Origin of the sequence: Streptomyces sp. NPDC090032 (assembly GCF_044748025.1) — a bacterium.
GTDB lineage: Bacteria > Actinomycetota > Actinomycetes > Streptomycetales > Streptomycetaceae > Streptomyces.
On sequence record NZ_JBIVFF010000008.1, the window covers coordinates 276,582 to 330,716 of the forward strand.

Below are 54,135 nucleotides of genomic sequence, written 5' to 3' on the forward strand. Positions count from 1 at the left end.
CCGGACGCCACCCGGGACGAGCGAGCTCCGGCCGAGGCGACCACGCACCAGCGCGCGCCCCGGCCGACGCGGCGCACCCATGCGCACGATTGCACCCCACCCCGGCCGGGCCTCCCCTCCAGCGGGCGTCCACAAGGGCTTACTCACGCTCCCTACCGAACCCTCCCCGCCCTCCGTAAGATCCGCGGCGGCAAGTGGTCCAGTCCACTCACGCGCTTGGAGTGCTCCATGAACCTCGGTCGTCGTACCGTGCTCACCGCCCTCGGCTCCACCGCCGCGCTCACCGTGTCGGCCTCCGGGGCCCGTGCCGGAAGCGGAGCGTCCTCGCGCACGCCGGCCGCCGACGCCCTGGCCCGGCTGCTGCCGCGCCACCACGACCAGGTCACCTTCCGCACCCTCCCCCGCCCCGAGCGCGGCAGCGGCGACGCGTTCAGGGTGTCGGGGTCCAGAGGCCGCATCCTCGTCGAAGGCACCACACCCGCCGTGCAGTTGACCGGCTTCCACCACTACCTGCGCCACCACGCCCACGCGCACTTCTCGTGGAGCGGCGAGCAGACGGAGTCCTTGCCGGCGCGGCTGCCCGCGCTCGCCGCGCCCGTGACGCGCGGCGCGAACGTCACCCACCGGTTCGCCTTCAACGACACCAACGACGGCTACACAGGCCCGTATCACGGCTGGGACTACTGGGAGCGTGAGCTCGACGTCCTCGCGCTGCACGGCTTCAACGAGGTCCTCGTCCACCTCGGCGCCGACACCGTCTACCACCGCACGTTCCAGGAATTCGGTTACGGCGATGCCGAGATGCGTGCGTGGATCGCGGGCCCGGCCCACCAGCCGTGGTGGCTGCTCCAGAACATGTCCGGCTTCGGCGACCCCGTGTCGCGCAAGCTCCTCGACCGGCGTGCGGCGCTCGCCCGCAAAATCGTCCGCCGGATCCGCGAGCTCGGCATGACTCCGGTGTTCCCCGGTTACTTCGGTACCGTCCCGCCCGGTTTCGCCGACCGGAATTCTGGCGCGCACGTCGTCCCGCAGGGCGACTGGGTCGGCTTCACGCGCCCCGACTGGCTCGACCCGCGAGACCCGCACTTCGCGAGGATCGCGGAGACCTTCTACCGCGTGCAGAGCGAACTGCTCGGCGACACCACCATGTACAAACTCGACCTGCTGCACGAGGGCGGCAAGCCGGGGGACGTACCGGTGGGCGAGGCCGCGAAGGCGGTCGAGAAGGCGCTGCGCACCGCCCATCCCGGCGCGATCTGGAACATCCTCGGCTGGCAGACCAACCCGCGCCGCGACATCCTCGACGCCGTCGACCGCTCGAAGATGTTCATCGTCGACGGCCTCTCCGACCGCTTCCCCACGGTGACCGACCGCGAGGAGGACTGGGCGGGCACGCCCTACGCGTTCGGCTCGATCTGGAATTTCGGCGGCCACACGACGATGGGCGCCAACACTCCCGACTGGGCCTCGCTGTACGAGAGTTGGCGCACCAAGGAGAACAGCGCCCTGGACGGCATCGCGCTCATGCCCGAGGGCGCCGACAACAATCCGGCCGCGTTCGCCCTCTTCAGCGATCTGCCGTGGACGGACGGCTCCGTCGAGCTGAAGAGCTGGTTCGAGCAGTGGCCGACACAGCGCTACGGCGGCCACGACGCGCACGCGGTGGCCGCGTGGGACGTCCTGCGCCGCACCGCGTACGGCACCACGCGGGCGGACAGCTGGAGCGAGGGCCACGACGGCCTGTTCGGCGCCCGGCCCGCCCTGGACGTGTCCAGCGGCGCGTCCTGGTCGCCGGGCGCGCTGCGCTACGACTCCGAGGAGTTCGCGCGGGCCCTGCCCGAACTGCTCGCGGTCGCACCGGGCTTGCGCCACAGCTCCGCGTACGCCTACGACCTGATGGACGTCACCCGGCAGACGATCTCGCACCGCAGCCGCGTCCTGCTGCCGCGGATCAAGGCCGCGTACGACGCCGAGGACCGCGTGGCTTTCGAGGAACTGACGGGTGAGTGGTTCACCTGGCTCGGGCTGCTGGAGGAGACCGTCGCCACGCAGCCGCGCCATCTGCTGGGGCGCTGGATCGCCGACGCGCGCGCGTGGGGCGCCGACGACGAGGAGCGGGATCGTCTCGAGTACGACGCGGTGTCCCTGGTGACGGTGTGGGGCCCGCGTTCGGGTGCCGACGACGGCGGGCTGCACGACTACGCGAACCGCGAGTGGGCCGGGCTCGTGGGCGGCCTCTACACGCTGCGCTGGTGGACCTACTTCGACGGGCTCGCGGTTGCCCTCGCCGATGGCACGACGCCGCGGCCGGTCGACTGGTACGCCCTGGAGGACGGCTGGGTCCGCGACCACCCGGCGTACTCCGCACGGCCCTCCGGCGACGTCGTCCGCATCGCCCGCAAGGTCGCCGCCCGGCTCTGACCACTGCGGCACAGCCGCTGAAGCCGGTGCCCTCCGCCGCGCGAAGGGCACCGGCCGACTCGGCTAGCGGATCGGCAGACCCGAGAGCGTGCGGGCGATCACGAGACGCTGGATCTCGCTGGTGCCCTCGAAGATCGTGTAGATCGCGGCATCGCGGTGCATGCGCTCGACCGGGTACTCGCGGGTGAAGCCGTTGCCGCCGAGGATCTGGATGGCCTGGCCGGTGACCTTCTTGGCGGTCTCGCTCGCGAAGAGCTTCGACATGGAGCCCTCGGCCGACTCGAACTTCTTGCCCGTGGTCGCCATCCAGGAGGCACGCCACACCAGGAGTCGCGCCGCGTCGATCTGGGTGCGCATGTCGGCGAGCTGGAAGGCGACGCCCTGGTTGTCGATGATCGGGCGGCCGAACTGCGTACGCGTCCTGGCGTACTCCAGGGCCTCCTCGTACGCGGCGCGGGCCGTGCCCACCGCCATCGCGCCGACAGCCGGGCGGGACGCCTCGAACGTGGCCATGGCCGCGTTCTTCACGCGCTCGCCGCCGCCGGCCTTGGCGCGCTCACGCGCGCGTGCCATGCGCTCGTCGAGCTTGTCCTTGCCGCCGAGCAGGCAGGAGCCGGGCACGCGCACGTCCTCGAGGACGACCTCGGCGGTGTGCGAGGCGCGGATGCCGTGCTTCTTGAACTTCTGCCCCTGGGACAGGCCCGGCGTGTTCGGCGGGACGATGAAGGAGGCGTGGCCCTTGGAGCCGAGCTCGGGGTCGACGACGGCGACGACGACGTGGACGTTGGCGATGCCTCCGTTGGTCGCCCAGGTCTTGGTGCCGTTGAGGACCCACTCGTCCTTGGCCGCGTCGTAGACGGCGCGGGTCCGCATGGAGGCGACGTCGGATCCGGCGTCCGGCTCGGACGAGCAGAAGGCGGCGACCTTGACGTCGGTGGCGTCGCCGTACATCTGAGGGATCCAGGTGCCGATCTGCTCCTCGGTGCCGTTGGCGAGGACGCCGACCGCGGCGAGTCCGGTGCCGACGATCGACAGGGCTATGCCCGCGTCGCCCCAGAAGAGCTCCTCCATGGCCATCGGGATGCCGAGGCCGGTGGGGTCGAAGAACTGCTGTGCGTAGAAGTCCAGGGAATAGATGCCGATCTTCGCGGCTTCCTGGATGACCGGCCACGGCGTCTCTTCGCGCTCGTCCCACTCGGCGGCCGCGGGACGGATCACATCGGCGGCGAACCCGTGGAGCCAGTCCCTGACTTCCTTCTGCTCGTCGTTCAGATCCATCGTGAACTCGGCCATGACCCCTCCAGCACTGCGTACACTTCAAGACGTTACTTGCGGTAACGGCAGTGTGTTACTCGCCAGTAGCCCCTGTCAACTCCCGGCAGCCCGTTCGATGCCCCGAGACCGTCGAGTGTTACGTTTCGCGTGCGTCAGGCCATCGCACGGGCGGGGAGAACCTCATGGAGACCACACAGCGGACGGATCAGCAGTCGTCTGCCGAGCGCCGGCGGCGAGAGCTGCTGGAGGCCGCGGACCGCGTGGTGCTCCGCGACGGGCCCGGTGCGTCCATGAACGCCATCGCGGCCGAGGCGGGCATCACCAAGCCGATCCTCTACCGGCACTTCGGCGACAAGGGCGGCCTCTACGCCGCGCTCGCCAAGCGCCACACCGACGCGCTCCTCGCCTCGCTGCGGGCTGCGCTCGACGCCCCGGCCGAGCGCCGCGAGCGGGTCGAGTCCACGCTCGACACCTATCTCGCGGCGATCGAGGCGCGGCCTCAGGTGTACCGCTTCCTCATGCATCCCTCGGAGAGCGTGTCCGAGAGCACGGCGCCGGGCGAGCAGGGCTTCTACGTCGGCAAGCACTCCGCTCCCCTGCTGCGCCGCATGGGCGAGGAGCTCGCCGAGGTCATCGAGGAGCGCGTCGACCTCGGCCCCGGCAGCCAGCAGCTCGCGCGGGTCTGGGGCCACGGGATCGTCGGCATGATGCACGCCGCGGGCGACTGGTGGCTCGGCGAAAGGCCCTGCTCGCGAAGCGAGTTGGTGCGCAGCCTCGCCGACCTGCTGTGGGGCAGGCTCGCCGCGGCGGGCGACAAGGTGGGCGGGCCCGGCTTCTAGCCCCAGAGGCCTCAGGAGTCCGCGTCGCTCGCCCAGGGGGCCCGCGCCGCCTGACGCAGGACCCTGCGACGGCGCCACCCCGTGACGTGGTCCGTGTAGAGCCGCCCCTCCAGGTGGTCGCACTCGTGCTGGAGGCAGCGGGCGAACCAGCCGGTGCCGTGCACCACCAGAGGCTCACCCCGCAGGTCCACGCCCTCGACGCGGGCGTGGTCGAAGCGGGGCGTGCCCGCCTCCAGGCCCGGCAGCGAGAGACAGCCCTCCGGTCCGCGTACGACCACGCCGTCCGCGTCGACGAGGCGTGGGTTCACGATGTACCCGAGGTGGCGGACGTCCTCGTCGTCGGGGCAGTCGTACACGAACACCCGCGCGGACTCGCCGATCTGATTCGCCGCGAGGCCCACGCCCTGGGCGGCGTACATCGTCGCGAAGAGGTCCTCCACAAGTCGGCCGAGCGCGGGGCCGAAATCTGTCACCTCCTGGCAGGGCGTGTGCAGCACGGGATCACCGAGCAGGGTCAGGGGTCTTACGCGCCCGGAGGCGCCCGGGATCGAGCCGTGTCGCATGGCCGTAAGGGTACGGTCAGGGCGAACCCCGGATCCGGGGTGGTGCCGCGGTTCGGGCGCAAAGGTGGATCTCGATAGGCTGACTCCACCAAGCGATGCCGGGGGCAGGCGCGGCGCCGTACGCAAGGAGGATCCAGAACGATGTCAGGCAACTCGGAGCCGCTGACTCCGCGGGCCAAGCTGGCCGTCACGGCGGGCAAGGCGGCCGCGGCGGTGTCCCGCGCGGCGGGCCGCGGCAGCGGATCGGTGATCGGCGGCAAGGTCGCGCTCAGGCTCGACCCCGAGCTGCTCGGGCGGCTTGCCCAGCATCTGGACGTGGTGCTCGTCTCCGCGACGAACGGCAAGACCACCACCACCCGGCTGATCGCCGAGGCCCTGCGCGCCGCCGGCCCCGTCGTGTCGAACGCGCTCGGCGCGAACATGCCCGCGGGCATCACGTCGGCGCTGGCCGGCGGCTCGGACGCGAAGTTCGGCGTGATCGAGGTCGACGAGAAGTACCTCGCGGGTGTCGCCCGCGACACCGCCCCGAAGGCGATCGCGCTGCTCAACCTCTCGCGCGACCAGCTCGACCGCGCCGCCGAGACCCGCATGCTCGCCGAGAAGTGGCGTGAGGGCCTGGCCGGTTCGAAGGCGATCGTGATCGCGAACGCGGACGACCCGCTGGTCGTCTGGGCCGCCTCCTCCTCGCCGAACGTGGTGTGGGTCGCCGCCGGGCAGGAGTGGAAGGACGACGCGTGGTCCTGCCCGTCGTGCGGCGGCGTGATGCAGCGCCCCGGCGACGACTGGTACTGCGGCGAGTGCGGCTTCCGCCGCCCGACGCCCAGCTGGGCGCTCCAGGGCGACTACGTCCTCGACCCGCACGGCTCGGCCTGGCCGATCCACCTCCAGCTGCCCGGCCGCGCCAACAAGGCGAACGCGACCTCGTCGGCCGCCGTCGCCGCGTGCTTCGGCGTGCCGCCCCAGGTGGCCCTCGAGCGCATGTACCAGGTGCAGGCGGTCGCCGGACGCTACGACGTCGTGCAGTTCCTCGGCCGCGACCTGCGTCTGCTCCTCGCGAAGAACCCTGCGGGCTGGCTCGAAACGTTTTCCCTGATCGACCCGCCGCCGACCCCGGTGATCCTTTCGGTCAACGCGCGCGGCGCCGACGGCACCGACACCTCCTGGCTGTGGGACGTCGACTACACGCGCCTGGCCGGTCACCCGATCTTCGTGATCGGCGACCGCAGGCTCGACCTCGCCGTCCGGCTCGAGGTCGCCGGCCTGGACTTCCGGGTCTGCGACAGCGTCGACGAGGCGGTGCAGTCCGCCCCGCCCGGGCGGATCGAGCTGATCGCCAACTACACCGCGTTCCAGGACGTCCGCCGCCGCGTCGGCAACTGAGACCCCGCAGAGGATTCATGAGCATGAGCGACAACGGCCTTCGTCTGGTCTGGGTCTACCCGGACCTCCTGAGCACGTACGGCGACCAGGGCAACGCCCTCGTCGTGGAGCGCCGCGCCCGCCAGCGCCGCCTCGACGTGCACCGCCTCGACGTCCGCAGCGACCAGCCGATTCCCACCTCCGGCGACATCTACCTGATCGGCGGCGGTGAGGACCGGCCGCAGCGTCTCGCCGCGGAGCGGCTGCGCCGTGACGGCGGTCTCCAGCGGGCCGTGGCCAACGGCGCGATCGTCTTCTCGGTCTGCGCCGGTTACCAGATCCTCGGCCACGAGTTCATCAACGACCTGGGCGAGCGCGAGCAGGGTCTCGGCCTGCTCGACGTGGTGTCCACGCGTGGTGAGGGCGAGCGGTGCGTCGGCGACGTACTGGGCGACATCGACCCGCAGTTGGGGCTCCCCCCGCTGACGGGCTTCGAGAACCACCAGGGCATCACGCACCTCGGCCCGTCGGCGCGGCCCTTCGCCCGGGTGCAGATCGGCCGGGGCAACGGCACGGGTGACGGCACGGAGGGCGCGTTCAACGACACCGTGTTCGGCACGTACATGCACGGCCCCGTCCTCGCCCGCAACCCGCTGATCGCGGACCTGCTCCTGAAGCTGGCCCTCGATGTCAACGCACTGCCGCCGGTCGACGACCGCTGGTACGAGGCGCTGCGCAACGAGCGGATCTCGGCGGCTCAGCAGCCCGCCTGATCGCTGTCCCGCACAAGTGAGCGGGTCAGTCCAGCAGGCGGACGTCAGGTGCGGCCCCGCCCCCTCCCGCCGGTAGGGTGGCGGGGATCCAGCCGGACAAAGTGGTCCGGTCATCGGCCCACTTTGCAAAGGTTCTCGGGCTATGCGTATTGGTGTCCTCACCTCCGGCGGAGACTGCCCCGGCCTGAACGCCGTGATTCGTTCGGTCGTGCACCGTGCCGTCGTCGACCACGGCGACGAGGTCATCGGCTTCCACGACGGCTGGAAGGGCCTGCTGGAGTGCGACTACCGCAAGCTCGACCTGGACGCGGTGGGCGGCATCCTCGCTCGCGGCGGCACGATCCTCGGCTCGTCGCGGGTCCAGCCCGCGCATCTGCGCGACGGCGTGGAGCGGGCCAGGGGCCATGTCGAGGAGCTGGGTCTTGACGCGATCATCCCGATCGGCGGAGAGGGCACGCTGAAGGCGGCCCGCCTCCTGTCGGACAGCGGCCTCCCGATCGTCGGCGTACCGAAGACGATCGACAACGACATCGCCGTCACCGATGTCACCTTCGGCTTCGACACGGCCGTCGGCGTCGCGACCGAGGCGCTCGACCGCCTCAAGACGACGGCCGAGTCCCACCAGCGCGTCCTGATCGTCGAGGTCATGGGCCGGCACACCGGCTGGATCGCGCTGCACTCGGGCATGGCGGCGGGCGCGCACGCCATCGTCGTGCCGGAGCGCCCCTTCGACATCGAGGAGCTGGCCGCGAAGGTCGGCGAGCGGTTCTCCGCGGGCAAGAAGTTCGCCATCGTGGTGGCCGCCGAGGGCGCCAAGCCCGCCCCCGGCTCCATGGAGTTCGACGAGGGCGTCAAGGACATGTACGGCCACGAGCGCTTCGCGGGCATCGCCACGCGGCTCTCCGGCGAGCTGGAGCAGCGCCTCGGCAAGGAGGCCCGCCCGGTGATCCTCGGTCACGTCCAGCGCGGCGGCACCCCCACCGCGTACGACCGTGTGCTCGCCACGCGCTTCGGCTGGCACGCCGTCGAGGCCGTGCACCGCGGCGAGTTCGGCATGATGACGGCGCTGCGCGGCACGGACATCGTGATGGTGTCGCTCGCCGAGGCCGTGGAGACGCTGAAGACCGTTCCGCAGGAGCGGTACGCCGAGGCGGAGTGCGTTCTGTAGTTCGTGCTTGAAGAGTCTGCCCCCGGTCGCAGCCGCGACCGGGGGCAGTTCTACTCTGGTGCGGACAGACAGTCCACAACCAGTACCAATCAGGAGCCGGCGGATGGATCACAGCGGGCACGGCATGAACATGGATCTGCCGCCGTTCACGCTGGGGCGAGGCCTCGAATGGTCGGCGGACCCCTTCTTCCTGATCGGGTGCCTGGTGGCGCTCGGCCTGTACGGCTGGGGGGTCGTGCGGCTCGCGCGGCGCGGTGACAGCTGGCAGGTGGGCCGCACACTGTCGTTCGTCGTCGGCGTCCTGACCGTGCTGCTGGTGATGTGCACCAAGCTCAACGACTACGGCATGGTCATGTTCAGCGTGCACATGGTGCAGCACATGGTGATCAGCATGCTGTCGCCGATCCTGCTCCTGATGGGCGCGCCGATCACGCTCGCGCTGCGGGCGATGCCGGTGGCGCGGCGCGGCACCAAGGGGCCGCGCGAGCTGCTCCTGATGCTGCTGCACAGCCGGTACATGCGGATCGTCACGCATCCCGCGTTCACGATCCCGCTGTTCATCGCGAGCCTGTACGCGCTCTACTTCACGCCGATCTTCGACACCCTGATGGGTTCGAAGGTCGGACACATCGGCATGATGGTGCACTTCCTCGCCGTCGGCCTGGTCTTCTTCTGGCCGATCATGGGCGTGGACCCGGGCCCGCACCGCCCCGGCTATGTCATGCGGATGCTGGAGCTCTTCGCGGGAATGCCCTTCCACGCGTTCTTCGGCATCGCGCTGATGATGGCGTCCGGGCCGATGATCGGCACGTACGAGCACCCGCCGGCCTCGCTCGGGATCGACGCGCTGGCGGACCAGACGGCGGCGGGCGGCATCGCCTGGGCGTTCAGCGAGGTGCCGTCGGTGCTCGTGCTGCTCGCGCTGCTCTTCCAGTGGAAGAAGTCCGAGGACCGGCAGGCGCGCCGCAAGGACCGGGCCGCGGACCGCGACGGTGACCAGGAGCTGGTCGCGTACAACGCGTATCTCGCCTCACTGAACACGCGCGGCCAGTAGCGCCCGGCACCCCTGAGGGGTGACCATGGTGTTCAGCCGTGGTCCGGGCGCTGCGCCGTCCGGTTGCCGGGAGGAGGCGGGCCATGCCCGGATCGATGAAGACGATGGGGGTGCTCACCGTCGGCGCCCTCGTCGCGGTGACTGCCTACACGGTCGCGCTGGGGAGCAACGGCTGGCTGTGGTTCGGCTGGGTCGTGCTCGGTCTGCTCACCCTCGGGATGGCCGCGTCGCGCAGCACCTGACGCAGGGCCCGGTGCCGCGCGAGAGCCGGCCCCGCGCGTCAGAAGCGGAAGACGGACCCGGTCGACGCGTTCATCGTGCAGGCGTTGGCGAACGTCTTCTGCCAGGTGATCCTCTTGCCGCGGTACGTGCCGCTGGCGGTGACGGTCACCGGGGCATAGACCTGGGTGCACATCTCCCGGTCCGGAGCCAGGGCGTCCAGATTCCCCCGCGCTCCGTCGAGTGCCGCGCACGCCTTTGAGGCGTACGGGTGGTGCCCGGACGCCGCCGGCTCGCAGCGCAGCAGCTCACCGCGCATCCACGAGCCCTGGTCCCCGGAGACGGTGAGGAAGAGCCCCTGGGGCGCGGGCGGGTCGGTGGCGGTGGCGCGGGCGGGGCCGGCAGCGGCGAGAACGGTGAGGGCTGCGGCGGCGATGACGAGCGGACGCATCACGGGACCTCCGGTGCGGATACGGGGAGAAGTGAGGCGGCCAGGGCACTCCGTGCAGCGGGCGGCAGCCAAGCGGACGCGCCGTGCGGTCCCCCGGTCGGTGGTCCGGCAGGGTCCGAACGGGCTCTCGCGCGCGGGCCGACGATTGGTTACTGTGCGCACGCATCTCGATCCACGGCGAAGGCGGCCCAGCATGTTCTACCGACTGCTCAAGTACGTGATTCTCGGCCCACTGCTGCGGCTGGCGTTCCGGCCCCGGATCGAGGGGCTCGAACATGTGCCGGAGTCGGGCGCGGCGATCGTCGCGGGCAATCACCTGTCGTTCTCGGACCACTTCCTCATGCCGGCCATCCTGAAGCGGCGCATCACGTTCCTGGCGAAGGCGGAGTACTTCACGGGCCCGGGCATCAAGGGCCGGCTGACCGCCGCGTTCTTCCGCAGCGCCGGTCAGATTCCGGTGGACCGCTCCGGCAAGGCGGCGGGTCAGGCCGCGATCCGCGAGGGCCTCGGCGTGCTGAGCAAGGGCGAGCTGCTCGGGATCTACCCGGAGGGCACGCGTTCGCACGACGGGCGGCTCTACAAGGGCAAGGTCGGCGTGGCCGCGATGGCGCTCAAGGGACAGGTCCCGGTGATCCCCTGCGCGATGATCGGCACCTTCGAGGCCCAACCGCCCGGCCAGGTCATCCCGAACCTCCGCCGCGTGACGATCCGCTTCGGCGAACCGCTGGACTTCTCGCGCTACGCGGGCATGGACGGCGAGAAGGCGATCCTCCGCGCGGTCACCGACGAGATCATCTACGCGATCCTCGGCCTCTCCGGCCAGGAGTACGTCGACAAGTACGCGGCCGACGTCAAGGCCGAGGCCGAAGAGGCCAAGGAGAAGGCCCGGAAGTTCCCGCGGATGCCTTTGAGCTGAGAGCGGCGGCCGGGGCTTCTGCGCTCCGCGTAAGGCCCTGGAGGTGACGCCCTGTCCGGGCTACGGTCCCCGATCATGAGGACTGCGGTGGTGATCGGGGCGACGGGGCAGATCGGGCGCGTGGCGGTGCGGGCGCTCGCGGAGGACGGCTGGGCGGTGACAGCGGTCTCCCGGGGCGGCGGGCGGGACGCGAACTGGCCGGGTGACGTGCGGGAGTCCCGTGCCGACCGGGAGGACGACGCGGCGCTCGGCTCGGTGCTCGGGGACGGCGTGGACGTGGTCGTGGACACGGTGGCGTACGGCGCGGCCCACGCGCGACAGCTGGCCTCGTTCGCCGGCCGCATCGGCTCAGCGGTGGTGATCTCCAGCGGGTCGGTCTACGAGGACGACAAGGGCCGGGGGTTCGACACGCAGGGCGAGCCGGACGGGTCGCCCGAGTACCCGGTACCGATTTCGGAGACCCAGCGGACGGTCGCGCCCGGCGACGCGACGTACAGCACGCGGAAGGTCGCTCTTGAGCGGGAGCTGCTGGCGCTGGGCGACCGGCTGCCGGCGACGCTTCTGCGCGCGGGCGCCGTGCACGGGCCGCACTGCCGCACGCCGCGCGAACTGTACTTCGTGAAGCGGAATCTGGACGGCCGCCGTACGCGCGTGCTGGCGCACGGCGGGCGCAGCCGGTTCCATCCGGTCAGCGTGCACAACCTCGCCGAGCTGGTGCGGCTCGCCGCCGCGCAGCCCGGCTCGCGGGTCCTGAACGCGGGGGACCCCGAGGCGCCGACGATCGCGGAGATCGGGGCGCAGATCGACGCCGTGATGGGGGCCGAGACGGAGACGGTCCTGGTGGACGGTGCGCCTCCGGAGCCGAGCGTGGGTGACACCCCGTGGTCCATCGCGCATCCCGTCGTGTACGACATGGCCGCCGCGGAGCGGGAGTTGGGCTATCGCGCGGCGACGACGTACAGCGCGTCGCTGCCCGAGACGGTGGGCTGGCTGACCGAGCGGCTGAGCGCGGGGCGCGACTGGGAGGAGGCGTTCCCGGCGATGGTGCGCAGCTACACGACGGGGCTCGTCGACTACGCCGCCGAGGACGCGTGGCTGGCCCGGCGCGGCTGACCGCACAGTGACGGCCCGGCCCCGAGCGGGGGCCGGGCCGTCAAGGTACGGCCGTCAGACGGTGGTTACGGCTTGGGCGTGGCGTGCGGGGTGCAGGTCACGTCCTTGGCGTCCGTCTTGCCGGTGAGCAGGTAGGTGTCGACCCGGTCGTTGATGCACGGGTTGGTCAGGCCGGTGACACCGTGGGAGCCCGCGTCCTTCTCGGTGATCAGGCGCGAGCCCTTGAAGCGCTGATGCAGTTCGACGGCGCCCTTGTAGGGGGTGGCCGCGTCACGGGTGGACTGGACGATCAGGACGGCGGGCAGGCCCTTGCCGGTCTTCACGTTCACGGGGGTCTGCTGCTTGGTGGGCCAGGTGGCACACGGCAGGTTCATCCACGCGTTCGCCCACGTCATGAACGGATAGTCCTTGTGCAGGCGCGTGTTGTCGCGGTCCCACTTCTGCCAGCTGGTGGGCCACTTGGCGTCGGCGCACTCGACGGCGGTGTAGACCGCGTTGCCGTTCTCCGACGCGGCGTTGCCCGCGGTGTCCGACATGTCGGGGGCCGCGGCGTCGACGAGCGCCTGGGTGTCGCCGGCGACGTACTTGCTCCACACCTGCGCGACCGGCACCCACGACGAGTCGTAGTACGGGGCGCTCTGGAAGAAGGCGATCAGCTCGGCGGGGCCGACGACGCCGCCGATGGGGTTCTTCTTCGCGGCGGCGCGCAGCTTGACCCACTGGGCCTCGACCTTGGCCTGCGTGTCACCGAGGTGGAAGGAGGCGTCGTTCTTGGCCACCCACGAGGTCCAGTCGTTCCAGCGGCCCTGGAAGGCGACGTCCTGGCCGAGGTTGGCCTCGTACCAGATGTTGTCGCGCGACGGGTCGACGACGCTGTCGACGATCATGCGGCGGACGTGGCCCGGGAAGAGCGTGCCGTAGACGGCGCCCAGGTACGTGCCGTAGGAGACGCCCAGGTAGTTGAGCTTCTTCTCACCGAGGGCGGCGCGGATGACGTCGAGGTCGCGCGCGGTGTTCGGCGTGGTCATCTGCGGCAGCATGTCGCCGCTGCGCTCGGCGCAGCCGTCCGCGTACTCCTTGGCGAGCTTGCGCTGGGCGAGCTTGTCGGCCTCGGAGTCGGGGACCGGGTCGGCCTTGGGGGCCTTCACGTACTCCTGCGGGTCGATGCAGGAGATCGGCGCCGAGTGGCCGACGCCGCGCGGGTCGAAGCCGACGAAGTCGTAGGCCTTCGAAGTCTTCGTCCAGAGCGGGTTCTTGGTGGTCACGCGCGTCGGGAAGCGCATGCCGGAGCCGCCGGGGCCGCCCGGGTTGTAGACGAGGGCGCCCTGGCGCTCGTCCTTGGTGCCGGTGGAGCCTATGCGGTCGACGGCCAGCTTGATCTGCTTGCCGTACGGCTTCGCGTAGTCGAGCGGCACCGTCACCCAGCCGCACTGGATGGGCTTGGCGATGCCCCAGTCCGCGGGGCAGTCCTTCCAGTCGATGCCGGCCTTGGCGGCACGGGCCGCCGCGACGGCCGCACCGCGGGCCTCACGGTCCTGGCCGTTCCGGGAGTCCGCGCTGGCGAGCGGCGCCGCCATGGCTCCGGCTATCAGGGTCGCCGCCACGAGGGTTCCGGCGGAGCCGATCACCGCCTTCCGGCTGCTTCGACTGGTAAGTCGAGTCCGTCTCAACTGAGGCCTCCGTACATCGATTCGACCGTTACTTCGATCGGGTTCTCGATCAGTACGGGGATCCTCGCGCCTGCACCGTCCCTGACAACAGAGACTGTTGACGTTCTTTACCAATCCGATAAACGGTATAACCCGTCCCGGTGAGCGGAATGGGCCCGTACGGCCGCTTGGTACGGACCGGCCGGGCCCTCTGGGTCGAGGCTCAGGCCAGGCGGCGCAGGGCGTCGTCGAGCGTTCCACGCAGCCGCAGCGCGTCGGACGCGAGGGCCGTGACCAGGACGGCCGGCCCGGCGAGCGGCATCAGCGCGGCGTTCTCGCCGAGCAGCGCGGGAGGCGGCTTGTCCTTCTCGAACTCGGGCCTCACGACGACGAGTTGACCGAGCGCGCGGTGCCCCGCGAGCGCGGCTGGGCCGTCCCAGCCGCCGGGTGCGCCGGGGCCGCAGGACAGTTCCTGGTCGAGGAGGGGGCGGCCCGCCCGGTTCACGGTGAGGCGGCTGGTGAGCCGGCCGGGTTCCTCGGCGGTGCGGCCGAGCACCTGCTCCTCTCGCAGCACGAGCCGGGCGCCCTCGGCGAGTTCGGCCCGCATGGTGACCCGCAGGTCGCTCTCGCTCACGGAGATCAACTGCTCGGGCAGCCAGTGCAGTTCGGCCCCGTCGTCGACCGTGATCCGGACGTCGTAGCGCGCCTCGCCCTTGGCCTGGCCGGGCAGGGCGATCGTCGCGGCGACGGAGCCGATGCGCAGGCGGGCACCGGCCGTCGCGTGCGCCTCGACGCTCATGCGGTCCCCGCCGAGCGGCCCGCTCATGGCGCCGACGAGCATCACGCGCGCGTCGGGACCGGTCGAGCGGATGCGGCGCAGGGCCAGCGAGCCCTCTCCGTCGAGGACGGGCAGGCAGGTGCCGCCACGGCCGTCGTCGCTCGCCGTGATGCGGGCCGTGGAGCGTACGCCTGCCGTCATGCCGTCCACGCGGTGAGCTGTCCGCGCACCCAGCCGGCGACCTCGCCCACACCGTCGGTGGAACGCAGGGACTGCAGGACGACGGGGAGTTCGGCGCGCTGCGCCTTCGCGTCGGCGGACATCCGGGCGAGGTCGGAGCCGACGTACGGGGCGAGGTCGGTCTTGTTGATGACGAGCAGGTCGGCGGTGGTGACGCCGGGGCCGCCCTTGCGCGGGATGTCGTCGCCGCCGGCGACGTCGATGACGAAGATCTGCGCGTCGACGAGTCCGCGCGAGAAGGTGGCCGTGAGGTTGTCGCCGCCGGACTCGACGAGGATCAGGTCGAGCGGGCCGACCTCGTCCTCCAGGTCCTCCACGGCCTCCAGGTTGGCGGAGATGTCGTCGCGGATGGCGGTGTGCGGGCAGGCTCCGGTCTCCACGGCGGTGATGCGCTCGGGCGGCAGGACGGCCTCGCGGAGCAGGAACTCGGCGTCCTCACGCGTGTAGATGTCGTTCGTCACGACGGCGAGGGACAGCTCGTCGCGCAGGGCGCGGCAGAGCGCGGCGACGGTGGCGGTCTTGCCCGAGCCGACCGGGCCGCCGAGACCGATGCGCAGGGCGCGGCGGGTGCCGTCGGGGCGGCGGGCATCGGCGCTGACAGCGGCGGGGCCGTCGTGCGAGTGGTCGAGGTGCATGGTGTTACTCCAATCGTTCAGCGGGGAGGACGGGGCGCCCTGGGGGCACGTCCGGCGCGTCGCGTGTTAAGACGCGAACAGGCGCACAGGCCAGGCGGCATGGGCCTCGGCCCCCACCTCCAGCAGCGGCGCGGACGCCGCGGGCAGTGAGTCCACCCCTTCGGTGACGGCTCGTGCCGCGGCCTCGGCGGCCGCCGTCGCGACGCGGTCCATCTCGTCCGCGAGCCGCGCCAGCCCCGCCGTCGCGTCGAACGGATCAAGGCTGAGCAGCCGGACCGTCGCCGTGGCGGGCCCGCTGACGCTCTCGTAGACGGAGCAGTAGGCGGCGTCGGCGGGGCCGAGGCCCGCGGCCCGCGCGGCGAGGCCGAGGACCACCGGCTGGTGCGCCCCCTTGGGGAACCGCCGGGCGAGCGCGTCGAGTTCGGGATGCGGCCAGGCCGCTCGTGCGGCACGCATGAGCTGCCTGCCGAGCCTGCGCGCAGCAACGCGCAGGGCGGGCGACGGGGTACGGGCGTCCGCGGCCCCGTCCAGGGTGACCGGGTCGAGGCCGAGCGCGGCGGCGGCAGCCAGGGACGCCGACACCAGCCCCGTGGTGTGCAGACGGCCCCGGCAGAAGTCCTCCAGGCTCGCCGCGCCGGTGATGCGTCCCGCCTTGACGGCGGCCTCCGCCCCGCCGGAGTGGGCATGCCCACCGGCGGGGAAGCGGCCGTCGGCCAGGACGAGTAGTGCGGCTCGTGTCATGACTCTTCTTCTCGGCCCGTCAGAACAGGAAGTACCGCTGGGCGAGCGGCAGTTCGGCGGCGGGCGCGGGCTCGACGAGTTCGCCGTCGATGGTGACGGCGAAGCTGTCGGGGGCGACCTCGACCCGCGGCAGCGCGTCGTTCTGCCGCATGTCCGCCTTCGTGCGTCCCCGCGTCGAGCGGATCGGCACGAACTTCCTGTCCAGACCGAGGCGTTCGGGCAGGCCGTCGTCGAGGGCGGTCTGCGTCACGTAGAAGAAGGAGTTCGAGGCCGGGGCCCTGCCGTGGGCTCCGAACATGGGGCGGGGCAGGACCGGCTGCGGTGTGGGGATGGACGCGTTGGCGTCGCCCATCTGCGCGTACGCGATCTGGCCGCCCTTGATGACGAGCAGCGGCTTGACGCCGAAGAACTGGGGGTCCCAGAGCACCAGGTCGGCGAGCTTGCCGGTCTCGACGGACCCGATCTCGTGGTCGACGCCCTGCGCGACGGCCGCGTTGATCGTGTATTTGGCGACATAGCGACGGGCGCGCAGGTTGTCGGCCCGGGTGTCGCCGGGCAGTTGACCGCGGCGGCGCTTCATGACGTGCGCGGTCTGCCAGGTCCGCAGCACGACCTCGCCGATACGACCCATCGCCTGAGAGTCCGAGGACATGATCGAGATGGCGCCGATGTCGTGGAGGATGTCCTCGGCCGCGATGGTGGTGGGCCGGATCCGGGACTCCGCGAAGGCGAGGTCTTCGGGGACAGCCGGGTTGAGGTGGTGGCAGACCATCAGCATGTCGAGGTGTTCCTCGACGGTGTTGACGGTGTGCGGCCGCGTCGGGTTGGTCGAGCTCGGCAGCATGTTGGGCAGCGAGACGGCCGTGATCATGTCGGGCGCGTGTCCGCCGCCCGCGCCCTCGACGTGGAAGGCGTGCAGGGTGCGGCCTGCGACGGCGTCGAAGGTGGCGTCGACGAAGCCCGCCTCGTTCAGGGTGTCCGTGTGGACGGCGAGCTGCGCGCCGGTGTCCTCGCAGACGTTCAGGCAGGCGTCGATGACGGCGGGGGTCGCGCCCCAGTCCTCGTGGATCTTGAAGCTGACGGCGCCGGCACGCAGTTGGGCGTACATGGACTCGGCGGACGTGGTGTTGCCCTTGCCGAGGAAGCCGATGTTGACCGGGCTCGACTCCATCGCCTCGAACATGCGGGCAAGGTGCCACGAACCGGGGGTGATCGTGGTCGCCTTGGAGCCCTCCGCCGGGCCGGTGCCGCCGCCGATCAGCGTGGTGACTCCGGAGGCGAGCGCCTCGTCGACGATGGTCGGCGAGATGAAGTGGATGTGGGTGTCGATGGCGCCGGCGGTGACGATCTTGCCGTTGCCCGCGAGGATCTCGGTCTCGGGGCCGATGACGAGGTCGGGGTGGACGCCGTCCATGGTGTCCGGGTTGCCGGACTTGCCGATCGCGGTGATCCGGCCGTCGCGGATGCCGATGTCGGCCTTGACGATGCCCCAGTGGTCGACGATCACGGCGCCGGTGATGACGGTGTCGGGGGCGCCGTCTGCGCGGGTGGCGCGTGACTGCCCCATGGACTCGCGGATCACCTTGCCGCCGCCGAACACGGACTCGTCACCGGAGAGTCCGGGGCCGCCGGAGCGGTCCTCCTCGATCTCGATCAGCAGGTCGGTGTCCGCGAGGCGGATGCGGTCGCCGGTGGTGGGGCCGAACAGGTCGGCGTAGGCGGCGCGGGAGAGCTCAGCCATCGAGGGCACCTCCGGTGTGGCCCCTCAGTCCGGGCACGATGCGCCGGCCGGCCAGAGGCACGAGTTCGATGTCGACAGGGATTCCGGGCTCGAAGCGCACGGCGGTCCCTGCGGCGATGTTGAGTCGCAGACCGTGCGCCGCGGCACGGTCGAACTCCAGACCGGGATTGGCCTCGGCGAAGTGGTAGTGGGAGCCGACCTGGACGGGCCGGTCGGCGGCGTTGAGCACGGTCAGACGGGTGACCTCGCGGCCTTCGTTGAACACGACGGGCTCGTCCGCGAACAGGATCTCTCCGGGAATCATGAAACCGCTCCCCCGTCAGACGATCGGGTCGTGGACGGTGACGAGCTTGGTGCCGTCGGGGAAGGTCGCCTCGACCTGCACGTCGTGGATCATCTCGGGGATGCCCTCCATGACGTCGTCGCGCGTGAGCACCTTGCGACCTGACGACATGAGTTCGGCTACGGTCCGGCCGTCACGGGCACCTTCGAGAATGTGCGACGTGACCAGAGCGATCGCCTCGGGATGGTTGAGTTTCAGACCCCGGGCCCGACGCTTCTCGGCCACGTCGGCGGCCACATGAATGAGCAGTCTTTCCTGCTCGTGCGGGGTCAGTTGCACAGCTCACCTCACAGTCCTTCGCTCCGGACCGTGCGGGGTCCGGTTGCCGCGGCCACCGCGGCGAATATAGATGTAACATACAAGAAATGCACACGATCTTGCGCATCCCGGTTACACAAACCGCTGGTGACGTGCAGCGCAGGCTAATTGCGGGGAGTTTCAACGAGGTTAACCACCCTTTGACCCGCTCATGACTGCGTAGTGGCCTCACCCATACTCATCAGGGCCTTCAGGCCGTTCTGCAAAGTTTTGACCGGGACCCGAACTTCGCCGAACAGGGCCTGCTGCGCGGCGAATCCCTGCGCCGTGGCAATCATGATCCGGGCGACGTCGTCGGCGGGGATGTCGGCCCGCATCATCCCCGCGGCCTGATACCCCTCGACGATCTTCACCCAGGCCGCGCGCACCCCGTCGTAGCCCGCGCGCATCACCCGGGAGAGCTCGTCGTTGCGCAGGGTCTCCGTCCACACCTGGACCATCAGTCGCGGGAACACGGACACACCCTCGTGCGTGAGCCCCGGCCGCATCCCGAGGATCTTGCTCAGAACCCGCCCCACCAGCACGTCCGGCGGCGGAGGCGGGCTCTCGGCGCCGGCGGACTCGAAGACACCCCGTATGTCCGCTAGCACCTCGTTGACGATGGCCCCGATCAGCTCCTCCTTGCCGCTGAAGTAGCGGTACACCGCCCCCGCGGAGAGGTTGACCGACTTCAGTACGTCCTGCATGGACGTGGCATGAAAGCCGTTGAGCGCGAAGCAGAGGGTCGCTCCGTCGAGGATCTGCCGACGACGGGCGTCCAGGTGTTCCTGGGATACACGAGCCATGGTCACAACGTAAAACGAACATTCCTTCTTGACAAGGAATCGCCCCACCGGGACAGTGGGCCGTCGGTAAAACGAATGATCCTTCTCTATAGCGATCCTGCCCACACCCTTCCCTGCAACGCGATGCTCTCGGCGACCCCCGCCCCGTCGAAGCTCCCGCCCCTTCAAAGCTCCCGCTCCTCCCGGAGGAAGTCATGTCCAGCCCGTCCGCCACCCCGGCCTCGCCGTCTCCGGCGCGCAGGATGGCCGCGGTCACCCTGCTCGTCCCGGTGCTCGTCGCCCTCGCACTGTGGGCGTTCGCCTGGCCCGGCGCCAGAACCGCACCCCGCGACCTGCCCCTCGGCGTCGCGGGACCGGCGGCCGCGGCAGCACCCGTCGAACAGCAACTGCGCTCCCACGAAGGCGCGTTCGAGATTCACCGGTACGCCGACGAGACGGCGGCGCGCGCGGCGATCGAGGACCGGGGCGTCTACGGAGCGGTGGTGGCGACGGCCCAGGGCCCGAAGCTCCTCACCGCTACGGCGGCGAGCCCTGTCGTGGCGCAGCTGCTCCAGCAGGCGGTGAGCGCCGGGGCCCCCAAGGGAACGCAGGTGCCGACGGTCGACGTGGTGGCCGCGCCGGCCGGGGATCCGCGCGGGGTGGTGCTGAGTTCGAGCGTGCTGCCACTGGCGATCGCGGGGGTGGCCGGCGGTGCGGCAGTGACGCTGTTCGGCCTGCGCGGGTGGCGCGCGGCGGGTGCGCTCATCGTGGCGGCGGCGCTCACCGGCGTCGTGGCGGCGGCGCTCACGCACACCTGGCTCGGGGTTCTTACCGGCAACTGGTGGTACGAAGCAGGGGTGTTGGGCCTTTCGGCGTTGGCCGTGAGCGGCACCGTGGCCGGGCTCGCCGCGCTGCTCGGCCCGGCGGGGATAGGGGCGGGCGGGCTCCTGATGGTGCTGCTCGGAAACCCCTTCTCCGGGGTGTCGTCGGCGCCGCAGCTGCTGCCCGAACCGGTCGGCCGCATCGGACAGTTCCTGCCGCCGGGCGCGGGTGGAACGCTGTTGCGCTCGGTGTCCTACTTCGACGGGGCGCGGGCCATGACGCCCGCGATCACGCTGGCGGCCTGGGCGGGGCTCGGGCTCGTGTGCGTACTGCTCGGCGGGCTGCGCAGGCAGCGGGGCGCCGGCGAAGGGGCCGGGGAGCCCGCGGCGAGGGACGCGGTGGCGGTCGGCTGACACCGACGGCCCTCATGACAGCCGTGCGTCCCCGCTGTAGCGGACGGGGGCGCACGGCCTTCCCCTGCCAGGACCGGCCACCCAAGTCGCTTGATCCAGGCCCGCATTGAGAACGGCCAGACCCGCCCGACCTGACGGAGCGGCCTGACCTGCCCCCGCCGACTTACCAGTCCCGTCCGACCTGCCTGCCTAACCCGTCCCGCCCGACCTACCTGACCTCCGGCCCCCGGTGCTCCGCGGCGATGCCGAAGCGGTGGCGGTCGTGGCCGGTGGTCGAGGTCGAGGTCGAGCCGATGCTGGGGACAGAGCTGATGACGCGCTCGTCCTCCGGCTCGCCCAGGGCCTCGAGGCGCTCCAGATCGGCGGCGGAGACCAGCGCGACGAGCGGCTTGCCGTGCCGGGTCACAACGACGCGCTCGCCCCCGTACACGACGCGGTTGATCAGATCGGCGAGCTCAGCGCGGGCTTGCGTCACCGGAATCTCGTAGGCCATGTCCTCCAGCTTAGACCGGGCCCGCGGCACGGACACGGTGCGTGAGCGCACGGCAACCCGCAGGTGGGACGGCGGGCTCGGCGGGACGGTTCGAGGGCGCCGCCGTTGTCAGTGGCCGCGCGTAGCGTCGACGTGTCAACTGTTCGTGCTGCATGGCTGCTTGCACGGATCCGACGGCGCCCCGCCCGGAACAGCGCCCGCGGCGGGGCCCGTCGGCCTAGGCTCCGCGCATGGAACAGAGCGAGATCATCTTGCGCGCAATCGGCGTCCTGACCGAGACCCAGGAAATGGTGCGCAGGCTCAGCAAGGATGCCGAGCCCGACATCGACACCGAGGACGCCCAGCTCGGGCGCCTGGTGACAGAGGTGTTCCCCTCCATCGAGATCCCGGCGGAATCGAGCGTGGAGGAGGCGGCGGAAGCGACCATCGCGGCGCTGATGCCGGTGACGATCTCCCTGGTGGGCGCGTTCGCGTTCCTTTTCTCCGAGCTGGCCGAGGTGCACGACTCGGGCCGGACCGACATCAAGTCCGCCGACCTCCTGCAACATCTCGCACTGCGCCTGTCCCGGACGGACGACGGCGACCGGTAGCCACGACGCAGGAGTACGTAACAGGGGGCCGCCCACGCGCATCGAGCGCGGGCCGGCCCCCTTTCTCGCGCTCCGCACGCCTCCAGCCTTTTCCGCTCTCCGTACGTCCTGTACATTTTTTACAGAAGCAGCGACCGAGTAGCGACCGCGTGTCGCGCTCAAGGAGGCACGCGCCATGACCCGACCTTCCGCCCGCTATGTCCTGCCCGAGTTCACCGAGCGCACCTCGGCCGGGCACCGCACCCTCGATCCGTACTCCAAGCTCCTGGAGGAGCGGATCGTGTTCCTGGGGACGCCGATCGACGACACCTCCGCGAACGACGTGATGGCACAGTTCATGCACCTCGAGTACACCGCGCCGGACCGGGACATCGCGCTGTACATCAACTCCCCCGGCGGCTCGTTCAGCGCGATGACGGCGATCTACGACACGATCCGGTTCGTCAGCTGTGAGGTCGAAACCGTGTGCCTGGGGCAGGCCGCCTCCGCCGCCGCCGTACTCCTGGCCGCCGGGACGCCGGGGAAGCGGGCCATGCTGCCCGGCGCGCGCGTGGTGATCCAGCAGCCCGGCCTGCCCGAGCCGGCGCAGGGTCAGCCGACCGACCTGGAGATCGAGGCCCGTGAACTGGTGCGCATGCGGGCCCAGCTGGAGGAACTGCTCGCGCGGCACACCGGGCGGAGCCGCGAGCGCATCGGCGCCGACATCGAGCGGGACACGATCCTGCGGGCCCAGGATGCCGTGGAGTACGGGCTCGTGGACCGGGTCATCGAGAACCGCAAGACGTCCGGTTCCGCTCCCGGCGCCCGGTGAACCGCCGATGCTGCCGCCCGAGCTGCCGCCGCTGCCCGCACTGACCCGCGCCGAGTGCGAACTCCTCGACCGCTACCTGGAGGTGGTCGACCTGCTCGGCAGGATCAACCCGGCCAGGAGCGACCACACGTACGGCGGACTACGGGCCGCGCAAGCGCTCGTCAGCAAGGCGACGGCGCTCAGGGACGCCCTGACGCTCATGCATCAGCGGGGCGAGAGCGAGGTCCACGCGACGACGCTGGCTCGGGCTTTGCGGGTCCTGGACGGAGAAAGAAGGACACAACGCGTCACAGTGCCGCCGGAGACGGTCAATTGACGGTGCATTAGGGACCGGGGCGGTCGATTCGATGCGAACTGTCCGGGCCGGGGCCGAAACGGACCAGAAGAGGTACCCACATACGGAGTAGCCGGCACTCGCACATGCGAACCGGAAAAGTTGCGCGGAACGCGTACGCGGAGTGCGGAATTTCGCCTTCCGCTGCTGGTGCGGGCGTCGTTGGGACCCCCGCTCCGAGGTCGCAAGGAGTGCTGTCCACCCGAACAGATCAGTCGTGAGGACACTCACACAAGGCCGATTCGACCCTGCGTTCGCGGCGTTCGTGCGTGAAGATCCCTTCCGACGACAAGCCCCCGCCGCCGCGGCGGGGCGGTCCGTGCGGACGCCGAGTCCTGCCGCCGTACGGATGCCAGGTCGACAGAAGTGGATCGGCAGGAGTGGAGGACCCGAGCACGACGGGCCGCCGGAGCTGTTTTCCGGGCCGGTCCTTGGGGTGAAGCCGCACTTCGCGGCCGGGCAACTTCGCCAGCCCGAATCCGACAGGTCATCCTTCACAGGCGGCTGACGAAGGGTTGCGCATGACTGCGCTCAATCGTGTCCCGTCGCTGCTGACCCGGGCCGGCACCGCCTCGGCCCTCACGCTCGCCGTAACAGGTGGCAGCCTGCTGGTTCCCGGAGCCGCGCCCCAAGCGGAAGCCGCGCCACCGGCGACCAAGGCCCTCCAGATCGCGGCCTCCAAGAAAGGAAGCCCCTACCAGTGGGGGGCCTCAGGTCCCCACAGGTTCGACTGTTCGGGCCTGACCCGCTACTCGTTCAAGCGTGTGGGCAAAAAACTGCCCCGCACCGCCGCCCAGCAGTACAACAAGACCCGTCATGTCTCCGCGTCCCATCGCCAACGCGGTGACCTGGTCTTCTTCCACGCGGGCCGCGGCATCTACCACGTCGGCATCTACGCCGGGAAGGGAAGGATCTGGCACTCGCCGCAGACCGGTGCCGTGGTGCGACTGGAGAGGATCTGGACGAAGAGCGTCTGGTACGGGCGCGTGCGCTAGGTCGTGTCCGCAACGACCTAGGCGCCGCCTGACGGGTCCCCAGGGTCCTGGGGGACCCGTCAGGCGGCGCAGGGTGCACGCGCCCGCCCCGTCCGCCTTGGAACCGCGCGATGGGGTACTCGTGGTCGTATGGACGAGGACCGACCCGCAGGCGGCGAGGACGCCCGACGCGCCACGGGCCCGTCGAGCGGAGCTCAGGACCGGCCTCAGGACCGCCACGAGACGCGGCTGGAGCGCGCGGACCGGAACTTCGGCGAGCTGCTGCAGGAGCTGCGAGTCACCCAGACGGGCGTGCAGATCCTGTTCGCGTTCCTGCTGACGCTCGCGTTCACACCGAGGTTCCCGTCGCTCGACGGCGTGCAGCGCGCGACCTACATCGCGACCCTGCTGCTCGCGGTGCTCGCCGCCGCGCTCTTCACGGCGCCCGCGGCACTGCACCGCGCGCTGTTCCGGCAGGGCGCCAAGCCGGAGATCGTGCAGATGTCCTCGCGGCTCGCCTCGGCCGGCCTGAGCGTGCTGATGCTCGCCCTGGCCGGGTCCGTGCTGCTCGTCGTGGACGTCACCGCGGGGCGCGCGGCGGGCATCGCGGCGGGGGCGTGCACTTTTGCGGTCTGTGCTGGTCTGTGGGGCGTACTGCCGCGCCTCGTGCGGCGCTCGCTCACGCGGGCACAGGAGGGGACGGACGCCCCGTCCCCGTAGCCGTCTCGCACCCGCCGCCCTTCACGCCTGCGGGACGGGGACCGTCCACGGCAGGGCGATCCATACCGTCTTGCCGCCTTCGGGGGTGGGCCGGACCGACAGGCTTCCGCCGCACTCCGCGGTCAGCCAGCGGATGATCACCATGCCGCGCCCGTTGTCCTGCTGGACGGCGGCCGGCAGCCGCTTCGGGTAGCGCGGGTGGCTGTCCGTGACGCCGATGCGCAGTTGTTCGTCGCGCGCCAGATGCACGTCGACGGTGAAGACCGGTGACTGCCCGCGGGTGTGCATCACCGCGTTCGTGGCGAGTTCGGAGACGATGAGCCGAACGGTGTCGGCTGTTTCCGCGTCGCGCGGCATACCCCATTCGGCGAGTACGTCGCAGACATATGCGCGGGCCGAGGAGACCGAGGCAGGATCGCTCGGCAGAGTGACGGATGCTTCCTGGTGATCTGCCATGGCGACGTCGTCCCTTTTTTCGCCGGGGCCTGAATCCGACACATGGCGGATGACTCGAGGCGACCCCCGGACTGGTGCTTCGCGCCAGAGTGCCACTCCCGCTCGGCCCATGGAGCCAATCCCCCGGGATATGCATATATCTGTCGCTCGAAGCGGTGAACTCTGCGTCGGTGGGCCGCATTTGGGCGTACATCGCCGGCTTCCTCTACCGTCGGCTCAGAACAACGATCCACCGGGCCGGAAGGAGCCGGGCCGCAGGTCCAAGGAGACGGAATGAAACACGGTCCGGCGGTGCGCCGCCGCAGGCTCGGCGCGGAGCTGCGCGCGCTGCGTGCGCGCGCGCAGCTCACCAGTGGTGAGGCGGCCCGGCTCGTCGGCTGGCACCAGTCGAAGGTGAGCCGTATCGAGACCGGGCGCAGCGGCGTGAAAGCGTCGGACGTACGCCTCCTGCTCGATGCCTTCGAGGTCTCGGACCCCGGCATACGGGACCTGCTGGTCGCGCTGGCCGGGTCGGGGGACGACGGCGGCCAGCACTGGTGGCACGCCTACCGGGGTCTTCTGCCGCCCGCCTACCGGGACTTCATCAGCCTGGAGTCGCAGGCGTGCCGGGTGAGGACGGTCGAGACGTCCGTCGTGCCGGGACTCCTCCAGACGCCCGACTACGCGCGCGCGGTGACCAGGGCCGCGCTCGCCGGGCTGCCGGACGGGCAGGTCGACGCCCTGGTCGAGGTGCGGATCGCCCGGCAGGACGTGCTGCGTTCGGCGTCGCCGCTGCGGCTCAGCGCGGTGCTCGACGAGGCGGTGCTGCGGCGGCCGGTGGGCGGTCCCCGGGTGATGGCGGAGCAGCTGCGTCATCTCGCCGCCGTGGCGAAGCTTCCCCATGTACGGCTACAGGTATTGCCGTTCGCCGCGGGGGAGCATGTCGGACTAACCGGCCCTTTCGTTGTGTTCTCATTTCCGAACACTTCTGATCTGGACGTAGTAGTTCTCGACCATTTGACGAGTAGCCTCTACCTCGAGCGGAAAGAAGACCTCAAGGCGTACACGGACGCCTTTGACACCCTTCGGATCCACGCCCTTTCGCCCGGGGACTCACTGGATTTCATTGCCGGGATCGCCGGAGCACACCGCCCTGAGGTCAGTGAACGCACGTAAGGAGGCGCCATGTCAGCTCTGCCTCGGTACGTACCACCCGCCGCGGTTCCCAGCACCTCTCTGCACGACGCGCCATGGCGGCGAAGCAGTCGAAGTACCGGAATGAACAACTGCGTCGAGACGGCCGCGCTGCGTCGCGGCCCTTCGGCCGGGCTGCTCGCCGTGCGCGATTCCAAGCGCACGGCCGGACCCGCCCTGCTCTTCTCGCCCTCCACATGGGAGGGGTTCCTCAACTCCCTGCGGTGAACGCCGAGTCGGGAGCGTTGCGGCTGATCACCCGTACGGCCTCGACGATTTGATCGTCGGTCAGGTCGGCGCGGGCGGTCAGCCGCAGTCGCGAGATACCGTCCGGCACGGACGGGGGACGGAAGCAGCCGACGGCGAGGCCCGCTTCTCGGCAGTCGGCCGCCCAGCGCACCGCCTCTTCGGGGGACGGCGCACGCACGGAGACGACGGCGGCGTCCGGCCGTACGGCCTGGAGCCCCTCGGCGGTGAGGAGTTCGTGCAGCGAGGAGGCCACGGCGCGCGCCCGGTCGGCGCGCTCGGGCTCGCGGCGCAGCAGGCGCAGGGCCGCGAGCGCGGCGCCGGCCGCGGCGGGCGCGAGGCCCGTGTCGAAGATGAACGTCCGCGCGGTGTTGACGAGGTGGTCGATCACCCGGGCGGGACCGAGGACGGCGCCGCCCTGGCTGCCGAACGACTTGGAGAGGGTGACGGTGACGACGGTGTCGTCGGCGCCCGCGAGCCCCGCCGCCTGCGGCGCGCCCCTGCCGCCGTCGCCGAGCACTCCGAGCCCGTGCGCGTCGTCGACGATCAGGCCCGCGCCGAACTCTCTCGCCACATCAGCGAGTTCGGCGAGTGGAGCCGCGTCGCCGTCCACCGAGAAGACGGAGTCGGAGACGACGACCGCCTGCCCCTGATGTGTGTCGAGGGCCTTGCGTACGGCGTCCGGGGCGGCGTGCGGAACGACCTGCGTGGCGCCGCGGGCGAGCCGGCAGCCGTCGATGAGGGAGGCGTGGTTGCTCGCGTCCGAGACGATCAGGGAGCCGTGCGGAGCGAGTGCGGTCACGGCGGCGAGATTGGCCGCGTAGCCGGACGAGAGGACGAGGGCCGCCTCGAAGCCGCAGAACGCGGCGAGTTCGCGCTCGAGTTCGGTGTGCAGCTCCGTGGTGCCCGTGACGAGCCGGGAGCCCGTGGCGCCGCCGCCCCAGCGCAGCGCCGCGTCCGCCGCTCCCCCGGTGATCTCGGGGTGGCGGGTGAGGCCGAGGTAGTCGTTGCTCGCGAGATCGAGGACGGGGTTCGATGACGGTCGGGGGCGCAGCGTGCGGACGAGTCCGGCGCCGCGGCGCACGCGCTCCTGCTCGTCGATCCAGCCGAACGGCGATCCCGCCATGTGAGTCCCTCCGACGGCCGTGTCGCGACCGGTTCTCGAGTGGGGTGTGCTGTCCCGTGCCCGCTGCTGCTTTGTAGACAGTTTTGTAGGCAGTGCACAGACACTAGCGGGACATCCAGCCGACCAGTGTGTGGCAATACCCACACGTCGAACCGGCAGAGTTGTCCGGAGCCTCCTTGGCCTGAACAGGGGACGTAGGCCAGGATCGGGCTATGGACCTGCTGAACACGCTGGTGGACAAGGGGCTGCGGCGCGAGCTGCCGAGCCGTGAAGAAGCGCTCGCCGTTCTGGCGACTTCCGACGACGAACTGCTCGATGTGGTCGCCGCGGCCGGCAAGGTGCGGCGGCAGTGGTTCGGCCGGCGGGTGAAACTCAACTATCTGGTCAACCTCAAGTCGGGCCTGTGCCCCGAGGACTGCTCGTACTGCTCGCAGCGGCTCGGGTCCAAGGCGGAGATCCTCAAGTACACGTGGCTGAAGCCCGACGAGGCGTCGAAGGCGGCGGCCGCGGGTGTCGCGGGCGGCGCGAAGCGGGTCTGCCTGGTGGCGTCCGGGCGCGGCCCGACGGACCGGGACGTCGACCGTGTCTCGGAGACCATCGGAGCGATCAAGGAGCAGAACGAGGGCGTCGAGGTGTGCGCCTGCCTCGGACTCCTCTCCGAGGGCCAGGCCGAGCGGCTGCGCGGGGCGGGCGCCGACGCGTACAACCACAACCTCAACACCTCCGAGAGCACGTACGGCGACATCACGACGACACACACGTACGCGGACCGCGTCGACACGGTGCAGAAGGCCCATGCGGCCGGTCTGTCCGCCTGCTCCGGGCTCATCGCGGGCATGGGCGAGAGCGACGAGGACCTGGTGGACGTCGTCTACTCGCTGCGTGAACTCGACCCGGACTCGGTGCCGGTCAACTTCCTGATCCCCTTCGAGGGCACGCCCCTCGCCAAGGAGTGGAACCTGACGCCGCAGCGCTGCCTGCGGATCCTCGCGATGGTCCGCTTCGTCTGCCCCGACGTCGAGGTGCGGATCGCGGGCGGGCGCGAGGTGCACCTGCGCTCGATGCAGCCGCTGGCGCTCCACCTCGCCAACTCCATCTTCCTCGGCGACTACCTGACGAGTGAGGGCCAGGCGGGCAAGGCGGACCTGGACATGATCACAGACGCCGGGTTCGAGGTGGAGGGCACCGACCAGGTGACGCTGCCCGAGCACCGGGGCGGGCCGTGCGGCTCCGGGGCCGAGGCGGCCTGCGGCTCCGGCGCGGCTTCGGCCTGCGGTTCCGGCGAGGGCTGCGGCTCTCATGGAGAAGCCGCGGAGCCCACGACCGCCGAGGTCCCCGAGGCGCGCACGGACCTCGTCGCCGTACGCCGCCGGGGTGCCGGAACGGACCTCGCACCCAATGCCTGAGGGGCCGGGACTGCCGGTGACCGGGCTGCCCGTGGCGGAGCTGCTCGAACTGGACCGGCGGCACGTGTGGCATCCGTACGGTCCGATGCCGGGGCGGCAGGAACCGCTCGTCGTCGAGTCGGCGGCCGGGGTGCGCCTCAGGCTCGCCGGTACGGGCGGTGAAGGTGCCGAGCTGGTCGACGGGATGTCGTCCTGGTGGTCGGCGATCCACGGCTACAACCACCCCGCGCTCAACGAGGCGGTGACCGACCAGCTCGGCCGGATGAGCCACGTCATGTTCGGCGGGCTCACGCACGAGCCCGCCGTCGGGCTCGCGAAGCGCCTTGTCGACATGTCGCCGGAGGGCCTGGAGCACGTCTTCCTCGCCGACTCGGGCTCCGTGTCCGTCGAGGTCGCGATCAAGATGTGCCTCCAGCACTGGCGTTCCCTCGGCCGGCCGGAGAAGCGCCGCCTGCTGACGTGGCGCGGCGGCTACCACGGTGACACCTGGCAGCCGATGGCGGTCTGCGACCCCGAGGGCGGCATGCACGAGCTGTGGTCGGGGGCGCTGCCGCAGCACGTGTTCGCCGACGCCCCGCCGGCCGCGTACGAGCAGGCCTACGCGGATCATCTGCACGAGCTGATCGGGCGTCACGCCCATGAGCTGGCGGCCGTGATCGTGGAGCCCGTCGTGCAGGGCGCGGGCGGGATGCGGTTCCACTCCCCCGCGTATCTGCGGGTCCTGCGCGAGGCCTGCGACGCGCACGACGTGCTCCTCGTGTTCGACGAGATCGCCACGGGGTTCGGGCGGACCGGGGCGCTGTTCGCCGCCGAGCACGCGTCGGTGACCCCCGACGTGATGTGTGTCGGCAAGGCGCTGACCGGCGGCTATATGACGCTGGCGGCGACGCTGTGCACGGCGCGTGTGGCGGACGGGATCTCGCGCGGTGAGGTGCCGGTGCTCGCGCACGGGCCCACGTTCATGGGGAACCCCCTCGCCGCCGCGGTGGCCTGTGCCTCGATCGATCTCCTGCTCGGGCAGGACTGGGCCACGGAGGTCAAGCGGATCGAGTCGGGGCTGCGGGAGTCGCTCGCCGCGGCCTCGGAGCTGCCCGGGGTGCGCGACGTACGCGTGCTCGGCGCGATCGGTGTCGTACAGCTGGACCACGAGATCGACATGGCGGCGGCCACACGGGCGGCGGTGCGCGAGGGCGTGTGGCTGCGGCCGTTCCGCGACCTCGTGTACACGATGCCCCCGTACATCACGGGTGACGAGGATCTGGCACGGATCGGCCGCGCGGTGTGCGCGGCCGCGCGGGAGGGCTGAACGGCATGACAGTACTGGTGGTCACGGGGACCGGAACCGAGATCGGCAAGACGGTCACGACGGCGGCCGTGGCGGCCGCCGCGCTGGCCGCGGGGCGGTCGGTGGCCGTCCTGAAGCCGGCCCAGACCGGGGTCGGTCCCGGTGAGTGCGGGGACGCGGACGAGGTCACGCGGCTGGTGGGCGGCGGAGTGACGGCTGTCGAACTGGCGCGGTATCCGGAGCCGTTGGCGCCCGCGACGGCCGCGCTGCGCGCCGGCCTCCCGCCGGTGCGCCCGCACGAGGTTGCCGACGCGGCGGCGAAGCTGGCCACGGAGCACGATCTCGTCCTGGTCGAGGGTGCGGGCGGCCTGCTCGTGCGCTTCGACGCGGACGGGGGCACGCTCGCGGACGCCGCGCGGCTCCTCGGAGCGCCGGTCCTCGTCGTCGCCGCGGCGGGGCTCGGCACACTCAACTCGACGGCCCTGACGACGGAGGCCCTGCGCGCCCGGGACCTGACGCCGCTCGGCGTGGTCGTCGGCAGCTGGCCGACGCGGCCCGGCCTCGCGGCCCGCTGCAATCTCGCGGACTTTCCGGAGGTCTCGGGGACGAAGCTCCTCGGCGCGATCCCCGAAGGTGCCGGCACGCACCCCACCTTCCGTGCGTCCGCGCCGAGTTGGCTGGGGCCGGAGCTGGACGGGACGTGGGACGCGGCTGCGTTCGCAGCGGACGCCGAGCTGCCCCCTGTGAGCGCCTGACGGCTCACAGGCTCCATCTGCGGAGTTCCTCCGCGATGTCGTGCACGGTCGCCCCGCCGTCCTTGACCAGTCGGGCCAGTTCCCTGACCTGGTCGGGCGACGTGGCGACCTTCAGGCCGCTCGCGACGAGATAGGCGTACGCGACGGCCGACGCGAACATCGCGTTCGAGCGTTCGAGGGCCGGGACGTGGAGGAGCAGCTGGAGCAGTGACGCGGCCCGCGCCTGCGGGCTGTCGTAGACGGCGGTCCCGAATATCTCCGCCTCGTGGCGGCTGACGGCGGCGACGAGCGCGCCCCAGTCGGTCACCTGGGGGTCTCCGGGAGTCTTCTGTTCGGCGATCATGAGCAGCCAGGCCAGGTCGATACGCACGTTCTTCGATTCGCTCAAGGGTTCAGCGTCGGCCTTCGCGCTCCGTGCCGAACTCCTCGGCGAACACGGATTCGTACTGCTTCATGAAGTCGGCGGCCGCGTCGACGAACGTCCGGCCGAGTTCGCCCGCGTCCTGTCTGACCAGCTCCTCGATGTACCGGTTCACACTCACGCCGCGTGCGAGCGCACGCTCACGCGCGGCTCGGGCGGTGTCCTCGTCCACCCGTACGTTCAGCTGAGTCTTCGCCATGACTTCCACGCTAGCGCCGACCTGCTAGCACCGGCAAGGAGACAGCGAAGGTGCCCCTTACACGCGTATCGGGAGCCCGACCTCGGGGGGATACCCGAGGTGTGACGCACCCCACTACTCTCTTACGCGACAAGGGAGTTGTGACGGCCAGGACGACGGCGAGACCCAGGAGGCGGCCTTGTCCACAGCGGCAGCAGAACAGCCCTACGGCCTGGCGGAGGCGGGCGACATCGCCGCCCGTGCCCGCGGCCTGACCAAGGCGTACGGATCCGGGGAGACCGCGGTCCTCGCGCTCGACTCGGTCGACGTGGACATCGCGCGCGGCCGGTTCACCGCCGTCATGGGCCCCTCGGGGTCGGGCAAGTCCACGCTGATGCACTGCCTGGCCGGGCTCGACTCGATCTCCGCGGGGCAGGTGTGGCTCGGGGACACCGAGATCACGGGCCTGCGCGACAAGGAGCTGACGCGGCTGCGGCGCGACCGGATCGGCTTCATGTTCCAGTCGTTCAATCTCATTCCGACGCTCAACGCGGCGGAGAACATCACGCTGCCGATGGACATCGCGGGCCGCACCCCGGACGCGGATTGGCTGAAGCAGGTCATCGACACGCTGGGCCTGGGCGACCGGCTCAAGCACCGTCCCGCGCAGCTCTCCGGAGGCCAGCAGCAGCGGGTGGCCTGCGCCAGGGCCCTCGCTTCGCGACCGGAACTGATCTTCGCGGACGAGCCGACGGGGAACCTGGACTCGCGCGCGGGCCTGGAGGTCCTCGGGTTCCTGCGCGAGGCGGTGGACGACCTCGGGCAGACCGTCGTGATGGTGACGCACGACCCCGGCGCGGCGGGCCACGCCGACCTGGTGCTCTTCCTCGGTGACGGCCGCCTCGTGGACGAGATGCGACAGCCGACGGCGGAGGCGGTCCTGGAGCGCATGCGCCTGTTCACCGGGGGAAACCCCCACAACTCCCAGCCGTAGAGAGGCCGTTGTGCTGAAGGCGACGCTCAGGAGTTTCCTCGCGCACAAGGGGCGGCTGGTCCTGTCGGGGCTTGCCATCGTCCTCTCGGTGGCGTTCGTGGCGGGCAGTCTGGTGTTCTCGGACACGGTGACCCGCACCTTCGACCGGCTCTTCGCGTCCACGTCCGCCGACGTGCAGGTGAATCCGAAGCAGGACTCCCTGAGCGAGTCCGTGCCGACCGGGGCGGTCGAGACCGTCCCGGCCCGGCTCGCCCGGCAGATCAGGTCCGTCGACGGCGTCGCCGCGGCGAGGATCGATGCCGCCGCCCAGAACATCACCGTCGTGGACGACAAGAACAAATCGGTCGGCCCGACCAGCGGCGCCCCCACCATCGCCACCAACTGGTACGTGACGGACCGCAGTCCGGTGCGCCTGACCTCGGGGCATGCCCCGCACGGCGGTGGCGAGGCGCTGCTCGACGCCGACACCGCCGACAAGAAGCACATCCGCATCGGCGACTCGCTCACCGTCCTCGCACAGCCGGGCTCCTTCACCGTCCGGATCGTCGGCATCGCGACCTTCCGCACCACCAACCCCGGCGCCGCACTCGTCTTCCTCGACACGGCGACGGCGCAGTCGAAGCTGCTCGGCAGTACGGACCGCGCGACGAGCATCTCCGTGGACGCGGCCCCCGGGGTGAGCGACGCCGCCTTGAAGCGGCGGATCGCCCAACAGCTCGGCCCCGGTTACGACTTGAAGACCGCCGGCGAGCAGGCCACGTCGGACGCGGCGGACCTCGGCTCGTTCCTCGACGTGATCAAGTACGTCATGCTGGGATTTGCCGGGATCGCGGTCCTGGTCGGGATCTTCCTGATCATCAACACGTTCTCGATGCTGATCGCGCAGCGCACCCGTGAGCTGGGACTGCTGCGCGCGCTAGGCGCCGACCGGCGCCAGGTGCGCCGCTCCGTCCTGACGGAGGCGGTGCTGCTCGGCCTGGTGGGCTCGGTGCTCGGCCTCGCTGCGGGCATCGGGCTGGCGCTCGGGCTGATCAAACTCATGAGCGCGTTCGGCATGAATCTGAAGTCGACGGAGATGGTGATCGGCTGGGGGACGCCCGTCGCCGCGTTCGCGGTCGGGGTCGGGGTCACTTTCGTGGCCGCGTATCTGCCGTCACGGCGGGCGTCCCGGGTCTCCCCCATGGCGGCCCTGGCGGACGCCGAGATCGCGGGTGCGGGACGGCCGCTGCGGGTGCGTGCCGTGGCGGGCGCGGTGGTCGGTGCGGCGGGGGCGGCCGCTCTCGTCGGCTGCGCCACGGCCACGAAGACGGCGAGTGCCTCGATGCTCCTGATCGTCGGCATCGCCTTGACGCTGCCGGCCACGGTGATCGCCGGCCCCTTGCTCGTACGTCCCGTGATCCGCGTCCTGGGCGGCGCGTTCCCCGCCGTGTTCGGCTCGGTGGGACGGCTGAGCCAGCGCAACGCGCTGCGCAACCCGCGGCGCACCGGGGCCACCGCCGCCGCACTGATGGTGGGGCTCGCCCTCGTGGCGAGCATGTCCGTGGCGAGCGCGTCGATGAGCAAGTCGTTCGACGAACAGATCGACAAGACCCTGGGCGCCGACTTCACGGTCCAGAATTCCAACTTCATGCCCTTCCCTGAAGAGGTGACCGACAGGATCCGTGCCACGGAAGGGGCGGGGCTCGTCGTGCGGCAGCGGTTCGTCCCGCTGGCGGTGCACCTGCCGGACGGCAAGCGCGTGAAGACGACCGCCGCCGGCTACGAGGCACAGCTCGACGACGTCGCGCACGTCACGTACTCCCAGGGCGACTCGGCGGCCGCGCTCGCGCCCGGGAAGGTCGCGATGGACGCGGAGTTCGCGATGGAGCACCACGCGCGCGTGGGCACGGTGGTGCCGGTGGACCTGCCCGGCGGGCGCACGGACCGACTCACCGTCGCGGCCCTCACCGACCAGGGCAGCGGGGACGGATTCGGCATGTCCGGCGGCCTGTTCATGGGGATGGGAACGCTGGAGAGCTTCCTGCCCGACGGCCAGGACTCGGCGGTGTACGTGAACGCCTCCCCCGGCACGAGCGCGGACGTGCTGCGCGCCCGCCTCGAGAAGGCTCTCGACGTGTACCCACAGGTACAGGTCCGCGACCTGGCCGACTACAAGAACCTCGTGCACGACCAGATCGCGGTGCTGCTGTACCTGGTGTACGCGCTGGTCGGGCTCGCGATCGTGATCGCCGTCCTGGGCGTCGTCAACACGCTTGCCCTGTCGGTCGTGGAACGGACGCGGGAGATCGGTCTGCTCCGCGCCATCGGGCTCTCCCGGCGCCAGCTGCGGAGAATGATCCGTCTGGAGTCCGTGGTCATCGCCGTGTTCGGCGCGGTGCTCGGGCTCACGCTGGGTGTCGTGTGGGGTCTCGCGATCCACGAGGTGCTCGCCCTCCAGGGCATGGAGGCGCTCGCCATTCCGTGGGGGACGATCGTCGCGGTCGTGATCGGCTCGGTCGTCGTGGGGCTCGCGGCGGCGCTGCTTCCGGCGCTGCGCGCCTCGCGCATGAACGTGCTGGCGGCCGTCGCGCACGAATGATGTACTCGCCACGTGGCCTCCCGGCCGTTCACGTCACCCGAGTTCGTCCCGCACGGGGTCGACTCGCCGTGGTTCAACTCGCCGGGCTTCAACTCGCCCGAAACTGAGGAGAGTTCATGAGTCGTGCGTTCCGGTTCGGCGTCAACATGCTCACCGCCGCGTCCGGCGACGAGTGGCGCAAGCGCTGTCGCAGAGCCGAGGATCTCGGCTACGACGTGATCCTCGTCGCCGACCACCTGGGCATGCCCTCGCCGTTCCCCTCCCTGGTCGCCGCCGCCGAGGCGACCGAGCGCCCGCGCGTGGGCACGTTCGTCCTCAATGCCGGGTTCTGGAACCCCGCACTCCTCGCCCGCGAGGTGGCGACCACCGACGCGCTCACCGGCGGCCGGCTCGAACTCGGCCTGGGTACGGGCTACGTACAGGCGGAGCACGACGCGGCCGGACTGGCGTGGGGCTCGCCCGGTGAGCGCGTGGACCATCTGCGTCGCGTCGTCGAGGAGCTGGACCGGCTGCTCGGGTCGGACGAGTACCGGCCGCGACCCGCGCAGCGCCCCCGCCCGCCGCTGCTGATCGGCGGCAACGGCGACCGGATGCTGAAACTGACGGCCGAACACGCGGAGATCGCGGCGTTCACCGGGGCGCGCTCCGTCCCCGGCGACGCGAACGGGAAGCTCCAGCACCTCACCCCCGAGGAGCTGGACGAGCGCGTCGCCGCGTACCACCGCTACGCGGCGGGTCGCGCGGAGCCCGCCGAACTCAATCTGCTGATCCAGATGGTCACGGTGACCGACGACCGGAGGGCGGCGATCCGGCCGGTCCTCGAACGCATCCCGCAATTCACGGAGGACGAGGCGCTGGGCCTGCCGCTGCTGCTCCTCGGCACCGTCCGCGAGATCGCCGACCAGCTGCGCGCGCAACGCGACCGCTACGGGTTCACGTACATCACGGTCCTGGAGCCGTACATGGAAGCGTTCGGTCCGGTCATCGAGGAGCTGCGAAAGGGCTGAGCCCGGCCACCGTCCGCATGCTGAAAATGGTGCGCGTGCCCGGCAGCCCGGTGATGGGATCGGACCCATGACCGATCTTCGGATACGGGCCGCGACGCCCGACGACCTCGATGCCGCCCTCGCGTTCTGGAAGGTGGCCGCCGAGGGCACGAGCATCAGTGACGACCGCGTGGGAGTGGAGCGGCTCGTCGCCCGAGACCCCGAGTCGCTGCTACTCGCCGAGCGCGAGGGGGAGCTGGTGGGGACCGTCATCGCGGGCTTCGACGGGTGGCGCTGCCATCTGTACCGGCTCGCGGTGCATCCGGACGCGCGCCGGCAGGGCGTGGGGTCGGCGCTGCTCGCGGCCGCGGAGGAGCGGTTCGTCGCGCTCGGCGGACGGCGGGGCGACGCGATGGTCCTGGACCGCAACGAGCGCGCGCAGCACGCGTGGCGTGCCGGGGGCTACGCGCCGGAGCCGCAGTGGACGCGCTGGGTCAAGCACCTCACGAACTGACCCCGTGCGGCCGGGGCGACGGCGTCCCGGCCGCACCGGCTTTGCCGACCCTTTACCATGGGTGCTCCACTTGTCCCGTCCTCCTCTTGAAAGGTGTGAGCGTCCGCCCATGGGCGAGCCTCCCAGTACCCGGCGCCTGCGACATCGCGCGATCCCCACCGCCCTGCCCGATCATGGGACGGAGGTGACCCGATGACCGAAGTGCTCCTGCTCGCCGTGGCGGTGCTGCTCGCGCTGGTGTGCGGTGCGTTCGTCGCGGCGGAGTTCTCCCTCACCACGGTCGAGCGTTCCGGCCTCGAGCGCGCCGTGGAGCGCGGTGAGCGAGGCGCCGCCGGCGCCCTCAAGGCCGTACGGAACCTCACCTTCCAGCTCTCCGGCGCCCAGCTCGGCATCACCGTGACCAATCTGGTCGTCGGCATGCTGGCCCAGCCGTCCGTCGCCAAGCTGATCGCGGGCCCCCTGGAGAGCCTCGGGCTCTCCCGATCCACCGCCTCCTCGGTCGCGCTGGTCATCGGTACGGCCCTGTCGACCGTCTTCCTCATGGTCGTCGGCGAGCTCGTGCCCAAGAACTGGGCGATCTCGTCACCGCTGGCCGTCGCCAAGAACGTCGCGACGCCGCAGCGCTGGTTCAGCGCCGCGTTCCGCCCCTTCATCACCCACCTCAACAACACCGCGAACCGGGCGGTGCGCCGCTTCGGCATCGAGCCCGCCGAGGAGCTGGCCTCCGCGCGCGGACCGCAGGAGCTGGTGGCCCTGGCCCGGCACTCGGCCAAGGAGGGCGCCCTCGAGGCGGACACCGCCGAGCTGTTCATGCGGACCCTGAACCTCGCCGACCTGACCGCGGAGAACGTGATGACGCCCCGGGTCCAGGTCGTGGCGCTCGACGCGCAGGCCACCTGCGAGGACGTGGCGAACGCGACCCGGGCCACGGGCCTGTCCCGGTTCCCCGTGTACCGCGGCAACCTCGACTCGGTCGTCGGCGTCGCGCACATCAAGGACGTCCTGGCCGTGCCCGCCGAACTCCGGGGGCGCCGTTCCGTGTCCGATCTGATGCGCGAGCCGCTCCTCGTACCCGAAACCCTGACCGTCGACCGTCTCCTCGACCGGCTCTCCGGGAGGCGCACGATGGCCGTCGTCATCGACGAGTACGGCGGCACCGCGGGTGTCGCCACCGTGGAGGACATCGTCGAGGAGGTCGTCGGCGAGGTGCGGGACGAGCACGATCCGCACGAGACGCCGGACCTCGCCCCGGCCGGCAACGACAACGAGGGCCGCGCCCTCTACTCCGCCGACGGCGCCGCCCGCACCGACCAGCTCCAGAGGGTCGGCCTGCGCCTCCCCGCCGGACCCTACGAGACGCTCGCCGGCCTGGTCGCGACCGAGCTGGGCCGCATCCCGGCCGTCGGCGACAGCGTCGAGGTGGCCGGATGGCGGCTCGACGTCGTGGACGCCGCGGGCCATCGCGCGGCCCGCGTCCTGATGCACGCGCCCCTGTCCGACCGGACCGACGAAGCCTCGGAGGGGAACCGATGACCGCGATCCAGCTCCTGATCGGCCTGGCGACGCTGGTCGTCAACGCCTTCTTCGTGGGCGCCGAGTTCGCCCTGATCTCCGTACGCCGCAGCCAGATCGAACCGCACGCGGACGAGGGAGACCGGCGCGCGAAGAGCGTCCTGTGGGGCCTTCAGCACGTGTCGGCCCTGCTGGCCGCGGCACAGCTCGGCATCACGCTGTGCACCCTGGTGCTCGGCATCGTCGCCGAACCCGCCATGGCCCACCTTCTGGAGCCCGTGTTCGACGCGGTCGGGGTGCCGCACGGCCTGGTCCACCCGATCTCGTTCGTGATCGCCCTGTCGGTGGCCACGTATCTGCACATGCTGCTCGGCGAGATGATCCCGAAGAACGTCGCGCTCGCCGAGCCGGTGCGCAGCGCGCTGCTCCTCGGGCCGCCCCTGGTGACCCTCGCGAGGGCACTGCGTCCGGTGATCTTCACGGTCAACGCCTTCGCGAACGGGCTGCTCAAGCTGTTGCGCGTCGAGGTCAAGGACGAGGTGTCCGCGACGTTCTCGGACGACGAGCTGGCCCGTCTGGTCAAGGACTCGGGCGATGCCGGACTCATCGACGACCGCGCCCAGGAGCGCCTGCGCGACGCCCTCGAACTGGGCCGCCGCCCGGTCAGGGACGTCGTCCTGCCGCTGGAGCAGGTGGTCTACGCGCATGTGGGCATCACGCCCGAGCAGCTCGAGCAGCTGTCGGCCCAGTCAGGGTTCTCGCGCTTCCCCGTGGTCGACGACAACCGCCGCATCGTCGCCTATCTGCATGTGAAGGACGCCCTGGACGCGTCGCCGCGCGATCTGCCGTTCCGGATTCCGGACATGCGGCCGATCGCCCGCGTCCGCGAGACGACGCCGCTCGACGACGTCCTCTCGGCGATGCGCAGCAGCCGTACGCACGTGGCGGCGGTCCTCGGCGAGGACGGGCGGCTCGCGGGTCTGGTGACGATGGAGGACGTCCTGCGGGAACTGTTCGGCCTGCCCGCGTGAACCCGGCGCCGTGTGCCCGGCGTCGGGCACACGGCGCCCCGCCGGTGGTCGCGGGGCCCGGGTTACCATCGCTTCCGCCATGCAGAAAAATGCCACCCACACCAATTACCGCAGCCTCGTCACGGTCGGTGACTCGTTCACCGAGGGCATGTCCGACCTGCTGCCCGACGGCTCCTACCGGGGCTGGGCCGACGTACTGGCCGGCCGGATGGCGGCCCGCACCCCCGACTTCCGCTACGCGAACCTCGCCGTGCGCGGCAAGCTCATCGGCCAGATCGTCGACGAGCAGGTGGACGTCGCGGCCGCGATGGGCGCCGACGTCATCACGCTGGTGGGCGGGCTCAACGACACCCTGCGCCCCAAGGTCGACATGGGCCGGGTGCGCGGGCTCCTCGAAGAGGCCGTCGAGAAGCTGGCGCCAGCCTGCGAGCAGCTCGTCCTGATGCGCAGCCCCGGCCGTAACGGTCCGGTGATGGAGCGGTTCCGGCCGCGCATGGAGGAGCTGTTCGCCTGCATCGACGGGCTCGCGGCGCGGCACGGCGCGGTGGTCGTGGACCTGTACGGGCCACCCGTCCTCGGTGACCCCCGCATGTGGGACGTGGACCGGCTGCACCTGACGGCCGAAGGGCACCGCCGGGTCGCCGAGGCCGTCTGGCAGGCGCTCGGCCACCAGCCCGAGGACGACTGGCAGGCCGTGCTCCCGCCGACCGTGCCGCCGGGCTGGAGCGCGCGCCGTGTCGCCGACGCCCGCTTCGCCAAGCAGCACCTGGTGCCGTGGATCGGCCGCCGCCTGACGGGCCGCTCCTCCGGCGACGGCCGCCCGCCGAAGCGACCGGAGCTGCTGCCGTACGAGGCTCCGCGGGGCTGACCTGCCCGGACGTTGCCCGGCGCGCGCAGGGCGCCCCGCGCTCGTAGCTTCCGACGAACGGGGCCCTGGCGCTGGCCTGCACGAATCGCCAGTAGAATCCGTACACGTGACTGCCGCGCCTGCAAAGCCCCGTATCCCGAATGTTCTCGCCGGACGCTACGCCTCCGCCGAGCTCGCCACTCTCTGGTCCCCCGAGCAGAAGGTGAAGCTGGAGCGTCAGCTCTGGCTCGCCGTGCTGCGCGCGCAGAAGGACCTCGGGATCGAGGTGCCGGACGGCGCTCTCGCCGACTACGAGCGCGTTCTCGACCAGGTCGACCTGGCCTCCATCGCCGAGCGCGAGAAGGTCACGCGCCACGACGTGAAGGCCCGCATCGAGGAGTTCAACGCCCTCGCCGGCCACGAGCAGGTCCACAAGGGCATGACGTCCCGCGACCTGACGGAGAACGTCGAGCAGCTCCAGATCCGCCTCTCCCTCGAACTGGTCCGCGACCGCGCCGTCGCCGTCCTCGCGCGCCTCGGCAAGCTGGCCGGTGAGTACGGCGAGCTGGTGATCGCGGGCCGCTCGCACAACGTCGCGGCGCAGGCCACGACCCTCGGCAAGCGCTTCGCGACCGCGGCCGACGAGCTGCTCGTCGCGTACGCCCGGGTCGAGGAGCTGCTCTCCCGCTATCCGCTGCGCGGCATCAAGGGCCCCGTCGGCACCGCGCAGGACATGCTGGACCTGCTCGGCGGTGACGCGGCGAAGCTCGACGAGCTGGAGCAGCGCATCGCGGGCCACCTGGGCTTCTCGCAGGCGTTCACCTCGGTCGGCCAGGTCTACCCGCGCTCCCTCGACTACGAGGTCGTCACCGCGCTCGTGCAGCTCGCGGCGGCGCCGTCCTCGACCGCCAAGACGATCCGTCTGATGGCCGGGCACGAGCTCGTCACCGAGGGCTTCAAGCCGGGCCAGGTCGGTTCGTCCGCGATGCCGCACAAGATGAACACCCGTTCCTGCGAGCGCGTCAACGGCCTCATGGTGATCCTGCGCGGCTACGCGTCGATGACCGGTGAGCTGGCTGGCGACCAGTGGAACGAGGGCGACGTGTCCTGCTCCGTGGTGCGCCGGGTCGCGCTGCCGGACGCGTTCTTCGCGCTCGACGGTCTCCTGGAGACGTTCCTGACGGTGCTCGACGAGTTCGGCGCGTTCCCGGCCGTCGTCGCCCGCGAGCTGGACCGCTACCTGCCGTTCCTCGCCACGACGAAGGTCCTGATGGCGTCGGTGCGGGCGGGCGTCGGCCGCGAAGAGGCCCACGAGGCCATCAAGGAGAACGCCGTCGCGTCGGCCCTGGCCATGCGCGAGCAGGGCGCCGAGCGCAACGAACTGCTCGACAAGCTCGCCGCGGACTCCCGGATCCCGCTGGACCGCGCCGGGCTCGACGAACTGATGGCCGACAAGCTGTCGTTCACGGGCGCCGCGAGCGACCAGGTCACGACCGTCGTCGCGCGCATCGAGGAGATCGTCAAGCAGCACCCGGAGGCCGCCGGTTACGCGCCCGGAGCGATCCTCTGACTGGGCTGACCCCCGCGGACCTGGAGGCCGCTCGTGACCGCATCGTCCCCGATGTGGTCGCGAGCGGCCTCTCCGTGCTTTTCTGCGGGATCAACCCGGGCCTGATGACGGCCGCGACCGGCCACCACTTCGCGCGCCCCGGCAACCGTTTCTGGCCGGTGCTCCACCTGTCGGGGTTCACACCCCGGCAGCTGGCTCCCGCCGAGCAGGAGGAACTCCTGTCCTACGGGCTCGGGATCACGAACGTCGTCGCGCGGGCCACGGCGCGGGCGGACGAGCTGAGCGCGCAGGAGTACCGGGACGGCGGCCGTCTGCTCACCGCCAAGGTGGAGCGGCTGAGGCCGCGCTGGCTCGCGGTCGTGGGCGTGACGGCATATCGCTCGGCCTTCAACGAGCCGAAGGCTCGGATCGGACCGCAGGAGCGGACGATCGGCGGGGCGCGGGTGTGGGCTCTGCCCAACCCCAGTGGTCTGAACGCGCATTGGACGGCGGCGACGATGGCCGAGGAGTACGGGCGGCTGCGCGCCGCCGCCTCGGAGGACGACGGCGCGGGGTTCCCGGCTGACGCGGCGCGTGACGGGTGACGGATTACACGGTGGCGTGCGTTACGGCGTGTGTTGTGGCGCGCGTCAGGGCTTGCGGGCCAGCACGCCGAACTGAGCGACGAGCGGGCCCTCGTCGGAGCCGTCCGTCCGCCAGCGCGCGCAGGAGACGAGGCCGGGCTCCAGGACGTCGAGCCCTTCGAGGAAGCCCTCGATCTCGGTCCGGCTGCGGGCGGTGATCGGCGGCGTCGCGTTCTCGTTCCAGAACCGCATCGCTTCCTCGTTCCCCTCGCCGCCCAGCTCCAGCGTGGGGTGCGTGAGGACGAGATAGCTGCCGGAGGGGACCGCGTCCAGGAGGTGCCGGACGATGGACGTGGCCTCGGCGGTGTCGAGGATGAAATTCAGGATGCCGAGCATCATGACCGCGACCGGCCGGCCCAGCTCGAGGGTGCCGGACGAGGCACGGAGGATGGCCGCGGGGTCACGCGCGTCCGCGTCCACATAACTGGTGGCGCCCTCGTCCGTGCTGGTGAGGAGCGCGCGGGCGTGCGTGAGGACGATGGGGTCGTTGTCCACGTAGACGACGCGGGAGTCGGGGGCGATGCGCTGGGCGACCTCGTGGGTGTTCTCCGCGGTGGGCAGGCCGGTGCCGATGTCGAGGTACTGGCGGAGGCCCGCCTGGCCGGCGAGGTAGGTCACGGCGCGGCCGAGGAAGGCCCGGTCTGCGCGCGCCACTTCGCCGATGCTGGGGTACATGGAGGTGACCTCGTCGCCGACCTGCTGGTCCACCTCGTAGTGGTCCTTGCCGCCGAGCCAGTAGTTCCACACGCGGGCGTTGTGCGCGATGTGGCTCGCGGTCCGCTCCCCCGGCTCCTGCCCGCTCTGCTCGCTCACGTGCTCTCCCTCACCTCGGTCGGCCATGATCCGGTGCCAAGACCCCATGGTGGCACGGGAGTTCCCCCGTACATGGGCGTGGCGCGTCCTCAGGGCGGGTCCACGTCCGTGACGGCGGCGACGAGCCGGAACGGCAGGTCATGCGCGCCGAACGGGATACCCAACACGATCCACCGGTCTTCGGCCTGCCACACCTGGACGTCCGGCACATACGCGCTGAGCCCGGCCCAGGGCTCCGGTATGTCCTCCCCGCCCTCGACCGCGCGCAGGCTGACGCTCCACAGGCTGAACCACTGCGGCTTCCCCCAGCGCTCGGTGAGCACCGAGGAGAGTCCGTCGCGGTCGGCGACCCACTGCTCCTGAGCGGCGCCCTCGGGGGCCGGCTCCAGAAGGTCGCCGCACGTCGCCAACTCCGCGATGTGGTAGCCCGGTCCGCCGGAGCCCGCGTCCGATCTGCCGTGCTCCGCGGGGAACTCACGGGAGCGCAGCAGATCGATCGTCGCGAGATGCTGTGCGGTGCTCATGACGTCCAGTAAAGCGGCCACCACTGACAATTGGCGGGGCGTCCGGCGGTTACGAGTCCCTGCCGTTACGCGTCCCTGCGGCGCAGCGCCCACCAGCCGGCGAGGAGCGCGGCCGCCGCCCACGCGCCGGTGACGGCGAGCCCCGTCCACGGCCCGAGCGTGCCGACCGGGTCCTGGCGCAGGACCTGTTGCCCGGCGTGGTCCGGCAGGAAGTCGGCGACGGAGGCGGCCATGTCACCCACGACGAAGGACACGATCAGGATGAACGGGATGAGCAGGCTCAGGACGGCGACCGCGCTGCGCAGGACGACGGTGAGACCGGCTGCGAACAGGGACATCAGCGCGAGGTAGAGGCCGCCTCCGACGCAGGCGCGCAGCGCGCCCGGATCGCCGAGGCCGAGGGCGTAGGACCCCATGAACGCCTGCCCGGACAGGAACGTGACGAACGAGGTGAGCAGGCCCACGACGACGGCGAGGGCGCCGACGACCGTCATCTTCGCGGCGTAGAGCAGATTCCGGTCGGGGACCGCGGCGAGGGACACGCGCAGGGCGCCGTTGAGGTACTCCGACGACACTGCGGTCGTACCGAAGGCGATGGCCGCGATCTGGCCGAAGTTGAGTGCGTAGAAGGCGCCGAAGAGGAGGTCGGCTCCTTCGTTGTCGGCCTCGGCCTGTCCGACCGCGGCGGAGGCCAGGACGTTGATGGCGACGGTCGTGGCGAATACCGCGAGGAGTGAGCCGGCGCTGGCGCGCACCGACCTCACCTTGATCCATTCGGAACGCAGTACGGCGGTGGTGGACATCATCGTCAGGCCTCCTGGAAGGGGGTGTGGGCGGCGGCGAACTCGGTGTCGTCCGCGGTGAGGGCGAGGTAGGCCTGCTCCAACGAGGCTGATTCGTCGGCGAGTTCGAGGATGGGGATGCCGTCGGTCGCGGCGAGCGCGCCGATCTCCTCGGCGCGCGCCCCTGCGACGGTCCAGCGGCCGTCGCCGGTGGCGACGGCTTCGAGTCCCTTGCGGCGAAGGGCGGCGTGCAGGCTCGCGGGGTCGGTGGTGCGGACGCGGACGCGCCGTTGGCTGTGTGCGTCGATGAAGTCCTGCATCGGGGTGTCGGCGAGGAGCCTGCCGCGGCCCAGGACGACGAGGTGGTCGGCGAAGGTCGCGGTCTCGTTCATGAGGTGGCTGGATACGAGGACCGTGCGGCCCTCGCGGGCGAGGCCGCGCATCAGTTCGCGGATCCAGATGATGCCTTCGGGATCCAGGCCGTTGGACGGCTCGTCGAGCATGACGACCTGCGGGTCCCCGATGAGTGCGGCGGCGATGCCGAGGCGCTGGCGCATGCCCAGCGAGAACGTCTTGATACGGCGCCCGGCGACGGCCACGATGCCCGCGAGCTCCATGACCTCGTCGACCCGGCGCGCCGGGATGCGGTGGGAGGCGGCGAGCGCGCGGAGGTGGTCGCGGGCGGTACGGGACCCATGGGCGGCCTGCGCGTCGAGGAGGGCGCCGACCTCGCGCAGGGGCTCACCGAGTGCCGCGTAGGGGCGGCCGCTGAGCGTGGCCGTGCCCGACGTGGGCCGGTCGAGGCCGAGGACGAGGCGCATGGTGGTGGACTTCCCGGCGCCGTTCGGGCCGAGGAATCCGGTGACCCGGCCGGGCCCGACGCTGAACGTCAGGCGGTCCACCGCGCGGGTCCTGCCGTACTCCTTGGTGAGCTCTTGGACGTCGATGCTGGTCATGGCTCCAGCCTTCCGGCCGCGCCCCCACCGGGTCCTCCCCCGGGCGTGGAGACCGTCTCCCCCGTGCGGGGGAGCCGTCCGCGCCCGCGCCGCTGGCACGATGGCGGCATGTCCCGCCTCCTCTCGCCGCTCACTCGCGCGGTCACGTACACCCGCTGGCTGCATCTCCTCGTGGGTGCGGTCATCGCCCTCGTGTGCGGGTCGGTGTACCCGGGGCTCACCAGGCCCGGATACGGGGAGTGGGCCCTGATGCTGTTGATCCCGGTCCCGCTCCTCATGGTGGCCGCCGTGATCCCCGTGGTCCGCAGGGCCGAGGGGCTTCAGGCCCGCATGATGCTGTTCCCGGGTGCCCACGCGCGCGTGGAGGGCGGTCAGCGGGAGTCGGAGATCTCCGTGGCACCGTCGGCGTCGTGGCACGACCGGCGCAGGACCGCGGCGTGGCTGGTGCTGCGTCTGTGGGCCGGCTGCGCGGCCGCGTTCGTGACCGGCCAGCTCATGGCTCTGGCCCTGGAACTGGTGGACGCCACCTCGGGCGGTCCCGCAGAGGCCGAGTCCCTCATCCCCGTACCGGTGCACGGCTGGGCGTGCGCGCTGCTCGTGCCGGTGCCGCCGCTGGTGCTCATCTACGTGGTCGCGTTCGCCGGGCGGCTGATGACCTCGGCCTCCCTGGCCCTGCTCGGGCCGTCCGCGGCGGAGCGTCTGGCCGCCCTGGAGGAGCGCACGGAGCAGCTCCTCGAACGCAATCGCATCGCCCGCGAGCTCCACGACTCGATCGGGCACGCGCTGACGGTCGCCGTGGTGCAGGCGGGCGCGGCGCGGGCGGCCGCCGACCCGGCGTTCACCGACCGCGCCCTGGACGCCATCGAGGAGACGGGCAGGGCGGCCCTGGAGGACCTGGAGCGGGTCCTGTTGGTGCTGCGCGAGTCGGCGCAGCCCGCGAGCCGCCGTCCCACGCTCACGGAGGCGGACCGCCTTCTGGACTCGGCGCGCGCCTCGGGCGCCGAGGTCGACGCGGAGGTCCTCGGCGCGCTGGACACGGTGCCGGGTCCCGTCTCCAGAGAGGGCTATCGCATCCTTCAGGAGGCGCTGACGAACGTGCTGCGCCACTCGGGGACCGTCCCGATCCGGGTCGCCGTCACGGTCGACGACGCCCGCCTGTGGCTCGACGTACGCAATCCGCTTCCCGCGGGCGCGCCGGTGAACGGTCAGGGCAGCGGCAGCGGTCTGCGGGGCATCCGTGAGAGGGCGGCGCTCCTCGGCGGCCGGGCGCGCACGGGTCCCGACGGGGGACAGTGGCGCGTGCACGTCGAGCTGCCGCTGGGCTGATCCCCGTCCTCACGTACACCCCGGCCCCTCCCCTAGGCTGACCGGATGCCGCTCACCGTGCTCCTTGTCGATGACGAACCGCTCGTCCGCGCGGGGTTGCGCGCCGTGCTGTCGGCGCAGCCGGACATCGAGGTGGTGGGCGAGGCGGCCGACGGCGCCGCGGTGATCCCGCTCGTCCGGCAACTGCGTCCGGACGTGGTCGCCATGGACGTCCGCATGCCCCTCCTGGACGGGATCGAGGCAACGCGCGCGGTGCTGCGCAGCGTCGCCGAGCCGCCGAAGATCCTTGTGATCACGACCTTCGAGAACGACGAGTACGTGTACGGGGCGCTGCGGGCGGGCGCCGACGGGTTCCTGCTGAAGCGGTCACGGCCGGCCGAGATCGTGCACGCGGTGCGGCTCGTGGCCGAGGGCGAGTCGCTGCTGTTCCCCGCGGCCGTACGGCGCCTCGCGGCCGAGTACGGCAATGCGTCGGCGCGGGAGGCCATGGACCGCGCGGCGCTCACCGAGCGGGAGGCGGACGTGCTGCGTCTGATGACGCGGGGCCTGTCCAACGCGGAGATCGCGCAGCGGCTCGTCGTGGGTACGGAGACCGTCAAGACGCATGTGAGCGGGGTACTGGCGAAGCTCGGGGCGCGGGACCGCACGCAGGCCGTCATCGCCGCCTACGAATCGGGTTTCGTCTCGCCCGGCTGAGCGTCCCGTGCCACAGAAGTGCACCCGCGCTCGCCGGTGTCCGCCACGGCGAGTACGATCCGGCCATCACGCGCACGAGCTGGGAGGACAGACGTTGGGGCGGCTGACCGGCGGGGACCCCTCTCTGCTGCGGCGGATCAACTCCGCGGTGGTGCTGCACGCGCTGCGCGCCACGGACCTCGCGACGCTCACCGAGATCACCCGGGTGACCGGCCTGTCCCGGCCCACGGTCGAGGGCGTCGTCGAAGGGCTGATCGCGGCGGGGCTCGTCGTCGAGACGGCCGTCGACGACAGCGGGGCGCGGCGCCAGGGGCGGCCCGCGCGCCGGTTCCGGTTCCGGGCCGAGGCGGGGCATCTGCTCGGTCTGGAGATCGGCCCGCACCGCGTGGCCGCGGTCCTTGCGGATCTGGACGGCAAGGTGCTCGGCACGGCCGCGAAGGACGTCGACGAGACCGCTTCGGCCGACGAACGGCTCGAACGGCTACGGACCGCGGTCGCGGATCTGCTGCGCCGCGCGGGCGTCGCCCGGAACTCGCTGCGGGCGGTCGGCGTGGGCAGCCCCGGCATCGTGGAGGCCGACGGCACCGTGCGCCTCGGCACCGCCCTTCCTGAGTGGACAGGGCTTCAGTTGGGAGAGCGGCTGCGGCGCTCCTTCAAGTGCCCGGTCCTGGTGGAGAACGACGCGAACGCCGCGGCGGTGGCCGAGCACTGGAAGGGTGCGGCCACCGAGTCCGACGACATCGTGTTCGTGCTGGCCGGCCTCAGTCCGGGCGCCGGCGCGCTGATCGGCGGCCGGCTGCACCGTGGGTACGGCGGCGCGGCCGGGGAGATCGGGGCGCTGCATCTCCTGGGGCGCGAGGTGCGCCCCGAGACGCTGCTCTCGACGACGGACGAGCCGCTGCATCCTCTCGACGAGCAGGCCGTGGCGCAGGTCTTCGCCCTCGCGCGCGAGGGCGACGAGCGCGCGGGCGCGGCTGTCGACCGGTTCCTCCAGCGCCTGGTCCACGACGTGGCGGCGCTGGTTCTCGCCCTCGATCCGGAGCTGGTCGTCGTGGGCGGCTGGGCGGCGGGCCTGGACGGCGTACTGGAGCCGCTGCGCCGGGAGTTGGCCCGCTACTGCCTGCGGCCGCCGCGCGTGGCGCTGTCGGTGCTGGGTGAGGCGGCGGTGGCGACCGGGGCGCTGCGGCTCGCCCTGGATCATGTGGAGGAGCAGCTGTTCGCCGTCGAGGGCACGGTCACCGCGCGACGCTAGCCGCGCACGCACAGACGCCGAAGGCCCACCGTGGACGATCACGGTGGGCCTTTACGGATTGTGTGGCGCGCGGGTCAGGAGGCGCGGCTGTCCGGGCCGTGGTGGATCTCGACGCCGCCCGAGTCGCCGAAGGTGAGGCGGCAGGTGTCGGCGCGGTAGGTGGCCACGGAGACCGCGGCCGTCTCGCCCTCGCTGAAGAAGCGGGTCGTCACGACGAGGACGGGCGCGCCGGGCAGCCGGTCGAGCTCCTTCGCGTCGTCGGCGCGGGCCGAGCCCAGCTCGACGGCGCGGTCCTGGCCTTCGAGCCCGCGCCGCCGCAGCTCCCGCAGCACGGAACGCGCACGCGCGGGCCCGGACGGGGCGTCTATGGCGGAGAGTTCGGGCACGGACGACGACGGCACGTAGAGCAGTTCGGCGGCGACGGGCTGGCCGTGCGACACACGCGTACGGCGCACCCGGTGGACGCGCTCGTCGGGCGCGGTGCCGAGGATGCGGGCCACGGCCGCCGGCGGCACCGCGGGCTCGCTGTCGACGGCCTGCCAGGCCTCACCATCGGTGGCGCCGGGCCACTCCTGGTCGTCGGACGAGTCGACCGCCACGCCCACGCGGGGCGGCGCGACGGTGGTGCCGACGCCACGGCGGCGCTGGAGCCGGCCTTCGAGTTCGAGCTGTTCGAGCGCCTGGCGGAGCGTGGCACGGGCGACTCCGAAGCGGGCCGCGAGGTCCCGCTCGTTCGGCAGGATCTCTCCCACGGCGAATTCGGAGTCGAGTGCCTCGGTCAGCACGGTCTTGAGGTGCCAGTACTTCGGCTCCGGCGCCGTTTCCAACTGCGTGGTCCCCACCCTGTCCTCCGCAATCGCTGTGTCCCGGCTGCGTTCAGCGCCCTTGTTTAGCGCCTTTGTTTATTAAAGGTTCCTGCACTATCTCTGCGAGAGTAGGCCCGCCCTCCGACTTGGTCAAGACCAATCCTCGGTCCGCTCAGGGGCCCGCAGGGGGTCCGCCGCACAGCGTTCACGGGGGTCCGCACAGCGTTCACGGCGGTCCGCAGAGCGTTCACACCGCGTTCGCGAAACGACGCGAAGCCCCCGCCCGGTCGGGGCGAGGGCTTCGGTGACCACGGAGGCCTGCGAAGGGGCGTCAGGCGAGCGACGCGAGCTTGTCCGGGTTGCGCACGATGTATACGCACTGCACCTGGCCGTCGGCGACATCGACCTGGATGACACTGTCCGGCTTGTCCCCGACGAGGACGAGCACGGCCGGCCCTCCGTTGACCTCCATGTAGCGGAAGGCGAATCCGGCGGCGCCACCCTTGGCGACCCCGAGCAGGAAGCGGCCCACCTTGTCGGCGGACTCCAGGACGCGCAGCGGCGCCTTGGACTTGCCGCCGCTGTCGCCGACGAGGCGGGCGTCGGGTGCGAGGAGCGTCATCAGACCCTCCAGGTCCCCGCCTGTCGCGGCGGCGAGGAAGCGCTCGGTGAGGTCGCGCTGCTCGACGGGGTCGACATCGAAGCGCGGCCTGCGCTCGTCCACGTGCTTGCGGGCACGTCCCGCGAGCTGTCGCACGGCGGACTCACTGCGTTCGAGCGTGGTGGCGATCTCGGCGAACGGGAACCCGAACGCCTCACGGAGCACGAACACGGCGCGCTCCAGCGGTGAGAGCGACTCCAGGACGACGAGCACGGCGAGCGACACCGACTCGGCGAGTACGGCCGCCTCCGCGGTGTCGGGCGCGGTCGGGCCGAAGTCCGTGACCAGCGGCTCCGGCAGCCAGGGACCCACGTACGCCTCGCGCCGCACCTGCGCCTGCCGCAGCCGGTCGATGGCCAGGCGGGTGGCGACGCGGACGAGATAGGCGCGGGGTTCGCGCACTTCGTCGCGGTCGGCCTGCGCCCAGCGCAGCCAGGCGTCCTGGACGACGTCCTCCGCGTCGGCCACGCGGCCCAGCATGCGGTAGGCGACCCCCATCAGGACCGGCCGGTGTTCTTCGAAGACGTCAATCGCGGTGTCGGTTGCCACCGTTCCATCCCAACGGACGAGGCGGCGCGTGTCCAGGCGGATTCGATGCGTCGATGACCACAAACGGCTCCACGTCGGCCTTCACTCCCCCGCCCCCCTTGAACTGGGGGCTACCGAGCGGTAATTGTTGCTGACAAGCCGTCTAAGAAACCGTCGCGCCGGCGCCGGGGACAGGGAGCGACATGGCCGCAGAGGTGTCCTTCAGCATCGAAACCCCCGATGGCCCCCGTGAGGTGACCGTCGCGTACGAACGCGTGGGCACCGGGGAGCCCTTGCTTCTCCTGCACGGGATCGGCCACCACTGGCAGGCTTGGGCCCCCGTGATCCCGGTCCTGGCCGCCGAGCGCGACGTGATCGCCATCGACCTGCCCGGCTTCGGCGCCTCGCCCGCGCTGCCCGACGGCGTCGCCTACGACCTGCCGACGGTGACGGCCACGCTCGGTTCGCTCTGCGCGGCCCTGGGCGTCGAGCGGCCACACGTGGCGGGCAACTCCCTCGGCGGTCTCCTCGCCCTGGAGCTCGGCCGCGACAAGCTCGTGCGGTCGGTCACCGCACTGTCGCCCGGCGGGTTCTGGTCGCAGGCCGAGCGCCGTTACGCGTTCGGCACGCTGCGCGCGATGCGGCAGGGGGCACGGGCGCTGCCGGTCCCCGCGATCGAGCGGCTCTCGCGGTCGGCCGCGGGCCGGACGGCGCTGACGAGCACCATCTACGCCCGTCCGGGCCGCCGTTCACCCGATGCGGTCGTCGCGGAGACGCTGGCCCTGCGGCACGCTCCCGGGTTCGCGCAGACCCTCGCCGCGGGTCTGGACGTGCAGTTCACCGACGACGTGCCGGACATCCCGGTGACCGTCGCCTGGGGCACCCGCGACCGGCTGCTGCTGCGCCGCCAGGGCATCAGGGCCAAGCACGCCGTCCCCGGAGCCCGCCTGGTGCGGCTGCCCGGCTGCGGTCACGTCCCCATGAGCGACGACCCGGCGCTCGTCTCCCGCGTCATCCTGGACACCAGCCGCTGACCACACCCCCAACACCCCCGACCCCAGGGCCACTCCGGTGCCGACAAGCGCGCTGCCGACGGCCTGCGCGGCGCCGTACGTCCCGGTGCCGACGAGGGGCGCGGTGCACGCCGCCGCGACGGGGATGAGCCCGGAGAAGAGGGTGGCGCGCTCGGCGCCGATGCGCTGCATGCCGATGTACCAGCACACGAAGCCGATCACCGTGACGACGGCGGCCTGCCACAGCAGGGCCGTCGCCTCGGTGGCGTCGGGGACGCGGAGCATTCCCTTCCCGTCGAGCACCGCACCGGTCAAGGCCGACTCCAGGGCCGCGATCCCGCAGACCGTGCAGGACAGCAGCTTCGGGCCGAGGGGCCGCACCAGCGGCACCGCGAGGACAGCGAATCCGACCTCTCCGACGAGGGCTCCCACGGAGAACAGCAGACCGGCCGTGTCCGTGCGCCCCCAGCCCTGGACGGTGATCGCGCCGGCGGCCACCAGCAACGCCCCGCAGAGGACGGCCCGTTGGGGCCTGCGGCCCGCGAGCAGGGGCGCGACCACCGCCACGACAACCGGGGCGCACCCGACGAAGACCCCCGGGACGGCCGGTTCGGCGGTGCGCTCCGCGCCGAGCACAGCGAGGTTGAAGCCGACCATCCCGACGGCGGCAAGGAGGGCGAGACGCCCCCATCGGCGCCCGGTGAGGCGCCGCAGCGGCGCCGCGCCGCCCCGGCCGAGGAGCGGCAGCAGGAGCAGGCAGGCGAGGGCGTAGCGCAGGAACTGGCCGCCCGCGTACGGGTAGTCCCGGAGGACGCTGTTGGCGGTGAAGGAGGCGCCGACGAGGACACAGGCGAGGGCGGCCGACAGGGCCCCTCGGATCGAGTGCGCATTCATGGCCCTGACGCTAGGGAGGGCGGTGGTCCTGATTAAGGTCCACATCCATGACGCCATCGGGGACCAATCCGCGTGCGGGCGGCTCGAGCGCGGCGGAGGGTGAGTTCCAACCACCGTCCGCGGCCTGGGAGTTGTTGCTGCCCGCCGCCTCCGCGCCCGCACGCGCGCGTGGCCGCAGTCTCCAGGCCGCGCTGCGGGACGCCCTCAGGTCGGGGCGGCTCGCTCCCGGGACGCGGATGCCGTCGAGCCGCGACCTCGCGGCGGATCTGGGGGTCTCGCGCGGGCTGATCACCGAGGTGTACGAGCAGTTGACCGCCGAGGGGTATCTGCGCAGCGGTCGCGGTGCGGGTACATGGGTGGGCGGTGCCGTGCGCGCAGCGGTGGCGGCCGGTGTGCGGGATCTGGCGCCCCGTCCGCCGGGCACCCGGGCCGACTTCCTGGCGGGCAGCCCGGATCTGTCGCTGTTCCCGCGCGCCGCGTGGGCGGCTGCGCAGCGCGGTGTGCTGGCCGAGCTGCCGCACCACATGCTGGGCTACCCGGACCCGCGGGGCATCCCCCGGCTGCGTGCCGCGCTGGCGGAACTCCTCGCGCGGCGACGGGGCGTGGTCGCCGACCCGGAGCGGATCGTCGTCTGCTCCGGGGTGGCGCAGGCGGTCACGCTGCTCGGATTCGTGCTGCACGCGCGCGGGGAGCGCTCCGTGGGGGTCGAGGACCCGGGGAGCCCCGATCTCGGTGCGCTGTTCGCCTCGGCCGGTGTCGGCACGACCGCGCTCCCGCTGGACGGCGGCGGACTGGCCGTCGGGCCGCTGCGGGATTCGGGTGTGCGTTCCGCGGTGACGACGCCGTCCCACCAGTTCCCCTCCGGCATCGCCTACTCACCGGTGCGCCGCACTCAACTCCTCGACTGGGCACGGTCGGTGGACGGTCTCCTCGTGGAGGACGACTACGACGGCGACTTCCGTTACGACCGGGCGCCGGTGGGGGCGCTTCAGGGGCTCGACCCGGAGCATGTCGCGTACACGGGATCGGTCAGCAAGTCACTCGCTCCGGGGCTGCGGCTCGGCTGGATGGTCGTTCCCGCGGCTCTGACCGACGAGGTCGTCGAGCGCAAGCGCTATATGGACCTAGGCAACCCCGCTCTCGACCAGGCCCTCCTTGCGCGCTTCATCGAGCGCGGCGACTACGACCGTCAACTGCGGCGCTGCCAGCGCGCCTACCGAGAGCGCCGCGACACCCTGGTGACCGCACTGCACGAGCATCTGCCGGGGACCCGGGTGACGGGAATCGCGGCGGGGCTGCACGTCATCGCCCGCCTCCCCGAGCGCTACGGGCCGCAGGAGGCGCTCCTCGAACGGGCCTCGACGGCCGGGGTCGCGGTCCGCCCGCTCAGCCACTACCGCACCTCCGACAGAGACGACGGAGACGACAGAGACGACAAAAACAGCAGTGACGACAGCGGGGTGCGGCTCGTCCTCGGGTACGCGCATCTGCCGCCGGCCCGGATCGCGGAAGGCGTACGTCTCCTGGCGCGCACGGCCCACTAGGCCTCTCGCCAAAATGGCGTCGTGGGCATGTGAGGGGACGCAGCGCGCCGGGTTCCCCGATCCCCAGGGGCAGTTGTTCACTTGGGGTTCGCGTGTGCGCCGTGGTGAGCCCGTAGGTGTGG

General features: G+C 71.5%; 56 protein-coding genes, 1 pseudogene and 1 riboswitch. Of the genes and pseudogenes, 34 read left to right on the forward strand and 23 right to left on the reverse strand.

Features of this window, described 5'->3' with window-relative positions; all coding sequences use genetic code 11:
- Positions 1–228: 228 nt before the first annotated feature.
- Complete coding sequence (locus ACIPWY_RS22120; RefSeq protein ID WP_401534520.1) at positions 229–2,421, forward strand: alpha-N-acetylglucosaminidase; 2,193 nt, start codon at positions 229–231, stop codon at positions 2,419–2,421.
- A gap of 63 nt (positions 2,422–2,484) precedes the next feature.
- On the opposite strand, the gene ACIPWY_RS22125 is transcribed toward ACIPWY_RS22120, so the two are convergent.
- A complete protein-coding gene (locus ACIPWY_RS22125; RefSeq protein ID WP_362908850.1) occupies positions 2,485–3,714 on the reverse strand; it encodes an acyl-CoA dehydrogenase family protein in 1,230 nt (409 codons plus the stop codon).
- Between the two features lie 164 nt (positions 3,715–3,878).
- Here ACIPWY_RS22125 and ACIPWY_RS22130 point away from each other — a divergent pair, with 164 nt between their 5' ends.
- Positions 3,879–4,535 carry a TetR family transcriptional regulator gene (locus tag ACIPWY_RS22130; RefSeq protein WP_362908851.1) on the forward strand — a complete coding sequence of 219 codons (657 nt, stop codon included), beginning with the start codon at positions 3,879–3,881 and terminating at the stop codon, positions 4,533–4,535.
- A gap of 11 nt (positions 4,536–4,546) precedes the next feature.
- On the opposite strand, the gene def is transcribed toward ACIPWY_RS22130, so the two are convergent.
- Entirely contained in the window at positions 4,547–5,098 is a 552-nt protein-coding gene (def, locus tag ACIPWY_RS22135; protein WP_362908852.1) for a peptide deformylase, read from the reverse strand.
- Between the two features lie 141 nt (positions 5,099–5,239).
- On the opposite strand from def, the gene ACIPWY_RS22140 reads away from it, so the two are divergent.
- From ACIPWY_RS22140 to ACIPWY_RS22160, 5 genes are all read left to right on the forward strand, one after another.
- On the forward strand, positions 5,240–6,478 hold the full coding sequence (locus tag ACIPWY_RS22140) for a Mur ligase family protein (protein ID WP_266667981.1): 1,239 nt from the start codon (positions 5,240–5,242) through the stop codon (positions 6,476–6,478).
- A gap of 23 nt (positions 6,479–6,501) precedes the next feature.
- Positions 6,502–7,230, forward strand: a complete 729-nt coding sequence (locus ACIPWY_RS22145) for a glutamine amidotransferase (protein ID WP_362908853.1) — start codon at positions 6,502–6,504, stop codon at positions 7,228–7,230.
- A gap of 142 nt (positions 7,231–7,372) precedes the next feature.
- Entirely contained in the window at positions 7,373–8,398 is a 1,026-nt protein-coding gene (locus tag ACIPWY_RS22150) for a 6-phosphofructokinase (RefSeq protein WP_362908854.1), read from the forward strand.
- 103 nt (positions 8,399–8,501) lie between these two features.
- Positions 8,502–9,452 carry a cytochrome c oxidase assembly protein gene (locus ACIPWY_RS22155; RefSeq protein ID WP_401534524.1) on the forward strand — a complete coding sequence of 317 codons (951 nt, stop codon included), beginning with the start codon at positions 8,502–8,504 and terminating at the stop codon, positions 9,450–9,452.
- An 83-nt stretch (positions 9,453–9,535) separates the two neighbouring features.
- Entirely contained in the window at positions 9,536–9,694 is a 159-nt protein-coding gene (locus ACIPWY_RS22160) for a hypothetical protein (RefSeq protein WP_100597532.1), read from the forward strand.
- A 38-nt stretch (positions 9,695–9,732) separates the two neighbouring features.
- Here ACIPWY_RS22160 and ACIPWY_RS22165 read toward each other — a convergent pair whose 3' ends face one another.
- Positions 9,733–10,122: an SSI family serine proteinase inhibitor gene (locus ACIPWY_RS22165; protein WP_362908856.1), complete on the reverse strand. Its 390-nt coding sequence runs from the start codon at positions 10,120–10,122 to the stop codon at positions 9,733–9,735.
- 193 nt (positions 10,123–10,315) lie between these two features.
- Between ACIPWY_RS22165 and ACIPWY_RS22170 the strand changes: the two genes are divergently transcribed.
- Positions 10,316–11,038, forward strand: coding sequence for a lysophospholipid acyltransferase family protein (locus tag ACIPWY_RS22170; RefSeq protein WP_362908857.1), 723 nt, complete (start codon positions 10,316–10,318; stop codon positions 11,036–11,038).
- Positions 11,039–11,113: 75 nt separating this feature from the next.
- A complete protein-coding gene (locus ACIPWY_RS22175; RefSeq protein WP_401534528.1) occupies positions 11,114–12,151 on the forward strand; it encodes an NAD-dependent epimerase/dehydratase family protein in 1,038 nt (345 codons plus the stop codon).
- A gap of 65 nt (positions 12,152–12,216) precedes the next feature.
- On the opposite strand, the gene ACIPWY_RS22180 is transcribed toward ACIPWY_RS22175, so the two are convergent.
- The 8 genes from ACIPWY_RS22180 to ACIPWY_RS22215 all read right to left on the reverse strand — a co-directional run bounded on the left by ACIPWY_RS22180 (position 12,217) and on the right by ACIPWY_RS22215 (position 19,381).
- Positions 12,217–13,728 (reverse strand): alpha/beta hydrolase, encoded by a 1,512-nt coding sequence (locus tag ACIPWY_RS22180; RefSeq protein WP_362908912.1) that lies wholly within the window; start codon positions 13,726–13,728, stop codon positions 12,217–12,219.
- A 295-nt stretch (positions 13,729–14,023) separates the two neighbouring features.
- The gene (locus tag ACIPWY_RS22185) at positions 14,024–14,779 is read right to left on the reverse strand and encodes an urease accessory protein UreD (RefSeq protein WP_401534530.1); all 756 of its coding nucleotides are present in this window, start codon (positions 14,777–14,779) and stop codon (positions 14,024–14,026) included.
- Positions 14,776–15,453: an urease accessory protein UreG gene (gene ureG / locus ACIPWY_RS22190; RefSeq protein WP_362908860.1), complete on the reverse strand. Its 678-nt coding sequence runs from the start codon at positions 15,451–15,453 to the stop codon at positions 14,776–14,778. The genes ACIPWY_RS22185 and ureG overlap by 4 nt, the downstream gene beginning before the upstream one ends.
- A gap of 66 nt (positions 15,454–15,519) precedes the next feature.
- Entirely contained in the window at positions 15,520–16,194 is a 675-nt protein-coding gene (locus tag ACIPWY_RS22195) for an urease accessory UreF family protein (protein ID WP_362908861.1), read from the reverse strand.
- 19 nt (positions 16,195–16,213) lie between these two features.
- Positions 16,214–17,935 (reverse strand): urease subunit alpha, encoded by a 1,722-nt coding sequence (locus ACIPWY_RS22200; protein WP_362908862.1) that lies wholly within the window; start codon positions 17,933–17,935, stop codon positions 16,214–16,216.
- On the reverse strand, positions 17,928–18,239 hold the full coding sequence (locus ACIPWY_RS22205; RefSeq protein ID WP_362908863.1) for an urease subunit beta: 312 nt from the start codon (positions 18,237–18,239) through the stop codon (positions 17,928–17,930). The genes ACIPWY_RS22200 and ACIPWY_RS22205 overlap by 8 nt, the downstream gene beginning before the upstream one ends.
- A gap of 15 nt (positions 18,240–18,254) precedes the next feature.
- Positions 18,255–18,557: an urease subunit gamma gene (locus ACIPWY_RS22210; RefSeq protein WP_116501972.1), complete on the reverse strand. Its 303-nt coding sequence runs from the start codon at positions 18,555–18,557 to the stop codon at positions 18,255–18,257.
- Between the two features lie 188 nt (positions 18,558–18,745).
- Entirely contained in the window at positions 18,746–19,381 is a 636-nt protein-coding gene (locus tag ACIPWY_RS22215; protein ID WP_393702799.1) for a TetR/AcrR family transcriptional regulator, read from the reverse strand.
- Between the two features lie 194 nt (positions 19,382–19,575).
- On the opposite strand from ACIPWY_RS22215, the gene ACIPWY_RS22220 reads away from it, so the two are divergent.
- On the forward strand, positions 19,576–20,595 hold the full coding sequence (locus ACIPWY_RS22220) for an ABC transporter permease (protein WP_401534534.1): 1,020 nt from the start codon (positions 19,576–19,578) through the stop codon (positions 20,593–20,595).
- Between the two features lie 208 nt (positions 20,596–20,803).
- Here the strand turns inward: ACIPWY_RS22220 and ACIPWY_RS22225 are convergent, their stop codons facing one another.
- Positions 20,804–21,088: a type II toxin-antitoxin system Phd/YefM family antitoxin gene (locus tag ACIPWY_RS22225; RefSeq protein WP_362908866.1), complete on the reverse strand. Its 285-nt coding sequence runs from the start codon at positions 21,086–21,088 to the stop codon at positions 20,804–20,806.
- Between the two features lie 230 nt (positions 21,089–21,318).
- On the opposite strand from ACIPWY_RS22225, the gene ACIPWY_RS22230 reads away from it, so the two are divergent.
- The 5 genes from ACIPWY_RS22230 (at position 21,319) to ACIPWY_RS22250 (ending at position 24,517) form a co-directional block, all read left to right on the forward strand.
- On the forward strand, positions 21,319–21,678 hold the full coding sequence (locus ACIPWY_RS22230; RefSeq protein ID WP_362908867.1) for a hypothetical protein: 360 nt from the start codon (positions 21,319–21,321) through the stop codon (positions 21,676–21,678).
- Between the two features lie 175 nt (positions 21,679–21,853).
- Complete coding sequence (locus tag ACIPWY_RS22235) at positions 21,854–22,489, forward strand: ATP-dependent Clp protease proteolytic subunit (RefSeq protein WP_401534537.1); 636 nt, start codon at positions 21,854–21,856, stop codon at positions 22,487–22,489.
- Positions 22,490–22,496: 7 nt separating this feature from the next.
- A complete protein-coding gene (locus ACIPWY_RS22240; RefSeq protein WP_362908869.1) occupies positions 22,497–22,805 on the forward strand; it encodes a hypothetical protein in 309 nt (102 codons plus the stop codon).
- Between the two features lie 334 nt (positions 22,806–23,139).
- A riboswitch (cyclic di-AMP (ydaO/yuaA leader) is annotated at positions 23,140–23,341 on the forward strand.
- A 3-nt stretch (positions 23,342–23,344) separates the two neighbouring features.
- The gene (locus ACIPWY_RS22245) at positions 23,345–23,818 is read left to right on the forward strand and encodes a C40 family peptidase (protein WP_362908870.1); all 474 of its coding nucleotides are present in this window, start codon (positions 23,345–23,347) and stop codon (positions 23,816–23,818) included.
- 129 nt (positions 23,819–23,947) lie between these two features.
- Positions 23,948–24,517 carry a DUF6328 family protein gene (locus ACIPWY_RS22250; protein WP_393702808.1) on the forward strand — a complete coding sequence of 190 codons (570 nt, stop codon included), beginning with the start codon at positions 23,948–23,950 and terminating at the stop codon, positions 24,515–24,517.
- Positions 24,518–24,538: 21 nt separating this feature from the next.
- Here the strand turns inward: ACIPWY_RS22250 and ACIPWY_RS22255 are convergent, their stop codons facing one another.
- Entirely contained in the window at positions 24,539–24,973 is a 435-nt protein-coding gene (locus ACIPWY_RS22255; RefSeq protein WP_362908871.1) for an ATP-binding protein, read from the reverse strand.
- 273 nt (positions 24,974–25,246) lie between these two features.
- On the opposite strand from ACIPWY_RS22255, the gene ACIPWY_RS22260 reads away from it, so the two are divergent.
- Positions 25,247–26,128, forward strand: coding sequence for a helix-turn-helix domain-containing protein (locus tag ACIPWY_RS22260; protein ID WP_401534541.1), 882 nt, complete (start codon positions 25,247–25,249; stop codon positions 26,126–26,128).
- Positions 26,129–26,137: 9 nt separating this feature from the next.
- Positions 26,138–26,374, forward strand: a complete 237-nt coding sequence (locus ACIPWY_RS22265; RefSeq protein ID WP_401534543.1) for a DUF397 domain-containing protein — start codon at positions 26,138–26,140, stop codon at positions 26,372–26,374.
- Here ACIPWY_RS22265 and ACIPWY_RS22270 read toward each other — a convergent pair.
- Positions 26,358–27,518 carry an 8-amino-7-oxononanoate synthase gene (locus ACIPWY_RS22270; protein WP_362908874.1) on the reverse strand — a complete coding sequence of 387 codons (1,161 nt, stop codon included), beginning with the start codon at positions 27,516–27,518 and terminating at the stop codon, positions 26,358–26,360. The two genes, ACIPWY_RS22265 and ACIPWY_RS22270, sit on opposite strands and share 17 nt — an antisense overlap.
- 212 nt (positions 27,519–27,730) lie before the next feature.
- Here ACIPWY_RS22270 and bioB point away from each other — a divergent pair, with 212 nt between their 5' ends.
- The 3 genes from bioB to bioD are packed head-to-tail and all read left to right on the forward strand — an operon-like array spanning position 27,731 to position 30,964.
- Positions 27,731–28,924, forward strand: coding sequence for a biotin synthase BioB (gene bioB / locus ACIPWY_RS22275; RefSeq protein WP_383887098.1), 1,194 nt, complete (start codon positions 27,731–27,733; stop codon positions 28,922–28,924).
- Positions 28,917–30,230, forward strand: coding sequence for an adenosylmethionine--8-amino-7-oxononanoate transaminase (locus tag ACIPWY_RS22280; RefSeq protein ID WP_393702814.1), 1,314 nt, complete (start codon positions 28,917–28,919; stop codon positions 30,228–30,230). The genes bioB and ACIPWY_RS22280 overlap by 8 nt, the downstream gene beginning before the upstream one ends.
- A gap of 5 nt (positions 30,231–30,235) precedes the next feature.
- Positions 30,236–30,964: a dethiobiotin synthase gene (gene bioD / locus ACIPWY_RS22285; RefSeq protein WP_362908877.1), complete on the forward strand. Its 729-nt coding sequence runs from the start codon at positions 30,236–30,238 to the stop codon at positions 30,962–30,964.
- A gap of 4 nt (positions 30,965–30,968) precedes the next feature.
- Here the strand turns inward: bioD and ACIPWY_RS22290 are convergent, their stop codons facing one another.
- Both ACIPWY_RS22290 and ACIPWY_RS22295 read right to left on the reverse strand, forming a co-directional pair.
- Positions 30,969–31,307, reverse strand: coding sequence for a fic family toxin-antitoxin system, toxin component (locus ACIPWY_RS22290; RefSeq protein WP_362908914.1), 339 nt, complete (start codon positions 31,305–31,307; stop codon positions 30,969–30,971).
- 49 nt (positions 31,308–31,356) lie between these two features.
- Positions 31,357–31,584, reverse strand: a complete 228-nt coding sequence (locus tag ACIPWY_RS22295; RefSeq protein WP_362908878.1) for a toxin-antitoxin system HicB family antitoxin — start codon at positions 31,582–31,584, stop codon at positions 31,357–31,359.
- A gap of 178 nt (positions 31,585–31,762) precedes the next feature.
- Here ACIPWY_RS22295 and ACIPWY_RS22300 point away from each other — a divergent pair, with 178 nt between their 5' ends.
- The 9 genes from ACIPWY_RS22300 to mug all read left to right on the forward strand — a co-directional run bounded on the left by ACIPWY_RS22300 (position 31,763) and on the right by mug (position 42,179).
- Complete coding sequence (locus tag ACIPWY_RS22300) at positions 31,763–32,557, forward strand: ABC transporter ATP-binding protein (RefSeq protein WP_393702817.1); 795 nt, start codon at positions 31,763–31,765, stop codon at positions 32,555–32,557.
- A gap of 10 nt (positions 32,558–32,567) precedes the next feature.
- Positions 32,568–35,135: an ABC transporter permease gene (locus ACIPWY_RS22305; RefSeq protein WP_401534547.1), complete on the forward strand. Its 2,568-nt coding sequence runs from the start codon at positions 32,568–32,570 to the stop codon at positions 35,133–35,135.
- A gap of 116 nt (positions 35,136–35,251) precedes the next feature.
- A complete protein-coding gene (locus ACIPWY_RS22310; protein ID WP_362908881.1) occupies positions 35,252–36,142 on the forward strand; it encodes an LLM class F420-dependent oxidoreductase in 891 nt (296 codons plus the stop codon).
- A 67-nt stretch (positions 36,143–36,209) separates the two neighbouring features.
- The gene (locus ACIPWY_RS22315) at positions 36,210–36,635 is read left to right on the forward strand and encodes a GNAT family N-acetyltransferase (RefSeq protein ID WP_362908882.1); all 426 of its coding nucleotides are present in this window, start codon (positions 36,210–36,212) and stop codon (positions 36,633–36,635) included.
- 192 nt (positions 36,636–36,827) lie between these two features.
- Entirely contained in the window at positions 36,828–38,168 is a 1,341-nt protein-coding gene (locus tag ACIPWY_RS22320; protein ID WP_362908883.1) for a hemolysin family protein, read from the forward strand.
- The gene (locus ACIPWY_RS22325; RefSeq protein ID WP_362908884.1) at positions 38,165–39,178 is read left to right on the forward strand and encodes a hemolysin family protein; all 1,014 of its coding nucleotides are present in this window, start codon (positions 38,165–38,167) and stop codon (positions 39,176–39,178) included. The genes ACIPWY_RS22320 and ACIPWY_RS22325 overlap by 4 nt, the downstream gene beginning before the upstream one ends.
- 79 nt (positions 39,179–39,257) lie before the next feature.
- A complete protein-coding gene (locus ACIPWY_RS22330) occupies positions 39,258–40,046 on the forward strand; it encodes an SGNH/GDSL hydrolase family protein (protein WP_401534550.1) in 789 nt (262 codons plus the stop codon).
- Positions 40,047–40,152: 106 nt separating this feature from the next.
- The gene (purB, locus tag ACIPWY_RS22335; protein WP_401534552.1) at positions 40,153–41,595 is read left to right on the forward strand and encodes an adenylosuccinate lyase; all 1,443 of its coding nucleotides are present in this window, start codon (positions 40,153–40,155) and stop codon (positions 41,593–41,595) included.
- Positions 41,596–41,600: 5 nt separating this feature from the next.
- Positions 41,601–42,179 carry a G/U mismatch-specific DNA glycosylase gene (mug, locus tag ACIPWY_RS22340; protein WP_393702954.1) on the forward strand — a complete coding sequence of 193 codons (579 nt, stop codon included), beginning with the start codon at positions 41,601–41,603 and terminating at the stop codon, positions 42,177–42,179.
- A gap of 45 nt (positions 42,180–42,224) precedes the next feature.
- Here mug and ACIPWY_RS22345 read toward each other — a convergent pair whose 3' ends face one another.
- From ACIPWY_RS22345 to ACIPWY_RS22360, 4 genes are all read right to left on the reverse strand, one after another.
- Positions 42,225–43,058 (reverse strand): SAM-dependent methyltransferase, encoded by an 834-nt coding sequence (locus tag ACIPWY_RS22345; protein ID WP_401534659.1) that lies wholly within the window; start codon positions 43,056–43,058, stop codon positions 42,225–42,227.
- A gap of 62 nt (positions 43,059–43,120) precedes the next feature.
- Positions 43,121–43,555 (reverse strand): hypothetical protein, encoded by a 435-nt coding sequence (locus ACIPWY_RS22350; protein WP_401534554.1) that lies wholly within the window; start codon positions 43,553–43,555, stop codon positions 43,121–43,123.
- Between the two features lie 65 nt (positions 43,556–43,620).
- Positions 43,621–44,358 (reverse strand): ABC transporter permease, encoded by a 738-nt coding sequence (locus ACIPWY_RS22355; RefSeq protein WP_362908916.1) that lies wholly within the window; start codon positions 44,356–44,358, stop codon positions 43,621–43,623.
- 5 nt (positions 44,359–44,363) lie between these two features.
- Positions 44,364–45,293: an ABC transporter ATP-binding protein gene (locus tag ACIPWY_RS22360; RefSeq protein WP_393702829.1), complete on the reverse strand. Its 930-nt coding sequence runs from the start codon at positions 45,291–45,293 to the stop codon at positions 44,364–44,366.
- Between the two features lie 108 nt (positions 45,294–45,401).
- On the opposite strand from ACIPWY_RS22360, the gene ACIPWY_RS22365 reads away from it, so the two are divergent.
- From ACIPWY_RS22365 to ACIPWY_RS22375, 3 genes are all read left to right on the forward strand, one after another.
- A complete protein-coding gene (locus tag ACIPWY_RS22365) occupies positions 45,402–46,619 on the forward strand; it encodes a sensor histidine kinase (protein WP_393702831.1) in 1,218 nt (405 codons plus the stop codon).
- Between the two features lie 45 nt (positions 46,620–46,664).
- Complete coding sequence (locus tag ACIPWY_RS22370) at positions 46,665–47,315, forward strand: response regulator transcription factor (RefSeq protein ID WP_362908891.1); 651 nt, start codon at positions 46,665–46,667, stop codon at positions 47,313–47,315.
- Positions 47,316–47,409: 94 nt separating this feature from the next.
- A complete protein-coding gene (locus tag ACIPWY_RS22375; RefSeq protein WP_362908892.1) occupies positions 47,410–48,567 on the forward strand; it encodes an ROK family transcriptional regulator in 1,158 nt (385 codons plus the stop codon).
- A 74-nt stretch (positions 48,568–48,641) separates the two neighbouring features.
- Here the strand turns inward: ACIPWY_RS22375 and ACIPWY_RS22380 are convergent, their stop codons facing one another.
- Both ACIPWY_RS22380 and ACIPWY_RS22385 read right to left on the reverse strand, forming a co-directional pair.
- Complete coding sequence (locus ACIPWY_RS22380) at positions 48,642–49,409, reverse strand: GntR family transcriptional regulator (protein WP_362908893.1); 768 nt, start codon at positions 49,407–49,409, stop codon at positions 48,642–48,644.
- 295 nt (positions 49,410–49,704) lie between these two features.
- The gene (locus ACIPWY_RS22385; RefSeq protein WP_401534558.1) at positions 49,705–50,583 is read right to left on the reverse strand and encodes an RNA polymerase sigma-70 factor; all 879 of its coding nucleotides are present in this window, start codon (positions 50,581–50,583) and stop codon (positions 49,705–49,707) included.
- 182 nt (positions 50,584–50,765) lie between these two features.
- On the opposite strand from ACIPWY_RS22385, the gene ACIPWY_RS22390 reads away from it, so the two are divergent.
- Complete coding sequence (locus ACIPWY_RS22390) at positions 50,766–51,596, forward strand: alpha/beta fold hydrolase (RefSeq protein WP_393702836.1); 831 nt, start codon at positions 50,766–50,768, stop codon at positions 51,594–51,596.
- An 84-nt stretch (positions 51,597–51,680) separates the two neighbouring features.
- Here the strand turns inward: ACIPWY_RS22390 and ACIPWY_RS22395 are convergent.
- Positions 51,681–52,526: pseudogene (locus ACIPWY_RS22395) on the reverse strand (EamA family transporter); the annotation flags it as partial.
- Here ACIPWY_RS22395 and ACIPWY_RS22400 point away from each other — a divergent pair.
- Complete coding sequence (locus ACIPWY_RS22400; protein WP_401534560.1) at positions 52,517–54,013, forward strand: PLP-dependent aminotransferase family protein; 1,497 nt, start codon at positions 52,517–52,519, stop codon at positions 54,011–54,013. The pseudogene ACIPWY_RS22395 and the gene ACIPWY_RS22400 overlap by 10 nt on opposite strands.
- Positions 54,014–54,135 lie beyond the last annotated feature (122 nt).

Excerpts from the sequence above, each read along its gene's own strand:
- ACIPWY_RS22120 (WP_401534520.1), top strand. The coding sequence starts at position 229 with ATGAACCTCGGTCGTCGTACCGTGCTCACCGCCCTCGGCTCCACCGCC.
- ACIPWY_RS22280 (WP_393702814.1), top strand. The coding sequence starts at position 28,917 with ATGCCTGAGGGGCCGGGACTGCCGGTGACCGGGCTGCCCGTGGCGGAG.
- ACIPWY_RS22370 (WP_362908891.1), top strand. The coding sequence starts at position 46,665 with ATGCCGCTCACCGTGCTCCTTGTCGATGACGAACCGCTCGTCCGCGCG.
- ACIPWY_RS22145 (WP_362908853.1), top strand. The coding sequence starts at position 6,502 with ATGAGCGACAACGGCCTTCGTCTGGTCTGGGTCTACCCGGACCTCCTG.
- ACIPWY_RS22355 (WP_362908916.1), bottom strand. The coding sequence starts at position 44,358 with ATGTCCACCACCGCCGTACTGCGTTCCGAATGGATCAAGGTGAGGTCG.
- ACIPWY_RS22260 (WP_401534541.1), top strand. The coding sequence starts at position 25,247 with ATGAAACACGGTCCGGCGGTGCGCCGCCGCAGGCTCGGCGCGGAGCTG.
- ACIPWY_RS22125 (WP_362908850.1), bottom strand. The coding sequence starts at position 3,714 with ATGGCCGAGTTCACGATGGATCTGAACGACGAGCAGAAGGAAGTCAGG.
- ACIPWY_RS22200 (WP_362908862.1), bottom strand. The coding sequence starts at position 17,935 with ATGGCTGAGCTCTCCCGCGCCGCCTACGCCGACCTGTTCGGCCCCACC.
- ACIPWY_RS22230 (WP_362908867.1), top strand. The coding sequence starts at position 21,319 with ATGGAACAGAGCGAGATCATCTTGCGCGCAATCGGCGTCCTGACCGAG.
- ACIPWY_RS22245 (WP_362908870.1), top strand. The coding sequence starts at position 23,345 with ATGACTGCGCTCAATCGTGTCCCGTCGCTGCTGACCCGGGCCGGCACC.
- ACIPWY_RS22225 (WP_362908866.1), bottom strand. The coding sequence starts at position 21,088 with ATGGCCTACGAGATTCCGGTGACGCAAGCCCGCGCTGAGCTCGCCGAT.
- def (WP_362908852.1), bottom strand. The coding sequence starts at position 5,098 with ATGCGACACGGCTCGATCCCGGGCGCCTCCGGGCGCGTAAGACCCCTG.
- ACIPWY_RS22220 (WP_401534534.1), top strand. The coding sequence starts at position 19,576 with ATGTCCAGCCCGTCCGCCACCCCGGCCTCGCCGTCTCCGGCGCGCAGG.
- ACIPWY_RS22400 (WP_401534560.1), top strand. The coding sequence starts at position 52,517 with ATGACGCCATCGGGGACCAATCCGCGTGCGGGCGGCTCGAGCGCGGCG.
- ureG (WP_362908860.1), bottom strand. The coding sequence starts at position 15,453 with ATGCACCTCGACCACTCGCACGACGGCCCCGCCGCTGTCAGCGCCGAT.
- ACIPWY_RS22155 (WP_401534524.1), top strand. The coding sequence starts at position 8,502 with ATGGATCACAGCGGGCACGGCATGAACATGGATCTGCCGCCGTTCACG.
- ACIPWY_RS22330 (WP_401534550.1), top strand. The coding sequence starts at position 39,258 with ATGCAGAAAAATGCCACCCACACCAATTACCGCAGCCTCGTCACGGTC.
- ACIPWY_RS22365 (WP_393702831.1), top strand. The coding sequence starts at position 45,402 with ATGTCCCGCCTCCTCTCGCCGCTCACTCGCGCGGTCACGTACACCCGC.
- ACIPWY_RS22255 (WP_362908871.1), bottom strand. The coding sequence starts at position 24,973 with ATGGCAGATCACCAGGAAGCATCCGTCACTCTGCCGAGCGATCCTGCC.
- ACIPWY_RS22185 (WP_401534530.1), bottom strand. The coding sequence starts at position 14,779 with ATGACGGCAGGCGTACGCTCCACGGCCCGCATCACGGCGAGCGACGAC.
- ACIPWY_RS22295 (WP_362908878.1), bottom strand. The coding sequence starts at position 31,584 with ATGGCGAAGACTCAGCTGAACGTACGGGTGGACGAGGACACCGCCCGA.
- ACIPWY_RS22130 (WP_362908851.1), top strand. The coding sequence starts at position 3,879 with ATGGAGACCACACAGCGGACGGATCAGCAGTCGTCTGCCGAGCGCCGG.
- ACIPWY_RS22390 (WP_393702836.1), top strand. The coding sequence starts at position 50,766 with ATGGCCGCAGAGGTGTCCTTCAGCATCGAAACCCCCGATGGCCCCCGT.
- ACIPWY_RS22325 (WP_362908884.1), top strand. The coding sequence starts at position 38,165 with ATGACCGCGATCCAGCTCCTGATCGGCCTGGCGACGCTGGTCGTCAAC.
- ACIPWY_RS22290 (WP_362908914.1), bottom strand. The coding sequence starts at position 31,307 with ATGATCGCCGAACAGAAGACTCCCGGAGACCCCCAGGTGACCGACTGG.
- ACIPWY_RS22320 (WP_362908883.1), top strand. The coding sequence starts at position 36,828 with ATGACCGAAGTGCTCCTGCTCGCCGTGGCGGTGCTGCTCGCGCTGGTG.
- ACIPWY_RS22265 (WP_401534543.1), top strand. The coding sequence starts at position 26,138 with ATGTCAGCTCTGCCTCGGTACGTACCACCCGCCGCGGTTCCCAGCACC.
- ACIPWY_RS22175 (WP_401534528.1), top strand. The coding sequence starts at position 11,114 with ATGAGGACTGCGGTGGTGATCGGGGCGACGGGGCAGATCGGGCGCGTG.
- ACIPWY_RS22160 (WP_100597532.1), top strand. The coding sequence starts at position 9,536 with ATGCCCGGATCGATGAAGACGATGGGGGTGCTCACCGTCGGCGCCCTC.
- ACIPWY_RS22140 (WP_266667981.1), top strand. The coding sequence starts at position 5,240 with ATGTCAGGCAACTCGGAGCCGCTGACTCCGCGGGCCAAGCTGGCCGTC.
- ACIPWY_RS22165 (WP_362908856.1), bottom strand. The coding sequence starts at position 10,122 with ATGCGTCCGCTCGTCATCGCCGCCGCAGCCCTCACCGTTCTCGCCGCT.
- ACIPWY_RS22310 (WP_362908881.1), top strand. The coding sequence starts at position 35,252 with ATGAGTCGTGCGTTCCGGTTCGGCGTCAACATGCTCACCGCCGCGTCC.
- ACIPWY_RS22205 (WP_362908863.1), bottom strand. The coding sequence starts at position 18,239 with ATGATTCCCGGAGAGATCCTGTTCGCGGACGAGCCCGTCGTGTTCAAC.
- ACIPWY_RS22170 (WP_362908857.1), top strand. The coding sequence starts at position 10,316 with ATGTTCTACCGACTGCTCAAGTACGTGATTCTCGGCCCACTGCTGCGG.
- bioD (WP_362908877.1), top strand. The coding sequence starts at position 30,236 with ATGACAGTACTGGTGGTCACGGGGACCGGAACCGAGATCGGCAAGACG.
- ACIPWY_RS22250 (WP_393702808.1), top strand. The coding sequence starts at position 23,948 with ATGGACGAGGACCGACCCGCAGGCGGCGAGGACGCCCGACGCGCCACG.
- ACIPWY_RS22350 (WP_401534554.1), bottom strand. The coding sequence starts at position 43,555 with ATGAGCACCGCACAGCATCTCGCGACGATCGATCTGCTGCGCTCCCGT.
- ACIPWY_RS22270 (WP_362908874.1), bottom strand. The coding sequence starts at position 27,518 with ATGGCGGGATCGCCGTTCGGCTGGATCGACGAGCAGGAGCGCGTGCGC.
- ACIPWY_RS22235 (WP_401534537.1), top strand. The coding sequence starts at position 21,854 with ATGACCCGACCTTCCGCCCGCTATGTCCTGCCCGAGTTCACCGAGCGC.
- ACIPWY_RS22345 (WP_401534659.1), bottom strand. The coding sequence starts at position 43,058 with ATGGCCGACCGAGGTGAGGGAGAGCACGTGAGCGAGCAGAGCGGGCAG.
- ACIPWY_RS22360 (WP_393702829.1), bottom strand. The coding sequence starts at position 45,293 with ATGACCAGCATCGACGTCCAAGAGCTCACCAAGGAGTACGGCAGGACC.
- ACIPWY_RS22315 (WP_362908882.1), top strand. The coding sequence starts at position 36,210 with ATGACCGATCTTCGGATACGGGCCGCGACGCCCGACGACCTCGATGCC.
- ACIPWY_RS22195 (WP_362908861.1), bottom strand. The coding sequence starts at position 16,194 with ATGACACGAGCCGCACTACTCGTCCTGGCCGACGGCCGCTTCCCCGCC.
- ACIPWY_RS22215 (WP_393702799.1), bottom strand. The coding sequence starts at position 19,381 with ATGGCTCGTGTATCCCAGGAACACCTGGACGCCCGTCGTCGGCAGATC.
- ACIPWY_RS22180 (WP_362908912.1), bottom strand. The coding sequence starts at position 13,728 with ATGGCGGCGCCGCTCGCCAGCGCGGACTCCCGGAACGGCCAGGACCGT.
- ACIPWY_RS22240 (WP_362908869.1), top strand. The coding sequence starts at position 22,497 with ATGCTGCCGCCCGAGCTGCCGCCGCTGCCCGCACTGACCCGCGCCGAG.
- ACIPWY_RS22150 (WP_362908854.1), top strand. The coding sequence starts at position 7,373 with ATGCGTATTGGTGTCCTCACCTCCGGCGGAGACTGCCCCGGCCTGAAC.
- bioB (WP_383887098.1), top strand. The coding sequence starts at position 27,731 with ATGGACCTGCTGAACACGCTGGTGGACAAGGGGCTGCGGCGCGAGCTG.